General features: G+C 63.2%; 43 protein-coding genes and 1 pseudogene (2 of these 44 cut by a window edge). 14 read left to right on the forward strand and 30 right to left on the reverse strand.

Going from position 1 to position 57,671, the window contains the following annotated elements; genetic code table 11:
- From AC2FLM_RS15670 to AC2FLM_RS15685, 4 genes are all read left to right on the forward strand, one after another.
- Positions 1-14,439: the 3' portion of a CLIPPER-2 domain-containing protein gene (locus AC2FLM_RS15670; RefSeq protein WP_496859113.1), read on the forward strand. 9,270 nt of this gene lie to the left of the window's left edge; 14,439 of the gene's 23,709 nt are visible here — the last part of the coding sequence; its start codon lies off the left edge, out of view; its stop codon occupies positions 14,437-14,439.
- Positions 14,440-14,731: 292 nt separating this feature from the next.
- A complete protein-coding gene (locus tag AC2FLM_RS15675; RefSeq protein ID WP_234142399.1) occupies positions 14,732-16,519 on the forward strand; it encodes a GAF domain-containing protein in 1,788 nt (595 codons plus the stop codon).
- Positions 16,501-18,663, forward strand: a complete 2,163-nt coding sequence (locus tag AC2FLM_RS15680; protein WP_496859070.1) for an efflux RND transporter periplasmic adaptor subunit — start codon at positions 16,501-16,503, stop codon at positions 18,661-18,663. Before AC2FLM_RS15675 ends, AC2FLM_RS15680 begins: the two co-directional genes overlap by 19 nt.
- The gene (locus AC2FLM_RS15685) at positions 18,656-20,614 is read left to right on the forward strand and encodes a preprotein translocase subunit SecA (RefSeq protein ID WP_496859071.1); all 1,959 of its coding nucleotides are present in this window, start codon (positions 18,656-18,658) and stop codon (positions 20,612-20,614) included. The genes AC2FLM_RS15680 and AC2FLM_RS15685 overlap by 8 nt, the downstream gene beginning before the upstream one ends.
- A gap of 145 nt (positions 20,615-20,759) precedes the next feature.
- Here AC2FLM_RS15685 and AC2FLM_RS15690 read toward each other — a convergent pair whose 3' ends face one another.
- Entirely contained in the window at positions 20,760-21,362 is a 603-nt protein-coding gene (locus AC2FLM_RS15690; RefSeq protein WP_234219897.1) for a helix-turn-helix domain-containing protein, read from the reverse strand.
- A gap of 96 nt (positions 21,363-21,458) precedes the next feature.
- Between AC2FLM_RS15690 and AC2FLM_RS15695 the strand changes: the two genes are divergently transcribed.
- Complete coding sequence (locus tag AC2FLM_RS15695) at positions 21,459-22,601, forward strand: NAD(P)/FAD-dependent oxidoreductase (RefSeq protein WP_496859072.1); 1,143 nt, start codon at positions 21,459-21,461, stop codon at positions 22,599-22,601.
- Positions 22,601-23,778, forward strand: a pseudogene (locus AC2FLM_RS15700) (TRAP transporter large permease); the annotation flags it as partial. The gene AC2FLM_RS15695 and the pseudogene AC2FLM_RS15700, both read left to right, overlap by 1 nt.
- Here the strand turns inward: AC2FLM_RS15700 and AC2FLM_RS15705 are convergent.
- The 6 genes from AC2FLM_RS15705 to AC2FLM_RS15730 all read right to left on the reverse strand — a co-directional run bounded on the left by AC2FLM_RS15705 (position 23,704) and on the right by AC2FLM_RS15730 (position 27,554).
- Positions 23,704-24,198, reverse strand: a complete 495-nt coding sequence (locus tag AC2FLM_RS15705; protein ID WP_496859073.1) for an NnrS family protein — start codon at positions 24,196-24,198, stop codon at positions 23,704-23,706. The pseudogene AC2FLM_RS15700 and the gene AC2FLM_RS15705 overlap by 75 nt on opposite strands.
- 6 nt (positions 24,199-24,204) lie before the next feature.
- Positions 24,205-25,116: a ubiquinone anaerobic biosynthesis protein UbiV gene (gene ubiV, locus AC2FLM_RS15710; protein WP_496859074.1), complete on the reverse strand. Its 912-nt coding sequence runs from the start codon at positions 25,114-25,116 to the stop codon at positions 24,205-24,207.
- A 5-nt stretch (positions 25,117-25,121) separates the two neighbouring features.
- A complete protein-coding gene (ubiU, locus tag AC2FLM_RS15715; protein ID WP_496859075.1) occupies positions 25,122-26,120 on the reverse strand; it encodes a ubiquinone anaerobic biosynthesis protein UbiU in 999 nt (332 codons plus the stop codon).
- A 17-nt stretch (positions 26,121-26,137) separates the two neighbouring features.
- Complete coding sequence (ubiT, locus tag AC2FLM_RS15720) at positions 26,138-26,647, reverse strand: ubiquinone anaerobic biosynthesis accessory factor UbiT (protein ID WP_234142413.1); 510 nt, start codon at positions 26,645-26,647, stop codon at positions 26,138-26,140.
- Positions 26,644-26,847, reverse strand: coding sequence for a hypothetical protein (locus AC2FLM_RS15725; protein WP_496859076.1), 204 nt, complete (start codon positions 26,845-26,847; stop codon positions 26,644-26,646). The genes ubiT and AC2FLM_RS15725 overlap by 4 nt, the downstream gene beginning before the upstream one ends.
- Positions 26,848-27,017: 170 nt before the next feature.
- Positions 27,018-27,554 carry a DUF2478 domain-containing protein gene (locus tag AC2FLM_RS15730; protein ID WP_496859077.1) on the reverse strand — a complete coding sequence of 179 codons (537 nt, stop codon included), beginning with the start codon at positions 27,552-27,554 and terminating at the stop codon, positions 27,018-27,020.
- Between the two features lie 252 nt (positions 27,555-27,806).
- On the opposite strand from AC2FLM_RS15730, the gene AC2FLM_RS15735 reads away from it, so the two are divergent.
- Positions 27,807-28,232, forward strand: a complete 426-nt coding sequence (locus AC2FLM_RS15735) for an RrF2 family transcriptional regulator (protein ID WP_496859078.1) — start codon at positions 27,807-27,809, stop codon at positions 28,230-28,232.
- Between the two features lie 187 nt (positions 28,233-28,419).
- Here AC2FLM_RS15735 and AC2FLM_RS15740 read toward each other — a convergent pair whose 3' ends face one another.
- The 10 genes from AC2FLM_RS15740 to AC2FLM_RS15785 all read right to left on the reverse strand — a co-directional run bounded on the left by AC2FLM_RS15740 (position 28,420) and on the right by AC2FLM_RS15785 (position 37,496).
- Complete coding sequence (locus AC2FLM_RS15740; RefSeq protein WP_496859079.1) at positions 28,420-30,054, reverse strand: acyl-CoA synthetase; 1,635 nt, start codon at positions 30,052-30,054, stop codon at positions 28,420-28,422.
- A gap of 2 nt (positions 30,055-30,056) precedes the next feature.
- The gene (locus AC2FLM_RS15745; protein WP_496859080.1) at positions 30,057-30,857 is read right to left on the reverse strand and encodes an enoyl-CoA hydratase; all 801 of its coding nucleotides are present in this window, start codon (positions 30,855-30,857) and stop codon (positions 30,057-30,059) included.
- 22 nt (positions 30,858-30,879) lie between these two features.
- Complete coding sequence (locus tag AC2FLM_RS15750; RefSeq protein WP_093034218.1) at positions 30,880-31,329, reverse strand: OsmC family protein; 450 nt, start codon at positions 31,327-31,329, stop codon at positions 30,880-30,882.
- Between the two features lie 23 nt (positions 31,330-31,352).
- On the reverse strand, positions 31,353-32,495 hold the full coding sequence (locus tag AC2FLM_RS15755; RefSeq protein ID WP_496859081.1) for a glycine cleavage T C-terminal barrel domain-containing protein: 1,143 nt from the start codon (positions 32,493-32,495) through the stop codon (positions 31,353-31,355).
- A gap of 161 nt (positions 32,496-32,656) precedes the next feature.
- Entirely contained in the window at positions 32,657-33,148 is a 492-nt protein-coding gene (locus tag AC2FLM_RS15760; RefSeq protein WP_234184626.1) for an Lrp/AsnC family transcriptional regulator, read from the reverse strand.
- A 524-nt stretch (positions 33,149-33,672) separates the two neighbouring features.
- Positions 33,673-33,837 carry a hypothetical protein gene (locus tag AC2FLM_RS15765; RefSeq protein WP_496859082.1) on the reverse strand — a complete coding sequence of 55 codons (165 nt, stop codon included), beginning with the start codon at positions 33,835-33,837 and terminating at the stop codon, positions 33,673-33,675.
- A gap of 23 nt (positions 33,838-33,860) precedes the next feature.
- Positions 33,861-34,328: a hypothetical protein gene (locus AC2FLM_RS15770; protein ID WP_496859083.1), complete on the reverse strand. Its 468-nt coding sequence runs from the start codon at positions 34,326-34,328 to the stop codon at positions 33,861-33,863.
- Positions 34,329-34,736: 408 nt separating this feature from the next.
- Entirely contained in the window at positions 34,737-36,107 is a 1,371-nt protein-coding gene (locus AC2FLM_RS15775; RefSeq protein ID WP_234219918.1) for a glutamate--cysteine ligase, read from the reverse strand.
- Between the two features lie 139 nt (positions 36,108-36,246).
- Positions 36,247-36,774 (reverse strand): hypothetical protein, encoded by a 528-nt coding sequence (locus AC2FLM_RS15780; RefSeq protein WP_496859084.1) that lies wholly within the window; start codon positions 36,772-36,774, stop codon positions 36,247-36,249.
- Entirely contained in the window at positions 36,771-37,496 is a 726-nt protein-coding gene (locus AC2FLM_RS15785; protein ID WP_234219920.1) for a 16S rRNA (uracil(1498)-N(3))-methyltransferase, read from the reverse strand. Before AC2FLM_RS15785 ends, AC2FLM_RS15780 begins: the two co-directional genes overlap by 4 nt.
- Positions 37,497-37,508: 12 nt before the next feature.
- On the opposite strand from AC2FLM_RS15785, the gene ubiA reads away from it, so the two are divergent.
- From ubiA to AC2FLM_RS15800, 3 genes are all read left to right on the forward strand, one after another.
- Positions 37,509-38,471 (forward strand): 4-hydroxybenzoate octaprenyltransferase, encoded by a 963-nt coding sequence (gene ubiA, locus AC2FLM_RS15790; RefSeq protein WP_496859085.1) that lies wholly within the window; start codon positions 37,509-37,511, stop codon positions 38,469-38,471.
- A gap of 62 nt (positions 38,472-38,533) precedes the next feature.
- The gene (locus AC2FLM_RS15795) at positions 38,534-40,447 is read left to right on the forward strand and encodes an OmpA family protein (protein WP_496859086.1); all 1,914 of its coding nucleotides are present in this window, start codon (positions 38,534-38,536) and stop codon (positions 40,445-40,447) included.
- Positions 40,448-40,759, forward strand: coding sequence for a hypothetical protein (locus AC2FLM_RS15800; protein ID WP_234142427.1), 312 nt, complete (start codon positions 40,448-40,450; stop codon positions 40,757-40,759).
- Positions 40,760-40,777: 18 nt separating this feature from the next.
- Here AC2FLM_RS15800 and AC2FLM_RS15805 read toward each other — a convergent pair whose 3' ends face one another.
- The 11 genes from AC2FLM_RS15805 to AC2FLM_RS15855 form a co-directional block, all read right to left on the reverse strand.
- Complete coding sequence (locus AC2FLM_RS15805; protein ID WP_496859087.1) at positions 40,778-41,221, reverse strand: molybdenum cofactor biosynthesis protein MoaE; 444 nt, start codon at positions 41,219-41,221, stop codon at positions 40,778-40,780.
- Positions 41,222-41,226: 5 nt separating this feature from the next.
- On the reverse strand, positions 41,227-41,472 hold the full coding sequence (moaD, locus tag AC2FLM_RS15810; RefSeq protein ID WP_234137169.1) for a molybdopterin converting factor subunit 1: 246 nt from the start codon (positions 41,470-41,472) through the stop codon (positions 41,227-41,229).
- On the reverse strand, positions 41,472-42,143 hold the full coding sequence (gene pgsA, locus AC2FLM_RS15815; RefSeq protein ID WP_496859088.1) for a CDP-diacylglycerol--glycerol-3-phosphate 3-phosphatidyltransferase: 672 nt from the start codon (positions 42,141-42,143) through the stop codon (positions 41,472-41,474). Before pgsA ends, moaD begins: the two co-directional genes overlap by 1 nt.
- Before the next feature lie 57 nt (positions 42,144-42,200).
- Positions 42,201-43,361, reverse strand: a complete 1,161-nt coding sequence (locus AC2FLM_RS15820) for a serine hydrolase domain-containing protein (protein ID WP_496859089.1) — start codon at positions 43,359-43,361, stop codon at positions 42,201-42,203.
- 50 nt (positions 43,362-43,411) lie between these two features.
- A complete protein-coding gene (uvrC, locus tag AC2FLM_RS15825; protein ID WP_496859090.1) occupies positions 43,412-45,283 on the reverse strand; it encodes an excinuclease ABC subunit UvrC in 1,872 nt (623 codons plus the stop codon).
- 290 nt (positions 45,284-45,573) lie between these two features.
- A complete protein-coding gene (locus AC2FLM_RS15830; protein ID WP_496859091.1) occupies positions 45,574-46,353 on the reverse strand; it encodes an SDR family oxidoreductase in 780 nt (259 codons plus the stop codon).
- Positions 46,354-46,379: 26 nt separating this feature from the next.
- Positions 46,380-47,339 (reverse strand): calcium/sodium antiporter, encoded by a 960-nt coding sequence (locus AC2FLM_RS15835; protein ID WP_234219927.1) that lies wholly within the window; start codon positions 47,337-47,339, stop codon positions 46,380-46,382.
- Positions 47,340-47,507: 168 nt separating this feature from the next.
- Positions 47,508-48,305 carry a S49 family peptidase gene (locus AC2FLM_RS15840; RefSeq protein WP_234142435.1) on the reverse strand — a complete coding sequence of 266 codons (798 nt, stop codon included), beginning with the start codon at positions 48,303-48,305 and terminating at the stop codon, positions 47,508-47,510.
- Between the two features lie 113 nt (positions 48,306-48,418).
- Positions 48,419-49,180 (reverse strand): ABC transporter permease, encoded by a 762-nt coding sequence (locus AC2FLM_RS15845; RefSeq protein WP_496859092.1) that lies wholly within the window; start codon positions 49,178-49,180, stop codon positions 48,419-48,421.
- The gene (locus tag AC2FLM_RS15850) at positions 49,177-50,106 is read right to left on the reverse strand and encodes an ABC transporter ATP-binding protein (RefSeq protein WP_234170699.1); all 930 of its coding nucleotides are present in this window, start codon (positions 50,104-50,106) and stop codon (positions 49,177-49,179) included. Before AC2FLM_RS15850 ends, AC2FLM_RS15845 begins: the two co-directional genes overlap by 4 nt.
- Before the next feature lie 72 nt (positions 50,107-50,178).
- The gene (locus AC2FLM_RS15855; RefSeq protein ID WP_496859093.1) at positions 50,179-50,691 is read right to left on the reverse strand and encodes an SRPBCC family protein; all 513 of its coding nucleotides are present in this window, start codon (positions 50,689-50,691) and stop codon (positions 50,179-50,181) included.
- Positions 50,692-50,838: 147 nt separating this feature from the next.
- Here AC2FLM_RS15855 and AC2FLM_RS15860 point away from each other — a divergent pair, with 147 nt between their 5' ends.
- Positions 50,839-51,822: a DMT family transporter gene (locus tag AC2FLM_RS15860; protein ID WP_496859094.1), complete on the forward strand. Its 984-nt coding sequence runs from the start codon at positions 50,839-50,841 to the stop codon at positions 51,820-51,822.
- A 2-nt stretch (positions 51,823-51,824) separates the two neighbouring features.
- Here AC2FLM_RS15860 and AC2FLM_RS15865 read toward each other — a convergent pair whose 3' ends face one another.
- Complete coding sequence (locus AC2FLM_RS15865) at positions 51,825-52,754, reverse strand: crotonase/enoyl-CoA hydratase family protein (protein WP_496859095.1); 930 nt, start codon at positions 52,752-52,754, stop codon at positions 51,825-51,827.
- Between the two features lie 67 nt (positions 52,755-52,821).
- Here AC2FLM_RS15865 and AC2FLM_RS15870 point away from each other — a divergent pair, with 67 nt between their 5' ends.
- Complete coding sequence (locus AC2FLM_RS15870) at positions 52,822-53,916, forward strand: CaiB/BaiF CoA transferase family protein (RefSeq protein ID WP_496859096.1); 1,095 nt, start codon at positions 52,822-52,824, stop codon at positions 53,914-53,916.
- A 66-nt stretch (positions 53,917-53,982) separates the two neighbouring features.
- Here the strand turns inward: AC2FLM_RS15870 and hemE are convergent, their stop codons facing one another.
- Positions 53,983-55,017: a uroporphyrinogen decarboxylase gene (gene hemE, locus AC2FLM_RS15875; RefSeq protein WP_496859097.1), complete on the reverse strand. Its 1,035-nt coding sequence runs from the start codon at positions 55,015-55,017 to the stop codon at positions 53,983-53,985.
- Positions 55,018-55,123: 106 nt separating this feature from the next.
- Here hemE and hemC point away from each other — a divergent pair, with 106 nt between their 5' ends.
- Positions 55,124-56,083, forward strand: a complete 960-nt coding sequence (gene hemC / locus AC2FLM_RS15880) for a hydroxymethylbilane synthase (RefSeq protein ID WP_496859098.1) — start codon at positions 55,124-55,126, stop codon at positions 56,081-56,083.
- A gap of 89 nt (positions 56,084-56,172) precedes the next feature.
- Positions 56,173-57,671: the 5' portion of an adenylate/guanylate cyclase domain-containing protein gene (locus AC2FLM_RS15885; RefSeq protein WP_234219935.1), read on the forward strand. Its footprint extends 274 nt past the window's final position; the window shows 1,499 of its 1,773 coding nt (coding positions 1-1,499); its start codon is at positions 56,173-56,175; its stop codon lies beyond the right edge, outside the window.

A 57,671-nucleotide genomic window follows, 5' to 3' on the forward strand; every position in this document is an offset into this window, starting at 1 on the left:
GACAATTTCCGCTTCGGCGCGGCGCTGACCGTCGATTCCTCGGAAAGTTTCCTGGCGACTGCGGCCGACCTGCCTGTGATCGGCGTCACGGCAGCGATTTCCGCGATCGACACAGGATCCGATCAGATCACCTTTACCTCACCGCATGGGCTTGCGACCGGGGATACCGTTTCCAGTGATGCGGCCACTGGCGGCACGGCCTATATACGCGCGATCAACGACTTTGTGATCGAGCTATACGGGACCGAGGCACAAGCCCTCGACACCTCGTCGCAGAACGGCCTTCTCGATGTCGACGCGCCGGTGGGCGTTGATGCCACCGCGGACCGCATCTACCTTGGGGCTTCGTCCGATCTCTATACCGGGCAACTTGTCGGTTACGATCCGGGCAGCGCAGGCGCCGTGGCGCCCGTCGGACAGTTGTATTATGTCCGCGTGGTTGATGCGAACCTGAACGCAATCGAGCTTTACTCAGACCAATCCGACGCTGAAAACGGCACTGGCACGCCAGTTGACCTTACCGCGTCGACCGGAACTCACCTGATTTACCAGGCGGCGCCCGAGGGTGCGGCGCAGGTGGATGCGCTCAGCGACACCATTCGTTTTGCCTATGCGCATAATTTCGTGGACGACATGGAGATCGTCTATAAACCCAGCGGCGCGCCGATCAGCGGGTTGATTGCCGACGCGACCTACCAGGTGCGCGTGGTGGATGAGTTTACCATCCGTCTGGCCACCTCGGATTTCAACGCCAGCACCGACCGGCTGACGTTTTCGGGTGGAAACATCTCGTCCGGCGTCATCGACCCGGCCACTATGCCCTTTGCGGCAAATGATCTGGTGACCTACTCGAACACCGGGTCGACCAAGAGCTTCGAGGCTTCGTTCGTCGACCTTCAGGGCAGCGGCGAAACACCTGACACGAACAGCGGCGGTGAGCTTCTCACCACGGACAACAACACGATCTACCTGGGCACCGACGTCAATCGCGACGATGTGTACGAGGGGCATGGTTTTGCTAACGGCGATTTGGTCGTGTACGAGGTCGAGGATGGCGGAACGCCCGTCGGCGGGCTGATCTCTGGCCGTGGATACTATGTCATAGTGGTTGACACCTATCGTATTCAGTTGGCAGAAACATATTATGAATCCGTAGGTTACACAGATCCCAACGACTCTTCGAACAACATCGCGATCACTCCGATCGCGCTGACCCGCTCGGCCAGCAACGACGCGGTGCAGTCGCTGACCAAGGCTACTGACCTGCCGATCATCGGGCTGGACGAAGGGACGACCTACACTGTGGCCAGCAATGGCGGCGCATTGGCCGACGGTTTTGTCCTGCGCGACGCGTCGGGCAATACGATGTCCTTTGCGGGTACCGTGAACGTCACTCTGGCTGACGGCACTGTGGTTGCTCAGACCCTGTCCAACGCCAACCGGCTGGAACGGGTCGAGGTGAACCTGGGCGCGCCCGTCGAAGGTCGGCACGAATTCCGCGTCAATCTGGATGCGCTTCCGAGTGATCCGACGGATGCCACTGGCATGGGCCTGGAAACGACCGAGGGACGCGACATCCGCGAGGCCGTTTTCGTCTCGTTCGACGGTCAGACCAAGGCCGAGGCGCGCGGCGGCGGCGGTGGCTTCGGCGCGTTCACGTTCCCTACGGCCGATTCCGGTGCGGATGTGATGGCGCAGGCCTACATCAATGCTGACCTCGTCCGCGCAAGCGGCGATGTGACCCTCTACTCGCTGACTGACACCAACCTCGACCTTGTGGTCAGCAACATCGCCGGTGGTCTTCTCAGCGTTCAGGATTCGGATGGCGATCAGATCGCCAACAGCTATTCGACCACCGCAGTGGGCAGTTTGGCCAGCATCACAGGGGTCACAACGGGTGGGACGTCAGCCACGATCCTGAGCAGCGACAGTGCCATCACAGAACTGACCGAAGTGCAGGCGCAGGATGTCACGATCGAGGCGGCAGGCAATTTCCGCCAGTACTCGCAACTTGATTTCAACCATACGGCCGAAGTCATCGCAGACGGTGGCGGGCTGATCGCTGGCGCTGGTGCCTATGTAGAGAATGATCTGACGGCCCGTTCGAATTCGGTCATTGGTGATGGCGCCTCGATCGATGCCGAAACCGTTGATGTCAGTGCCAACATGGGTATCTTCGACAGCCCGACCTCCAGTTCGCTGTCCGGCGATCTGACCATGGATAGTTATGCTCGGGCCGAGGCCGGGGGCCTGTTCGGCGGCACACGTGCCGAGTCTGACAGTAACTTCGACTATGATTCCGCGGTGTTGATCGAAGGTAGCCTGGCTGTCGGCAAGGACCAATTGACCGATGGAACCCTGATTCAGGGGCGTCGTGGTGTCGATTTTGAAGTCAATCGGGCGAGCTATAGCTACGAGAGCGACTATCGGGCGGTGTTCTGGGGGATTGGCGCTGGGACCGGGGAAACTTTTGGTTCTGCAAGCACGCGTACCGTTATCGATGGCGATGCTGGTGCGACCATTTTTGCTGCGCCGCGTCTGATCGGCGGTGAGAATGTCCATGTCAACAACGTCCCGCCAAGCGCGTTGAACACCTATCCGGGTTACAATGACCTTGCAGTCTACGTGAGCGTTACCGGCAACTTGATCGAATGGGATTCCGATATCGAAATCAGCGCGGGTCCGTCACCGGAACTGGTGGTTGACGCCAGCGGTGACGTGGTCCGTGCCTATAACGTCAGACTGATGAACGACAGCGGTGCATTCGTATTGCCCGAGGTCGGCTCGGATGCGTTCAACGACTTCAACGGTAGCGACCAGATCGTCGTTGATGACATCATTGCCGCGAACCTTGGGTCGGTTGTCTTCAATGCGCCGTTTGGCAGCATCAGCCAGGAAAACGGAAATTTCGATGGCAAACACTGGGCCGAACTGCGGGTGTTGCGCGGGTTTGGCGAAGTGCGGCTGACCAACCTGTCCGATTACGATCTGGTGGTGAACCGGATCGACATGATCGCCGAGGCCGGCCAGGCCCGCGTGCTGCTGGTCGACCTGGATCTTCTCGAAAGCGCCATGCAGTTCTCGATCAAGGAAAGCTATGGCAACGCCCTGATCGACATCCGCAATCTCGGGGCAGGGAACATCGTTCTCGCCGGAAGCAACGTCAACGGCGCCTCGCTTGAGAACCCGTTGGGCGAGACCCGCATCCTGAACACGGGTGGCGACATCCTGACCGGGGGTGCGGTCATCCGTACCAATACGATGGGCGATGCCGGCCTGGCGCGCAGCTTCCGCGATACAGAGTTCATGTCCCACGCGGTGGACGAACTGGAAGTCACCGCCCAAACCGGGGCCTCGGGCGCTGTGGAACTGGTGCGGACCGATGGCGGGAACTGGGCCGACATGGGGATCGGGGAACGTGGCCTGATCCGCGTCGGTGACGAGGTCCATCAGGTGGCCGACGTGAACGGCGATACGCTGACACTGACCCGCGCCTCTTCGATTTCCGCCGGGACCGCGACCCGTATCGTCTCGCTGTTCCACGGGATCGAGGCGACCACGGGCGACATCGGACTCGATAGTTCGGCGATCAAGGTGGATCTGACCCGCCTCGCCAGTGAGAACGAAGCTCTTTATGCGGCTTCGGGCGACAGCATCTGGATGGATCTTGGCCTGCGCCTCCGTACCGGCGACACCACACAGACCACAGCCACCGTGGCGGTTGGCATCGTGGCGGCGGCGACCGAGGCGACACTTGCCCTGCGCTCTGCCGTTCGCGAGGACGAGGATGGTCAGAGCCAGGGTGTTCTCGTCACTGGCGATCCCGGAGACCCCCTCACCGGCGACACCGGCGACAATGGCACCTACTACCAGTTCTTCTATGATGATCCGGATACCGTGAACCGTGATCTCGGACCCGGTGCGGGCTATTCCGCCACGGCGACCGAGTTGACCTCCACCACCTGGGACTTCGACCTGATCGAGGCAGGCAGCCGGATCACGGTAAACGGCACCGATCCCGATGGTTCGACTGTGCGCGCGCCAGGCGACAACACTGTCCGGATCGTCGCGGACACCAATATCCGCCAGGGCGACACCGATGGTGATGGCGCGCATTACATCGATGCCGCCACCAATGGTGATATCGTTCTGACCGAGATCGACGCCGTTCTGAGCGGCGACCTCGACGATCTGCGCGTCGGACGAATCGACTCGTCCGCTGGTGACGTGACGCTGGAGGCACCGCGCCAAATCCTCGATTCCGATCCGGCCGACGGCACCCCTGATCCTTGGGACGTTGGCGGCGTCAATATCACCATGACCGCCCTTACCGGCGGCATCGGCACCGACGCGGACTTCCTGGAAATCAATCTGGTCGACAGCGTTCTGGACGTGTCGCAGACCGGTGTCCTGACCGCAGATGCCCAGCGCACCATCCGGATCACCGAGACCGCCGGCAACATGCGCGTGAACACGGTGGATTCCGAACTGGGCGATGTCACGCTGACGACCCGAGCTGGGTCCATCCTGGACTCGAACTCCGGTGCCGGCGAAGACAACAACATCACCGGTCGCAACGTCGATCTGTTGGCCGATGGCGGCTCCATCGGTCTGTACTCGGACGATTTGGATATCGATTCCGGTATTCTGGGTGACTGGTCCGGTGTGGTGACAGCCGATGGCGACGCTGGCGTCTACCTGACCGAGACGGCGAACGAGTTGAACCTCCTTTACGCCCTGTCCACAGGCGGCGCCGTTCGGTTGACTATGCCCGATACGCCCGCCACGCCGACCCTGCCGGCTTCGCCTTACAGCCATGCAGAGGTACCACGTATTCTGCCGCGCAACGTGTCGTCTCCGGCCGAGGACCTGTATCTACTGGAAAACGGCACTCGCCTGGTGGTTCAGAACGCGGTGCAAAGCTTTGATAACGCCCGTGTGGATGCCTTCAACACAGTGGATCTCTGGGTTGGCGATAACCTTTCGATGGAGTCCAACAGCCTGATCATCGCCGGTCAGACGGTAACGATGCAGCTCGACACCACCCGCACCGGCTCGTCCCGTTCGACCACCGATGCCGACGACGGTTATGGAAGCAATGCCGAGCTGACCGGAACCATTCAGACCCGCGGCGACCAGAACAGCGACCAGTTCCTGCTGCAATCCGGCGACGACGTGGACATCATTACGGTGAATTCGCTGAAGCTGATTACTCAAGGCTACATTCGCACGGCCGGCGACGAGGATGAGATCACCGTCAACACGCTGATGACGATGGACACCTATCGCAACAACGGCTATCGCGACACGCTTGACCTTGACGGGGCCGAAGGCACCGATGTCTATGTCATAAACACCACTGGCACCTACGGCGAAGAGCGCGACTATGTGATCAATGTGCTCGACACCGGCGCGCCGGATGATGGCGCCGACACGTTGGCGATCACCGGTTCGGACGGCGCCGACGTGTTCCTGCTGCGCGAGATCACGGCAATCGAGAACCGAACCACCGACCGGCCGGGCTTCGTTACGCTGCTGCATGCCGATCCGAACGGCACGGACACATCGCTGGACAACGCCATCGACCAGGCGCAGACTTCCGCCGATCGTCCGGTCAGCGTACAACGGGTCAACTATGACCGCGCCGTCAACGGTCGGCTGACCGTCTATGGCCTTGGTGGCGACGACATGTTTGCCGTTGATGGCAACAGCACGATTACCACGTTGGACGCCGGGGCAGGGGCCGACCGCTTCCAGATAGGCCAGTTCCACGGTGTCCTGGATGCCGACAATCCCGAAGGCGCGGCCTTCCACCTGAATGCGGCCCCTGGCGATGAGCCGGCAGTAATTATCCGCACCACGCGTGGCTATATTTCCGCGGGACCGTCCCAGCCATTGGTTGCCAAAGGGGGCGATGGCGGCGACACCTTCACCGTCTATTCGAACAAGGCAGAGATCCGACTGGAAGGCGACGCAGGCAACGATATCTTCGTGGTACGCGCCTTTGCGCTGGCCGATGAGAACTTTGACCCGATCCTCGACCGGTACTCCGTCGAGGGCCGAAACATCATCAACACTGGCACCGGCGAAGACCAGGTAACCTACAACCTCAACGCGCCGGTCTCTATTGATGGCGGCGCCGGCTATGACAAGGTTGTCGTCCTCGGTACAGAGTTTGGAGACGCATTCGTGATCCGCGAAGATGGCGTCTTTGGCGGCGGCTTGAACGTCAGCTTTGAGAATATCGAGGTGCTCGAAGTCGATGGTCTGGAAGGCGACGACGACTTCTTCGTCCTGTCCACCCCCATCGGCGTGGCGGTGCGCATCATCGGCAACCTCGGCAGCGATGTGATCAACATCGCCGGCGACGTGACCGAACAGATCAGCAGCGCAGGGCTGGAAGGGCAGAGTTCCGTCATCAACCATGATGTCCTCAGCGACGGACGCTACGAGGGCCTGTCCATCGAAGGTGTCGAGATGACCGTGGCGGGTGACGGCAGCGGTCCGGTCAGCATTCGCGAGGTCGACGAGAACGGCGACGAAGACGGTTATTCCGTTGTTCGCGAAGGTGATTTCGGCGACCGCTATGAGATCTCGCTCAACGAGGCAATTGCGGTAGGCACCCGGGTTTATATCACTGTTTCCGCAGCCCGCTCGTCGGACGACGAGGATGCCTGGGACCCGACCGAGGCGCCGCGCATCCTGCTGGATCGCGATGGCGATGGCATTCCGGACGGCGGCGACTCGGTCCTGATCGGCGCCTCCGAGGGCGATTACTTCGACACGGTTTCGGTCAACGGAACCGACGAACAGGTTCCGACCCGCGATGTCGTTCTGGTTTTCGACTCGACCAACTGGTCCGACGCGCAGACCGTCTGGATTGCCGCCTCGGACGACAGCCTGGAAGAGGGCGAGCGCAAGATCGTCATCAGCCATAGTGTTCAGGCGATCAATGAAAACGGCGCAGATCAAGACGCCGTTGATCTGTACGACGGCCTTGCCGTGCGCAATGTCGAGGTCACGATTCTGGACAACGATCAGGCCGATGTGATCCTGACGCATGAGGGTACGGATACCCGCGTTCTCGAAGGCCCCGAAGGGTTCACCGACCGGGTCGGGATCTCGCTCAGCCGTGCACCAGACCCCGGCGAGACGGTAACCATCTCGCTGGCCGAATTGTTTGCACCGGGTACGGATGCGCAGCTGGCGTTCGACACGCCCACGATCACGTTCGACAGCTCGGATTGGGATAGCGTCAAATACGTCACGCTGACCGCCATTGACGATAGCACGCCCGAAGACCCACGTGGTCTTCAGATCCAGGCGACGGTAACCTCGAGCGGCGGCGCGTTCGAGAATGCCGCCACCCAGGTACTGGGTGTCAAGGTTCTGGACAACGACACCCCCGGTGTGGTCATCACCGAAAGCGCGGGCGACACTTTGGTGACGCCGCTTGCCAACGACGATTACACCATCCGGCTGACCTCTGCGCCTCTTGCGGGTGAGGTGGTGACAATTCCGCTGTTGACCGACGGTCAGGCATCCATCGTCAGCGCCTTCGACACATCCGACAACAGCAGCCGCCTGATCCAGGACGTCGATGTCGGTACTTTCGAGGTCGCCGAGTTCTTCGACGGTCCGGTCACTTTCTCGGGTGATACAATCACCCGTACCGACTTGGGTTCTTTCGTGGATGCCAATGTCTACGTGGGCGCCCGCATCGCGATTTCCGGCAGCACGGCGAATGATACCGGCACCGAAGAATACTACACGGTCACCGCTGTCACCGACACCACGATCACGCTTGCCGGCGCCAGTTTTGCCAGCGGGTCCGACGCGACCGCCTCGCTGGGCGAAGTGTCCATCGACATGCTGTTCAACGGACAGGTGATTTTCGGCGACGAGACCATCACCGAGAACGGCGTCACCGTCGATGGCGACACCATCACGCGCACCGACGGCGGCAGCTGGTACGCCGACGGGTTCCTGCCGGGGCACGAAATTCGCATAGGAAGCGGGTCGAATGCGGGACTGTACCAGATCGCGCTTTTGGAGATCGATGTTCTGGGGCGCGAGTTCCTGCGCCTTACACCGTCCGCCTCTCTGACCACCGGCACCGACAATGTCCGCATCGTCCGCGTGGCCGATGCTGTCCAGTTCGACGACAGCAACTGGGCGACCGAGGTCCGGATCACCGTCGAGGCCAACGAAGACTATACCCTGCCGGTCTACTTGCAGAACAAGATGTCGTTCTCGTCCGTGCACCGGTTGACCAACATCCAGGGTCCAGTGTCGGTCGAGGGCGGTGTGACAGGTGCCGACCGCACCCTGATCCCTGCGATCATCCTGCCGGGCGAGACGCCGGGCGAAGCCGTCGACATCGGCCCGCAACCCGACGAGTACGCGCAGATCGATGTCCTGAACATCTTCGACGATGCTTCGCAAGAGGATAAGTCGGGCGTCTTGACCTCTACCGGTCTTACCGGCTTAGGGATGGCCACCGAACTCAGCTTCGAGGAAACCGATTTCGGCGAACCCACCACCGTCCCGGGCGGTATCTCGTGGGGTACCCAGGTGGTCGACGCGAGCGGCAACTTCAGCACCGATCCGCTACTGTCCAGCATTGAAATCCTTAACGTCATGATGGGCCGTGGCGACGACGCCCTGCGCATTGACGGAACGCTGCAACCCACCACATCGGGACAGGGCGGCGAGACTGCGATCCATGGCGGCCTGACCATGATCCACGGCGGCGGCAACCGGACCGAGAACGGCGGCGACCTGATCATGGTCGACGGCGGCGGTGGGTCTGAATCTCTTCTGGTGATCTATGGCGACACATCCCAGGATGGCCTGTTTTATTCCGGCTCGGGCGAAGATAGTGACGGGCACAACTTCGGCGAGCGGCCGTTCCCGCCGTTCACCACCGAGGCGCTGGCCGACATCCGGTCCAGCTTCATCATGCCACTGGCCGATCCGTTCCTGATCGCAGGCAAGGACCAAATCCTGGTCTTCGCCGAACTGGCCGGAGAGATGACTTTCGACGCAACCGCCCTGACTATCTCGGCCACGTCGAGTTGGTTGGATGCGGGCTTCCGCAAGGGGCGCGCGATCGAGGTCGAACTGGCCAATGGCGCGACCGCCAGCTATCGCATCGCCGAGGTTTCGAATGACGGCCTGACCCTGACGCTGGAAGACGGTTCGATCCTGCCGGATGGCCTGCGCCAAGCCCGGGTCACTGCGGGCGGCGATGCTGGCAAGGTGACCGCCTATGGCGGCGCCAACGATGATCTGATCATGGGCAGCCGCCACGGCGACCATCTGGCTGGCGGTGGGGGGAACGATGTTATCTTCGGCCAGCAGGGCCTCGACCAGATCTGGGGTGACAGCGGCTTCAACGTCGACATCTTTGGCGATTTGACGGTCTACAACGACGATACGCTGACAATCGCTGAAAAGCGCGATCTGGCCGGGCCAGTTCTGACCATTCCAGTTGCAGGCGCGCTGATCTCCGAGGCGGGCGATGCCATGATCGTGGGGGACGATTCCGTCTTTGCAGGCATGGGCGACGATGTCGTCTTTGGCGATCACGGTCGTATCGACGTGACCGAACCGCCGCTGCGGATCCGGACCACGGCCTATGAGTACATTGTAGAGATCGCTAGCTCAGAGATCGACAACGGCGGTGACGACCTGATCTTTGGCGATGCCGGGCGCGATATCCTGATCGGTGGCGCGAACCGGGTGGTGCAGGGTGTGCCGAACGGCGACCGGATCGACGGTGGCACCGACCAGGACCTGATCTTTGGCGACAATGTCACGCTGGTACAGCGCGCGGAGGGACCGCACCAGGACCAGGATGCACGTATCGTGCGCCTGACCGGGTCGACGATCTACAACCGCGATGGCTCGGCCAACGTGGACACGATAACGCGGTTCTTCGACCCGCGACACGCGGGATCGCCTTGGACCGCCTTCGAGATTACCGAGCTCTATCACGACGTTGCCTATCAGGCGCGCAACGATGGTCAGTTCGGCAATGACGACATCGCGGGTGGTGCCTCGCACGACAAGATCTTTGCGCAACTCGGGGATGATTCCGTCCAGGGCGACGGTGCGATCCTCGACCTCCCGGTGTCGGCCACACGCGACGCGGACGGAATGCTTGTGCACGTGCCCTCGTTCGAGGCCGAAACCGATGGCGACGACTATGTCGAAGGTGGCGGCGGCAACGACCTGATCTTTGGCAACCTGGGTCAGGACGATCTGATCGGTGGTAGTTCTTCGTTGTATACGCTCGTAACACCCGAGCAGCGCCCGGACGGGTCTGACGTTATCTTTGGCGGGGCAGGGACCCAGATCGCCATCGACATCCTTGGTACCGATGCAAACAGCATGCTGGGCGCCCCGTCGGAACATGGTCGTGATGCAGATGTGATCGTCGGCGACAACGGCAACATCTTCGACCTTCTCGATGCTCCCAACGTCTGGCTGGCCTACAACTACGACAGGACCCCGGACATCGGCAACAACACGGCCGATCCCTCGCAAGCGCACCTGCGCGGCGACATCCGCCTGATCCCGCGTGCCGTGGTTCAGTTGGACTACACGCCGGGCACCGATGTCGGCAGCCTCGGCGCCAGCGACCTTGTCTATGGCGAGGACGGCGATGACATCATCTACCTGATGACGGGCAACGACGTGGGCTATGGCAACGGCCACGACGACCAGATCATCGGCGGCACCGGTGACGACCGTATCTTTGGCGGGACAGGCGAAGACGGTCTGCTTGGCGACGATGGCGTGATCCGGGTCAGCCGCAACGGTCTGGCCGAGCCGCTGAACGGCATCGGGGCAGAGGCGCAGCAGACCCTTTCGATCCCCGGGCCCTGGATCGGCGCAGAGGTGGATCTGGAAGGTTACCTGAAGATCACCGTCGACGCGATCCTGCCCAAAGAGGGTGGCAATGACATCATCTACGGTGGTCTGGGTGACGATTTCATCCATGCCGGAGCCGGGGATGATGCAGCTTCGGGCGCCGAGGCGCTGCCGATCTTCCACAACGACACCCGGCCCATCGCCAATACGCCGATGCTGTACGAACCGGACAGCGGAATCCTGTCAGAGTTCTATGATCGTACGACCGGCAGCTACCAGACCTTCTATGACCCGTACGATCCGCGCCCGATCATCGAGAATTACTTCCTGAACTTCCGGACCTTCGATGACGACGGCAACTTGATCGAGGATGGCAAGGACGCGATCTTTGGCGGCGACGGCAACGACGTCGTGTTTGGCGGCACGGGCCATGACCGGATGTTTGGCGGGTGGGGAGATGATTATCTCCAGCTCGACGATAACCTGGGTACAAACGGCGGCCTGAACGACACTTCGGACAGTGCGGTTACCCCGCAAACCACTGGCGGTGCGGCTGATTTCGCCTTTGGCGGCGGCGGTCGCGATGTGCTGATCGCCAACTCTGGCACCGATCGGATGTTCGACTGGACCGGCGAATACAACAGTTTCATCGTCCCGTTCTCGCGGTTCGGTGCGCCCACCGTAAACCGGTTGCCATCGCCGCACGCCGTCGAGTTCCTGTTGGATCTGGCCGAGGCCACGGGCGCCGCGACCAGCCGGGCCGAAGCCTATGACCTGATCGCCATGGTGACGCCGCGGGATCCCGAATGGGGTGACCAGCACGGTGCCCCGCGTGATCCGCAGCCCGGAAATGGTCGGGGCGCTTATGACAGCGCCGGCGGGCCCGAGAACGACACCGTTCGTGCGCCGTTGCAAACGGCCGCGGGTTCCACCCCGTCCGGCCCGGCCGAGCCCGGCACCATCGAGGTGGGGCTCCAGATCGAAAAGGCGATCAACGCCGCAGATCCGTGGTTCCCGACCGATGCCGAGGATGCGGACACCGCCGCCGAGGCTGTCGAACTTGCTGTCGGGACCGATGTGATCTGGACCTATCTCGTGTCGAACACCGGGGACGAGTCGCTTCACCGGGTGTCGGTCAGCGACACTGCATCGGATGGCGGCCGATTCACTCCCACCTATGTCGCGGGCGATGCCAACGATAACCGGCGTCTCGATCCGGGCGAGGTGTGGCTGTACACGTCCGAAGGCGTTGGTGATCACACCGTTGTGGCGGGGACCTATTCAAACGTCGCCACCGTGACCGCGCGCGGAGCGCGGGGCGCGACTCCGACGGACTCGGACGGAAACCATCACGTGGGCGTCGTGGTCACCGACCCGCCGCCGTCCGTCACGATCGAAAAGGCGATCAATGCTCTGGATGCCTTCAACCCCACCGTCGCTGAGGATGCCGACACCGGGCCCGGTCCGGTGCTCGAGACGGGGTCTGCCGTATTGTGGACTTATCTGATCACCAATGTCGGCACCGTTTCGGTCTCGCTGGACAGCATCGTGGATGACGCGGGCACTCCGAACGACACTTCGGATGACCGCACACCGGTCTATGTCTCCGGCGACGACGGCAACGGTATTCTGGATCCCGGCGAGACCTGGCTGGCGTCCCTGGACGGCGTCGCCGCCGATGGCCCCTACGTCAACGAGGTAACGGTGACGGTCAGGGACACATACGGCCGCGTCGCGACAGACACGGACGTGAACCACCACACCGGAACCACCATACCCGGTGGCTCGGAGGTGACACTCGTCAAGGCGGTCAACGCGGCCGACCCGTGGAATCCGACCGCTGCCGAAGACGCCAACGCGCCGAGCGGCCCAGAGCTGACGGCAGGCGACGCGGTCGTCTGGACCTATCTTGTCGGTAACGAGGGCGGCGGCGCGCTTGCCATTGCATCGCTGATTGACGATGCGGGCACGCCAGACGACATTTCCGATGATTTCTCGCCCGTCTATGTTTCTGGCGACGCTAACAACAACGGCCTGCTCGATACCGACGAAACCTGGCTTTACAGTGCCGTTGGCATCGCCACGCTGGGCGATTACGTCAACGTAGCGACTGTTACCGCATCCGATGCCGACGGCACGCAGGTCAGCGACAGCGACCTGGCCCGTTATCATGGCTCTCCACCGCCGGGCACGCCCGAAATCACGCTGGAAAAAGCGGTGAATGCTGTCGATCCGCTGAACCCGACCAAGGCGGAGGATGCTGACACGATCCCGGTCAAGGTTCGTGCCGGGCAGGACGTGACCTGGACCTATCTTCTGTCCAATACGGGTGATGTGGCCGTGACGGTGGTGGCTATTACAGACGACGCAGGTACACCGACCGACACGTTCGATGACTTCGCGCCAATCTATGTCTCCGGTGACGATGGCAATGGGCTGCTCGATCCGGGCGAGACCTGGCTGTATTCAGCGACCGGCATCGCGCCGGAAGGGGACTACGAGAACGTTGCCACCGCCTTTGCGACGAGTGGCTCGAACCAGCAGGCATCGGCCACCGACAATGCGCGACTCACCGGCGTTGCGGATCGGGTGCAACTGGTCAAGGCGGTCAATGCCGTCAACGTCTACGCACCCACCGATCTCGAAGATGCCAACGATGCGCCAGGGCCGTTGTTCGTCGAAGGAACACCACTCATTTGGACCTACCTTGTTACCAACGACGGGGCGGGCGAGGTTGTTCTGGACAAGCTCACCGGCGTGATCGACGACGCCGGCACGCCGGACGATACCAGCGACGATTTTGCCGCGATCTATGTCGATGGCGACACTGACAACGACGGGATGCTGGATGTCGGCGAGACATGGCTGTTCACCTCCGAAGGGGCGTTCGAAGCCTCGGCCACGACCGGCAACTACGCCAACGCCGCCGCGGTCTTTGCGGGTGAGGACCGGTCGATCACGGACACGGATCTGGCGCATCACTATGGTATGGATCAAGGAAATGCCGCAGGTCTTACGCCCGGCTTCTGGAAGAACAACGCCACCGAACACGGCGCCTCCGCTTGGCCCACGACTTCGGACGGCACGCTGATCTACACCCCCGAACAGACGCTGGATACAGTTTTCGACATTCCTGCCAGCTACGCCCATCTGGCCGGCGTGACCCTGGTCGATGCGCTTGATCTCAACGGGGGCGGCGAAAATGCTCTAATGCGCCACGCCGTCGCTGCCTTGTTGAATGCCACCAGCGCCCAGGTTGGGTATCCGGCCTCTGCGCCGCAGGTCATCGCCTGGACAAACGAGGCGCTCCTCAGCGGGGCCAATACCACTCTGAACAGTCAAAAAGACGTGTTTGCTGGCTGGAACGAACTGGAAGCGGACCTGGATCAGCACGGCCGCAGCCAGAGCTATCTGGATATCGTTGCGCAGTCCGATATCTACGTCCCGTGGCTGTTGGATGATCCAGCGACGCCGGATGCCGCCGACTATCTGGTCTATGACGATGAAACCAGTACGTTCGTTCGGCCTCCAAGTGGAGGGGCGGTGCACTTCGGATTATAAGCGCCGGTGTATATTCCTCCAGCTGACTCGCGATCGGATCCTCCGCTTGATGCGGGGGGTCTTTCCGTCCCCATGGCCCCAAGTGTGCGATCTCGATTCCGTGCCCGACACGCGTTCTCAGGGGCAGTGCGCGGTTGCGGCGTAGCGGGGCCGGAAAGGGTAATAAATATCTGGAAAACATTGACTTTGTGCAACAACAGCGGGATCGTTCCGGCAGGAGACAGCTTTGGACTCGCGATCTAACTTGGAAACAACGGCTGGGTCGACGGAACGTGCGGATGAGTCTGCGCAGATGTCCCCGGCGCGGGACGATGAACAGGCGTTCCTGGCCGCCTGGTCGGATCAGCTGTGCAAACGCCTGAGCGCCGACCTCGTGGTTATAGCGCTTGGCCCGCGAGACACCGGGCCATTCCGCTTGGCAGCCCGCGCACCGGAGGACGCGGAACCGGGCGAAGGGCTGGCTTCCGCTGTGGATCTGACTATCGCACAGCGCAAACCAATCGTGAAAAGCGGTTTTCAGGAACGCGGGGTGACCTGCTGTGCCGTTGGCGTTCCGGTGCTGCGTGACGGTGCGCTTTATGGCGTGATCGCAGTCCAGCTTGTGGTCCGCGCCGACCTTGACCTTCGCAGGGTGGTAGACGAAGTGAAATGGGCGCTGCCGGCCGTCCAGCTCAGGCTCATGGTCTGCGACCTAAACGAAGGTGCACTCAGTCAGGCCAGGGCGCGTGCTGCGGTCGAACTGTTGGCCGGTGCCCTGGACGAGCCACGTTGGCCGGTGGCCGCCGCCACCGCTGTCACCGATTTCTGCGACCGTCTCGCCTGTGATCGTGTGGCGCTTGGCCGCCGTCATCGCCGCAGGTCCAAAGTGGTCTCGCTGTCCCACAGCGGCAATTTCCAGCGGTCCTCGGAGCTTGTACAGCGGATCGCCGACGCGATGGACGAGGCTATTGACCAAGGCGGACCGATCCGGATGCCGCAGGATGGCGAGAACACGCTGACCTTGACGGCCGCGCATCAGGAACTGATCCACTCTGGCGTGCCGCGTGCCGTACTGACTGTTCTGCTGCGCCGCGATGGCCGGGTGACTGGGGCGATGGTTCTGGAGCGCGGCGGAAACAACCCGTTTCGCGACGAAGAGGTCGACCTTGTCGAGGCCGTTGCCGGTATTCTGGGGCCTGTCTTGGAAGAAAAGCGATTGAACGACCGCTCCCTGCCGGTCAAGGTAGCGGCAGAGGCAGGTCGCTTTGGCGCCGCTGTTCTTGGCCCCCGCAAGGCCGGGTTGAAAGCGACGCTGCTGCTGGTGTGCGTTGCACTCTGGTTCGCCTGGACAACCGCTGCGCCATTCCACATCACCGCCGATGCGCGGGTCGAGGGCGAGATCCGCCGCGTCGTTGCATCGCCGCTAGATGGCTACGTCTCCTCTGCTGCTGCGATCCCAGGCGACATTGTGGCCGAGGGCGATATCCTTGCCACGCTCGACCATCGCGACCTGCAGTTGGAGATTGCGCGCTGGACTACCGTCCGCGCCCAGCGTCAGCGCGAATACGAGACCGCGTTGGCCGAGCGCGACCGTGCCGCCATCGGTATCGCTGCGACCCAAATCGGCCAAGCCGAGGCCGAGATCGCGCTGCTTGAGGAGCGTCTGGCCCGGACTCAGCTTCGTGCGCCGTTTGACGGGGTGGTTCTCTCAGGCGATCTGGACCAGTCCGTTGGTGCGCCAGTCTCGCGAGGACAGGTGCTATACGAGATAGCCCCGCTGGACGCTTACCGCATCGTGTTGTCGGTCGACGAACGCGACCTTGCGCTGGTGGGAGAGGGGCTGGCCGGCGAGGTCATTCTGACCGCGCTACCCGGACAGACCTTTGGCATGGAGACCGGCCGCGTTACATCTGTCGCGGGAGTTGAAGACGGCCGCAACGTGTTCCGCGTCGATGCCCAATTGTCCGAACAGACCGATCTCTTGCGCCCCGGCATGGAAGGGATAGCCAAGATCACGGTGGACGAACGCCCGCTTTTGATGATCTGGACACACGGTCTGCGGAACTGGGCGCGGATGGCGGTTTGGCGCTGGTTGCCATGAGCGGAACCTTGCACAGCCAGACCTGGTATCGCGTCGCCGAGCTGACGCCGCGCCTTCGTACGCATGCCGAGGTACATCGCGCCGTGTTCCGGGGCGAGGTTTGGTACGTCGTCGAGGATCACGCCAGCGGCGCCTATCTGCGCTTATCCGAAGCCGCATGGCGCCTGGTGGGCTTGATGAACGGCAGGCGCACAATGGACGAGATCTGGCGCGCGGCCGCCGAGGCACTCGGCGATGACTTGCCTACCCAGGACGAGGTCATCCAGCTGCTGATCCGATTGCACCGGTCCGACGTGTTGCACGCGGCAATACCTCCCGACATGGAGCAGGTGGTTCAGCGTGGCCGCTCCGACAGTCGCAAGAAACGTCTCGCCAGCCTTCGCAATCCGCTCGCCATCCGGGTTCCGTTGCTGGACCCCGACAATTTCGTTCGCGCGACTGGCTGGCTGGTACGGCCATTTTTTTCCTGGTTCGGCGTACTGGTGTGGCTGGCCGTGGTCTGTGGCGGCTTGTTCGCCGCGTTGCAGAACCTTGACGCACTTCAGTCCAATATCGCTGACCGCGCGTTGACGGCAGGCAACCTGCTGCTGATCCTGACGGTCTATCCACTGGTCAAGGCGGTGCATGAGTTGGGTCACGCCTATGCCGTCCGCCACTGGGGCGGTGAAGTGCACGAAATCGGGATCATGTTCCTGGTCTTCATGCCTGTTCCCTATGTGGACGCATCAGCTTCTTCAGCCTTCCGCTCGAAATGGCAGCGCGCGGGGGTCGCGTCTGCGGGGATCCTGGTGGAGTTATTCCTTGCCGGTGCCGCCGCCCTGCTTTGGGTGCAGATGGAACCGGGCCTGCTCAGGGCTGCCGTAATGAACGTGATGCTCCTGGCGGGGCTCTCGACAGTGTTCTTCAACGGCAACCCGTTGCTGCGGTTCGACGGCTATTACGTTCTCGCCGACCTGATCGAGATCCCCAACCTCGGCACCCGCTCCACACAGCACCTGCAATACCTGGCGCAGCGTTATCTCTTCGGCATGAAGAACGCCGTCTCGCCCGCGATGGCGCGCGGAGAGGCGACTTGGTTCACCGTCTACGGCCTGCTTTCGCTGGTCTATCGCTACATGATCATGCTGACGATCATGCTGCTGGTGGCAGGCATGTTTTTCGAGATCGGCCTGCTTCTGGCGTTCTGGGCAGGTGTCCTGTTGCTGATCGTTCCGGCGGTGCGCGGCATTCGCTTTGTTCTGGGTAATCCGCGGCTGGAGGGCCACCGCTTCCGCGCGCTTACAGTCACGGCGGCGCTGGCACTTGCGGTGGTCTGGGCGCTGTTCGTTCAGCCCGTGCCCTCCGCCACTATTGTCAGTGGCGTGATCCGTGCGCCAGAGAATGCGCGGGCGCTGAGCGGAGCAGAAGGTTTTGTCGAAGAACTGCTGGCGCGTCCGGGCGATACACTGGCGACGGGGGATCCGATATTGCGCGTCAGCGACCCGCTGCTGGACGCGCGCGTGCGGCAGATCGAGGCCCGGATCGAGGAATTGCGCTTGCGCCGTTTCAATGCGCTGATCAACGACCGGGTGCGTGCTGACATGATTGCGCAGGAACTGGCACTGGCTGAGGAAGAGCGCGCTTTGGCGGTCGAGCGGCGGGGTGAGCAGATCGTGACCGCGCCAGTGGCTGGTCGATTGCTGTTGCCAGCGGGAGATGACCTTGTCGGTCGCTATGTCCGGAAGGGCGAAGAACTGGCCTGGGTCATCGGGTCCGAGCCGGGTATCGTCCGGGTGGTCATTCCCGAGGCCAAGATCGATCTGGTTCGCCGCAACATTGCGGCGGTGCAGATGCGACTGGCCAGCGCGCCGCTGGAAGCGGTGCCCGGGGTTCTGACCCGCGGCACGCCCGCCGCTGTCCCGGTCTTGCCAAGTGCCGCTTTGGCAACGGAGGCAGGCGGCCCGATCCCGGTCGATCCAACCGCCGACAAGCCTTTGACGCCTGTTCGAACGGTTTTTGTCATGGACGTCGAGCCAACAGACCAGCGCCCACTGGCCGCGCTCGGCGAACGGGTGTCCGTGCGCTTCGACCACGGCTCCACACCACTGGGGACGCAGCTTTTGCGCGAAGTACGGCAGATTTTCTTGCGGGACCTCAATGTCTGATACCTTCCCCGGTCAGGCCCCAGGCGCTTTTTATCCCCGCGCACCTGCCGAACCGGCGAAGTCCAAGCTCGACCGCTGGATTGAGAAATACACTTCTCTTCCGCGTTTGCGCAGACGCGCCCGACCAAAAAGGTTCTTCGCTTGGCGCGTCTTGCGTTGTGGGAAAACGTTTGCCGGAATGTCAGACGACCGGTTGCTCGCCGAGTTGCGCGCCACCGCCCACCGCCTGCGCGCCGCTCGCGCTCACCCGGGCGAGGCGCTGTTGGTCCGCAGTTTCGCGCTGATCCGCGAATGCGCGGGGCGCGAACTTGATCAGCGTCACTACGCTACCCAGATACTAGGCGCTCGCGCGGTGCTGAACGGCGCCGTGGCAGAGATGCAAACGGGTGAGGGCAAGACGCTCGCTATCACTCTTGCTGCCGGAACCGCCGCGCTGGCCGGTCGGCGCGTGCATGTCATCACCGCAAACGATTACCTCGCGGGTCGCGATGCCGAAACGATGCGGGGTCTTTATGCCCGCCTGGGCCTAACCTGTGCCGCCGTTGAGCCGGGCTGTACGCTGGAGCAGCGCCGCGCGGCCTTTGCCGCCGACATCGTCTATGCCTCTGGTAAGGAAGTAGCCTTCACCTTTCTGCGCGACCGCGTCGCAATGGGTGGGCGGTCAGGGGACATCGGTCTGCGTACCCGCGCGTATTTCGACGGGACGGGCCTGCTGTTGCCCGGTTTGCAGTTCGCCATAGTGGATGAGATCGATAGTGTGATGATCGACGAGGCGCGCACACCCTTGATCCTCTCGGTCCCCCCGGCGGATGCCGAGATCGAAGCCGAGGCCGCCTGCGCCGCCCACGCCATTGCCAACGAGATGAAGGAGGGACGTGACTATCGCATTGACCGGCTGCGTCATGCGGTCGAACTGAACCGTGCGGGATGCGACCGTCTTGCAACTCTGGCCGAACTGATGCCCGATGAATGGCGACCGGCACCAATCCGCGAGGACGCGGTGCGCACGGCGATCAGCGCCATTCACCTGCATCGGCGTGACGAGCACTACATCCTGCGCGATGGAAAGGTCGAGATAGTTGACGAATTTACGGGGCGCATCATGCCCGACCGTTCGTGGTCGGCGGGTCTGCATCAGGCGGTCGAGGCTAAGGAGGGCGTGGAAATCACCACCCGCCGCGTTACGCTTGCCCAGATCACCTTCCAGCGTTTCTTCCGGCGCTACATCCACCTTGGCGGAATGACTGGCACGGCGACAGAAGCGGCCGACGAATTCTGGTCGGTCTATGACTTACCCGTTGTGCGGATCCCGACCCACCGGCGCTCGCGCCGCCGGACCTGGAAAACCCAGGTGTCGGCGCGCGCCGCAACCAAATGGGCGCGTGTCGCAAAGCGCGCCAAGGCGTTGTCGGCCCGTGGCCGGCCCGTCCTGATAGGCACCCGAACCGTGGCCGCATCAGAGGCCGCCAGTGCTGCGTTGCACTCGCTTGGAGTGGAACACCGGGTCCTCAGCGCTGCGCAGGATGCAGACGAGGCAGCCGTCGTCGCCGAGGCGGGCCGGGCCGGCGCAGTGACAGTAGCGACCAACATGGCCGGGCGCGGTACCGACATTATCCTCGATCCCGAGGCCCGCAAGGCAGGCGGGCTCCATGTCATCATGACCGAGAAGCACAGTTCCCGCCGGATCGACCGTCAGCTTGCGGGCCGCGCGGGTCGGCAGGGCGACCCCGGTAGCGTGGAGGCGATCCTGTGCGCCGAGGACTCGCTGCTGCCCGAGTTTGGTAGCCGCTATGGCCGTTTGATTGCGCGTTTCGGAGGGCGTGCCGTTTTGTCGGCGCTGTCCGACGCACAGCGCCGGGCGGAACGCACCCATGTTGCCGCCCGGCGCCGACTATTGGAACTGGACGAACAAATGGCCGAGAATCTCTCGTTTACCGGGACGCCAGAGTAGTTGCGCTCAAAAGGAACTCGATTGGGTCCTGACCCTAACAGATGGCGGTCGCTGAACCAATTCAACCGCTTCAAGGCTGCGCATACCATGGTATCGGAACTGCGCCTTGGGCTGTCCCCAAGGGGATAGCGGCGAAAGAGAAAGACTATCCCGGTTTCCAGCAGACACCCAAGACCGTCGCGTCCGCTTCGCCCGTCGAAACATAGGCATGGCCGAGGCCGCTGTCGAAATAGATGCTATCGCCTTTTTCCAGCACGACAGGCGCACGCCCTTTGAGATGGACCGTAACTGCACCGTCAATGACGTAGATGAACTCTTCGCCCGGATGGGAAATAAAATCTTCGAACGCCTCAAAACTATGGGCTTTGATGTGGCCAACCATTGGTACCATATGCTTGCCCGTCACGTCCGAGGCGAGCATGTCGTAGTCATATGTCGCCGAGCGGTGCAAAGGCGCTTCACCTGCGCGCGTGACCGAGACCGTCCCATGCGCAAAACCCTCTGCTTGCGAGTCAAACAGCTCACCCACATCGAGACCAAGCCCTTGGGCAAGACGCATGAACCTATCATAGGTCAGGGAAATTTCGCCTCGCTCCATCTTGGAAATCGTTGAAATGGCAAGGCCGGTCCGCTCGGCCACCTCCTTCAAGGTCCATTTCCGCGCCTTTCGGATCTCCCGCACGCGCGCTCCAAGATCGGTCTCGGTGGCCGTTGCGTTCGGTTCAAGGCTTTTGAGTAGTTTCTGCATGTTTTTCCTATTGGAAAATTTCTCTGTTTTCCGATTGGAAAATATTGTAGCCTTCTTTCCAAGCAAAAGAAAACGATTCCAAGCCAGGGTCAGGATTTGTCAGTCAGCAAGCACACATTCGAAATCGCCGTCATTGGCGCCGGTATCGCAGGCGCCTCTGTCGCGGCCGAGCTTTCGGCAGCTGCGCGTGTCGTTCTGATCGAGCAGGAAAGCCAACCCGGATATCACACCACGGGGCGTTCCGCGGCAGTCTATTCACCGATCTATGGCCCTCAGCCGATCCGCGCCTTGACCCGCGCTTCGCTGGAGTTTTTCAAACACCCGCCCGAAGGGTTCTGCGATCACCCGCTTCTGACGCCGATTGATGCTGCGTTTGTGGCCCGTGCAGATCAGGCCGCCGCTCTTGATGCAATGCAAGCCGATTTGGCCGATGCCTCGACCGTGCGTCGGTTGGATGGCGCTGAACTTGCTCAGAAATTGCCCCTCTTGCGCAATGACTACGCCCATGGCGCCATGTGGGATAGCGGCACTTCCGAGATTGATGTGGCGGCGCTGCATCAGGGATATTTGCGACAGTTCAAGGCACGTGGAGGCACGTTGCTGACAAATGCAGCCGTCACCGAAATGGCCCGCGAAGGCGCGATCTGGCGGATCAAAGCAGGCCAGCACGATCTCTCGGCAGGTATTGCCGTCAACGCAGCGGGCGCATGGGCCGATGAGATCGGTCAGATGGCCGGGGCCGAGCGGATCGGGCTTGTACCCAAACGACGCACGGCGCTGATAATCGACGCGCCAGAAGGATTTGACGTAAGGGGCATGCCGCTCGTCGTGGACGTTGACGAGCAGTTTTATCTCAAGCCTGATGCGGGCAAGCTGCTGATCTCTCCTGCCAACGAAGACCCCGAACCGCCCTGCGACGTGCAGCCCGATGAGATGGACATCGCGATCTGCGTCGACCGGATCGAGCGCGCGTTCAACGTATCTGTCAGACGGATTGAGAGCCCTTGGGCGGGTCTTCGGAGTTTCGTGGCCGACAAATGCCCCGTGGCGGGCTTTTCCGAACGGGCAGATGGATTCTATTGGCTGGCGGGGCAAGGCGGATATGGCATCCAGTCGGCGCCGGGGCTTGCGCAATTTGCTGCGGCCGAAGTTTTAGGCCAGCCAATTCCGGCGCAGGTTCTGGCCGAAAGGATGGACCCGGCAACGATCCGGCCTAATCGCAAGGGGATCGGCGCATGATGTGGCTTGTCCCTTTCTTTTTGGCGGTGCTTTTGGCCTCGGGTCTTGGGCTTGCCTATGTCGTCGGTGGCGCAGCGGTTGTGTCTTTCATACTGACAGACAACGCCCGTTATCTTGCGATCCTGCCTCAGAAGGTCTTTTCGCAAATCAGCGTTTTCGCTCTGTTGTCGATGCCGTTGTTCATACTCGCGGGTGAGTTGATGAACCGTGGCGGCGTGACCAAGGCGCTGATCGACGTATCGATGGCCATCGTCGGGCGCATTTGCGGCGGGTTGGGCCATGTAAACATCATGACCTCGGTGTTCTTCGCGGGTATCAGTGGCTCCGCCGTGGCGGATGCGGCCTCGCTGTCAAACACTTTGGTCCCGGCAATGGAGCAGCGTGGCTATACCCGTCTCTATGCCGGGACGATCACCGCGGTTTCCTCGATTATCGGACCGATTGTGCCCCCTCGATCATCCTGATCTTTTACGGTGCGATCATGCAAACCTCTGTCGCGGCGTTGTTTGTTGCGGGGATTTTGCCGGGGCTTCTGTTGGCGGTCGCTCTTTTTGCGATGAACGCCTTTTACGCCATTCGCGATGACCACCCGCGTATCCAAAAGGGCGAGGCTCCGCCCGTCGTGCCCGCTATCGCGCGCGCGCTGCCTGCCCTCCTGTTGCCTGTCATCATCGTGGGCGGCATCGTGTTGGGCTGGATGACCCCGACCGAAGCGGCCGCTGTCGCCGTCGTAGTCGCCGCCTTGACCGCCCTCTTCTATGAGGGCCTGAAGGTGGATGACATCCTTGAAAGCCTGCGCCGCACCGCCATGCTGACCGGTTCGATCTTCATCGTTCTCAGCGCCGTGGCGGCCTTTGGCCATCTGGCTTCCCTTGAAAAAGTGCCGCAGGCGATCTCGGCGTCGATCACCGAGTTGGGGTTGGGACCTGTGGGCTTCATGCTTGCGATGAACGTGCTTTTCATCCTTGCAGGCATGTTTCTTGATATCCCGATGGCGTTGGCGTTGCTGGTGCCGCTTATCGCGCCTGTTGCGCTGGCGAACGGAGCCGACCCCGTTCACCTGGGCATTGTGATCTGTTTCAACCTGACCATCGGCCTCGTCTCACCGTCGATGGGCGGGTGTCTGCTGATCGTCTCGACTGTCACAGGACTGAATTATTGGCAGCTCGCCCGCGCGGTCATCCCGTTTGTCATCGTTGAGATCCTTGTGCTTGGGGTGCTGGTCTTTGTTCCGGAGAAGCGCCACAAAGGCCATGAACGCCACTGCCGCAGGTACCGTCAGGCGGGGGTCCTGCCCAAGCGTACCTGCGGCGGCCAGCCGCGATAGCCCCCAAAGCGCGACAAGAATCGTCACGCCAGTCGGTGAAAGGCGCGCGTTTGCCGACCAACTGGTCATCGCGGTCAGCGCGTAAGCTGCGAACATGGCTGAGGCGAAACCGAACACCATTTCATGCGCGTGCCAGGCCACCAGATCGCCCAGGGGCGAACGTGTCAGGTCAATGCCCGTATCCCAACTGATCGGCCCGACCGCGACGATTGCCCAAAATCCGCCAGCCAGAAACAGAATGCGGTGCGGAGTGGCCGCCGGGCGGTACATTTCGGCTCAGGCAGGGGCCGCCATGGCGATCCGACGATAGCCCGCGACCCCATGATAGAACCCATTGCTGAGCCCCGCGTCTCCGACCAGCGCCGCTAGGCGTGCATCGGCCTCCTGCACGGACAGCCTATCGTCGGTCGCGTCGCGAAAGAGCCGCGCCACGGCGACCATGTCCACCGCCTGCGGCATCAGGCGCAGATGGGTGACACCGTCTGCCACCAGCTGCGGCACTTCGGGCAGCAGGGTGACATAGCTCTCGGATTGGGTCTGGATGCCGTTGACGCGCAGGATCGGCCGACCGTCGCGCGTGCGCAGCGGCATGCCGTCCTGATCCTCCTCGCAGATGAACTGGCAGTTGTCCTTGGTCCGACCATGGGCGCGGGCGTGGTAGCAGCGCGCGGAGACCGCCAGCGAGGCGCGACCGAACACCTGTACCTCGACCCCCAGCCCGGCGTCGCGTGCCGCCTGTGTCGCAATGGCGATGGCCGCGGCCGGCATCTCGGCTGGCAAACAGACATGCGTCGCCCCTTGACCGGCCATCCAGGCGATCGTGGTTTCGTTATAGGCGTTCAAAAAGGGGCCGATGCGATGGGGACGTTTGCCGCGCGCAAAGAGGCCAGCGGCGTTGTTCATCTCGATCTCGGGGGCTTCGATTGCCGCCAGCTCCTCGGTCGCTTTGCGCTCGCGCTTCAGCATCACCTCGGCCAGCGAGGACAGGATCACGGTCTTGCCGGCACGTTCCAGCCGCTCGATTGTTGCCGGCAGGTCGGTCTCGTGGAAAGGCGCGCGCTTGGAACATATGACCTCGCCGAGATAGACTTCGTCGACCGGGGCCTCGTCGGCGACGCGGGCATAGAAATCGCGCCGCCATTCGGCGGACCAATGATAGGCAATCGGGCCGAGCGTCAGTTTGGTCATCTCTCTCACCGCCATTTCTTTGTCTCGAAGGCGCCCTGGGTCTGCTTTTGCCCCTCGGTCAGTGCGACCAGATCGGCGATGTCCGCCTGGCGCCCGGCGCGGATGTCGTCGACGGCCGTGCGGAACGCGCGCACCACGTTGCGCACATAGCTCTTTGACCGCTGCCGGCCCTCGATCTTGAACGCATGGACGCCTGCCTCGATCAGTTCGGGCAAGAGCCGTGACAGGTTGAGGCTGATCGGTTCCTCGAAGGCGTAATAGCCCTCGGGTCGGTGGGGCGCCGCATAGCGGCCCTTGCAGATGGTAGGATAGCCCGCTTTCTCATCCGGGCCGAAGCAGTCGATGGTGAATCCTGCCAGTTGCGAGGACATCGAGCCGTCGTCATGCCGCAGATACTCTACATCCGAGGCGGGCGAGCACACCCCGTCCATGTTCGTCGATTGCCCGGTCAGATAGTTTGTCAGGCTGCAACGTCCCTCGACCATCAGCCCATGATTGCCAAAGATGAAGGTCTCTATCTCGCAGGGGATTTCCTTGCGGATCTGACGGATCTCGGGGATCGTCAGGATACGCGGCAACACCACGCGCTTGACGCCGAAACTCTGGCAATAATAGCGGATCGCTTCGGGGCTGGAGGCCGCCGCCTGAACCGACAGGTGCAGACGGATGTCGGGATGGGTGCGCGCGATGTAATCGGCCACTCCCATATCGGCCACGATGAAAGCATCAACACCAACCCGCGCACCGGTATCGGCGGCCTGACGCCATAGGTCGACCTTGCCCGCCGGCGGATAGGTGTTGAGTGCCAAAAGCACCTTCGTTCCCTTGGCATGGGCATAGCGCACGGCCTCGGACAATTCATCATGGGTGAAGTTGAGACCGGGAAAATTGCGCGCATTGGTGGCGTTTTGAAATCCGCAATAGACGGCATCGGCGCCGGCGTCGACAGCGGTGCGCAAGGCGGCGGGCGTGCCGGCAGGACAGATCAGTTCGGCAAGGCTCATGGTCGGCCGGTCTCCTTTCAGGTCGAGACGTAGGAACGGCGCAGCCGGGTCAGGATAGCGCGACCCGGAGCGCCGAACATGTCGGCGGTTTCCTCGGCAATTGATCCGTCGACATCGTCGAGCGCGTTTCGCAGCCGCACCACCGCTTCGGTGTCGCCCGTTACCTCGAGATCGCGCGAAAAGAAGGCGGCATCGCCGTCTTCCTCGGAATCAATCAGCTCCAGCAACAGCATGAACCGTCCGCGGATCGTCGCGCCTGCTGCTGGTGCGAGATCGCGAGGGACTGCCCGCAAGACCAGTGCCTGCGGGTCGGGGCGCAGATGCAGTGCAAAGGGCAGTTCAATGGGGTCGATCAGAAAGTCGGTCGTCTGATGCGGTCCGAGCCTGTCAAAGAGCGTCGGATGACGTTCGGCGACGCGCCGCACAACCCGCGACAGGATCGGTTGAACCAGCATTGCCGAAAGCCGCGCCACCGCGCCCTGTCCGGGCAGGCGTTGATGCGGGGCGGTGCCTGTGTTGGCGGTCATGTCTCGGCTCTCCCTTTTTGCGGCCTGCCGGTTTCCGTCACGGCCAGGTCTTTCGGCATCTCATCGGGCTTGGGATGCATCGGGCGCGGGTTTGCGGTCTCGTGCGCTGGCGCCGTGCTGACCCCGATCGGGTGGACATAGGCGGGGTCGATCTCGGCCGCCATGCAGGGGGGCGAGGCATTTGCCTTCGTGTCGCTCATGTCCAAGCCCCGAGACGTCGGGAAGCCATTGCGCCTGCCAAGGTCATTGGCTTGTTGGCATCGGTCAGGAGGCCGGTAACGTGGGTGAGGCGCAGACGTTTCCAAGCCGGACTTATCCGGATGTCATCCGGCAGCAGAACGGTCGAGGCCACTTTAGCAGCAATGCGCATTCACGCCTCCCGGACTGGAGAGGCGGCGCGTGAAATCACGGCGCGGCACCAGGCCAGAATTGTGTCTTCGTCCGGCCGCAGGGTTGTCGACAGGTCTTGTGCGAACTCTGCAAAGGCTGCTCGGTGGGCGTCAGAGACACCAATCAGCACCGGTACGCCCTGAGACAGCGCCTCGGCGATCAGGGCCCGGAACCCGCGACCCTCTGCCTCGCTGAGGCCGAACTTGTTCAGGACAACCAGTTCGGCCCCTTCCGACGCCAGCCGGGCGGTTGCCAGTCCCACTGCCAGTTCCAGCGCCCCGGCGTCCATTCGGCACGCCGTCGACCCGGCGCCGAGTTCCTGCGTGATGCGAACCATCGGTCCATCGGGCAGCAGGTGCAGATCGCTGTTGCAATGGCTTGTCGCGCCTTCCGTGAGCGGGGCGCGCAAGGCTCCGGCGACCCTGATCCCTTCGACCTGAAGCTGGGCGACTACGGCAGCCAGCAAACGGTCGGTCGCTCCGCGTCCCTCTGCCGAAACACCCGCCAGTGTCTTCATGATCGTCTACCTTTGCTTGACCAGCCCCGCCAAGGACACGCGAGATCCGAGACCCGCCCGATGCCCGTGGCGATACCTTGTCGGATTTCGGTCGATGGGGGCGCTGGCTTCCTCCCGCTTATCGGGGGCGGCATCGACTCTCATGGCCGGTCCTTTCGATGACGACTCGCTTTTTCAGGAACGAATTGGTATTTGATTTGCCGAATACCCGAGGCTAATACGCATTGTAAATACCAAAACAGGAGCGCGACCTTGCGTCTCACGACATTCACCGACTATGGGCTTCGCGTGCTGATGCGGCTGGCGGGAGCACCTGACCGCGCCCTGAGTACCGCTGATCTCGCCGCGGATTTCCAGGTATCGCGCAACCACCTGGCCAAGGTGATCTCTGCCCTTGCCGGGGCGGGTTATCTCGAAACGCGGCGCGGCGGCGGGGGCGGCGCCATGCTGGCACGGGCGCCAGCCGAGATACGATTGGGGGATGTCGTGGCCTGTCTCGAGGCCGACCAGGCGATAGTCGAGTGTTTTTCACCCGGCGGCGCCGCGTGCACCCTGACGCCGCATTGCCGATTGAAGGGACGACTGGCGCAGGCCGAGGCGGCCTTCATTGCCGATCTCAACCGCAGTACGCTGGCCGATTGCGTGTACCGACCCGAGGGCGTCTGGCCCGCTCCTTGAGGTAACATGCGGAAACCGGGCCTTTGCCCGGTCCCGCTTGCGGTAATTGAAACGCGTCGGGTGCCAGCACGCGCCTTCAGAGCCCCTGTCTGCCCGTTGTGATGGGTGCCCACAAGGCGAGGCACCCTCGGTCAGCCGGTTTCATGCAACGCAAGGCACCCGGTCTGTCAGGTTCCTGACGGTCGGATCAGACTGGAACCAGATCGCGGACCTTCTCTCTCAGCACGAATTTCTGAATCTTACCGGTCGAGGTTCTGGGGATCGGCATGAAAACGAAAGTTCCGGGAACCTTGTAGGGCGCAAGATGGTCGCGGCACCAGGCGCGAAGCTTGTCCGCATCTGCCTGTTGACCTGGTGCGAGCTCGACGAAGGCGCAAGGCGTTTCCCCCCATTTCTCGTGGGGCATGGCAACCACGGCGGCCACAGCGACGGCAGGATGCCGATAAAGCGCCTCTTCGACCTCGATCGAGGAGATGTTTTCTCCGCCCGAGATGATGATGTCCTTTGACCGGTCCTTGAGCTGCACGTAGCCGTCGGGATGCATGACGCCAAGGTCACCCGAGTGGAACCAGCCACCGGCCAGTGCCTCTTGCGTTGCCGTGGGGTTGCGGAAATAGCCCTTCATCACGACGTTGCCGCGGAACATGACTTCGCCCATGGTCTTGCCGTCACGCGGCACGGGGATCATGGTTTCCGGATCCAGCACGTCCAGACCTTCGAGCGGAAGGTACCGCACACCCTGCCGCGCCTTCAGCGCGGCTTGCTCTGCGGCGGGCAGGTTGGACCAGCTCGCGTGCCAGTCGTTGACCACTGCCGGACCATAGGTTTCCGTCAATCCGTAGAGATGGGTCACGTCGAAACCCGCTTCCTGCATGTCGGCCAGCAGCTTTTCCGGGGGCGGGGCGGCGGCGGTAAAGAACTGCACGGTCCGGTCGAGCTGGCGCTTTTCCGCCTCCGGTGCCGAGATCATCAGCGACATCACGATCGGCGCGCCGCACAGATGGGTGACACCCTCGTCCGCGAGTGCGTTCCAGATCGGCGCGGCCCGCACCTGCCGCAGGCAGACATGGGTGCCGATGATCGCCGACAGGGTCCAGGGGAAACACCAGCCGTTGCAATGGAACATCGGCAGGGTCCACAGATAGACCGCGTGTTTGCGCATCGAGGTGGTCAACGCATTGCCTTGCGCCAGCAGATAGGCGCCGCGGTGATGCGAGACCACGCCCTTGGGATCGCCCGTGGTGCCCGAGGTGTAGTTGATCGAGATCGCGTCCCATTCGTCCTGCGGCATCAGCCAGGCATAGTCGGGGTCGCCGCCGGACAGAAAAGCCTCGTAATCCCCTGCTTCGACCTCGACGCGCGCACCGTCATATTCGGGGTCGTCACACTGGATCACCAGCGGGGACACCTCGGCCAGGGCCAGCGCCTCCTGCATAAGCGGCATGAATTCGCTGTCCACGATCACCACTTTCGACATCGCGTGATCCAGCTGGAACGCGATGATGGCCGCATCGAGCCGGGTGTTGATCGAGTGCAGCACGGCACCGCACATCGGCACGCCATAATGGCATTCCAGCATGGCCGGTGTGTTGGGCAGAAGCGCCGACACCGTATCGCCGCGCCCGATCCCTTGCCCGGCCAGGGCCGAGGCCAGCCGCCGCGAACGGGCGTAGAACTCGGCATAGCTGCGCCGCAAGGCACCATGCACGATGGCGACATGATCGGGAAAGACGCTGGCAGCCCGTTCGAGGAACGTCAGTGGCGTCAGCGGCTGGTAGTTTGCCGGGTTGCGGTCGAGACCGGTGTTATAAGGATTGGCCATGTTCAGGCATCCTGCCATTGGGGGCTGCGTTTTTCGATGAAGGCGCCGATACCTTCTTCGGCGTCGCGGGCCAGCATGTTCTCGACCATGACGCGGGTGGCGTAATCGTAAGCCTCGCCCAGGGTCATCTCGCGCTGCGCATAGAAGGCGCGCTTGCCGGTGGCGAGCGTCATGCTGGACTTGGCCGCGATTTTCCCGGCGATTTCCAGGGTGGTTCCGCGCAGCGCCTCGGGCGATACCACCCGGTTGACCAGACCGATCTCGGCAGCACGGGCAGCGGGCGTCATGTCGCCGATCAGCAGCATCTCCATCGCGTGCTTGTTGCCGACATTGCGCGACAGGGCGACCATCGGGGTCGAACAGAACAGGCCGATATGCACGCCCGGCGTGCTGAACTGCGCGGTATCCGCCGCAACCGCCAGATCGCAGCTGGCGACCAGCTGGCAGCCCGCCGCCGTGGCAATCCCCGCGACCTCGGCAATCACCGGTTTGGGGCAGGTGATGATCGCCTGCATCGTGTCCGAGCACATCCCCAGGATCCTGGTGAAATAGGCCCGCCCGCGGTCGGGACCGGCCCGGCCGGCGGTCATTTCCTTGAGGTCGTGACCGGCGCTGAAGGCGGGTCCGTTCGCGGCCAGGATGATGACGCGCACCGCCGGATCGGCCCCGGCCTCGGCGAAGGCCGTGCCAAGCCGGGTCAGCATCGCCTCGGACAGGGGATTGCGCCGGGCGCCGTCATTCAGGGTCAGGCGCAGGATGCCCTTGTCATCCAGATCGAGCAGAAGGATATCGTCGGCTTGCATTGGTGGCGTTCCTTGGACGGGGTTACAGGATGTTGACGTCGACACTGTCGGCGAGCGTGTTGGCGATGAAGCAGTAGCGATGCGCGCGGTCCTGCATCTGGTCCATTTCCTCGTCGCCGACCTGAAAGCCGGTGTCGAAGCGGACAACCGGGTGCAGGTCAATGCGTGTCACCGACATCTGGCCCCGAGGGTTCTTGCCCAGGTGGGCGACCGCGTGATCGTGATAGCTGGCGACCGGCCATCCGGCCTTGGCCGCCAGCGCCAGGAAGGTCATCATGTGGCAGCTCGACAGGGCCGCGGCCAGCGCCTGCTCGGGATTGGTGTTGGCCGGATCGCCGCCCCAATCCGGGGCGGCATCAGCCATGACATCGAAGCTGCTGTTGTACTGCACCATGTGCTCGGCCGAATAGGCGCCCGGCTTCAACTCGGGCGTGGTGCGGTGCCAGTGCAACTGGATGGAAAGGTCAGACATCTCGCGTGTCTCCCGTTTTCCGCTCAGGCCACGGCCAGCGATTTCTTGGGGTCGTAGAAGGGGACTTCCACAACCGTGGCGCGGACCGGTCCGGACGCGGTGACGACTTCCAGTTCGGTGCCGATCCCTGCGTTGTCGACAGAAACCATCGCCAGGGCGATGTTCTGCTCCAGGCGCGGCGAATAGATCGCGGATGTGACCTTGCCCACCGGTTCGCCATTCCGGTTGATCGCCCAGAACGTGGTGTTCGGCCCCTTCAGCGGCTCGCCGCCGAGGACCAGGCCCACCTGCTTGCGGCTGACACCCTGTTCCTTGATGCGGCGCAGCGCGGCCTTGCCGATGAACTCGGCCTCCATGTCCAGGTTCACCAGCCGGTCAAAGCCCAGTTCGAACGGGTTGGTGTTGATGTCGGCATCGGCATGGTAGGACAGCATGCCGCCCTCGATCCGGCGGATCGACGAGGTGTGGCCGGGCTTCAGGCCAAAGGGCAGGCCGGCGGCCATGATCCGTTCCCACAGTGCGTCACCCATCGACCCGTCGCGCAGGTAGAGCTCGTAGCCAAGTTCACTCGACCATCCGGTGCGCGACACGATCAGCGGCATGCCGTCGAGATTCACCTCGCGCAGCCAGTAATACTTGAGATCCATGATGTCGTCGCCAAAGAGCGCGCGCATGATCTCGCCTGATTTCGGGCCTTGCAGCTGGAGCGGCGACACATCGGGTTCGCCGATGGTGACGTCCATGCCCGAATGCACGGCAACACCCTGCGCCCAAAGCAGGATGTCGCTGTCGGCGAGCGAAATCCAGAAATGGTTCTCGGCCAACCGAAGCAGGATCGGATCGTTCAGGATGCCACCATCGGCATTGGTGATCAGGATGTACTTGCACTGGCCCACGGCCATCTTGGTCAGGTCGCGCGGGGTCAGCATCTGAACAAAGCGCGCCGCGTCGGGTCCGGTGATCTCGACCTGCCGCTCGACCGCGACATCGCACAGGATCGCGTCATTCACCAGGTTCCAGAAATTCTGTTCCGGGTTCCCGAAATCGCGCGGAATGTACATGTGGTTGTAGACCGAGAAACCTTTTGCACCCCAACGCACTGTGGCGTCGAAATAAGGAGATTTCCGGATTTGGGTGCCGAAGCCGAAATCGTCTGCCTGGGTCATGTCTGTCGCCTTTTTGCACGGGACCGGTGTGATTGGCCGGTGTGGAAAACTGACGAGTGTCTAGTCCGAGACTTGGCAGGTATGTGGTCTGAAAAACGCGTATCACTCAGTCTGAACGGACTGTTTTTGCCACCGGTTCCGGACCGTTCAGACGCGCGATGTCAGTTCGCGGCACGCGCTATAAGCATTGCGACACCGGGCGGCTGCGACTTGATTCTGCGGGTGGCGATATAGGTCATGTAGCGGTCGATCCCAAGATCCGCCGCCAGCAACTGCTCCATCAAATCCTGAAACGCGGCGAGATTGGCGGTGAACACGTGCATCACGTAGTCCATCCCGCCTCCGGTTGCGACACAATGGGTGATTTCGTCGATACCCTTGATCAGGGCCTCGAAGCGATCGAAATCGGCCTTGCGGTGATGGGTCAGCGAAACCGTGACGATCACCTGGGTAAAATCGACAACCCGGTCCAGCGCAATGTCGGCATGATAGCCCAAGATGTAGCCCGCCTCTCGGAGACGGGTCAAACGCGCCCAGCAAGGCGTGGGTGACAGGTTGACGATCTCGGCCAGTCTGGTCTTGCTGAGTTGGCCGTGTTTCTGCACGGCGGAGAGAATCCGGATATCTGTCGCGTCGAGGCCAGATTTGTTCATTTCTTCGGAACCCGTGTTCGCCCTGCTCAGGGCATTCAGCACCGGGATCTTGGAACCGACATCTCGTTTCGCCGAATCACACTTGCGCCATGGACGAAAAGGTTAAGCTGCCCGCTTGTCCGCATCAATCCGCGAGGGGCAAAACACTTTGCCCTCAGTGAAACGGTGTCACTCTTCCCTGACGGCATGGCGACGTCTTCGAATGAACAGCGCAGGGCGCCGCCCCGACCTCGCTCGGATGGATCTGCGATGCCCGCCAGTGGGATCGGGGGTCAGGTTTCACGGTCCCGGTCGCGAGCGAGTTGGCGCTCGTTTGCACGCCTGATCTATTTGATCAAGCTGCGTCGGCCCTGCCGGTCAGTTCCTCAACCCGCCGGGCCACGATCTGTTCCGCGGTTTGTTCGCGATGGGTGTCGAGCGGCACCGGTGCATCGGCTCCCGCCAAGGTCCGGGCCTGTTCCGGATCGGCGAGAGCCAGAGTCCCAGATCAAAGGCCTGCTTGTTGCGGTCGACAGCGACGCCGTTCAGTTCGATGGCGCGATGGATGGCGTCGAGTGCAGCGGGATGCCGCCCTGTTGCCATGAGGCCCTCATCAATAGCATGTTGGCAAATACCCGGTCGCCCATCACCTTTTCAGCAAGGCCCTGCGCCGCCAGGCCGTGCGTTTCCGAACCCAGAACGTGGGTCATGCGCTCCAATTACTCATCTCTGTTCAGCTGCCAGTCCGGGTTTCTTGCAAATTCGGACGTCGCACCGCCGTTGTGTCAGTCACCGCCACCGATTTGCCCGGCGTCAGCTTGGACAGCGTCTCGTCACCCGCCGCCGCCACCAGGTCGCAGCCGATCAGCGCATCCGCCTCGCCCATGGCGATCCGAGTCGCGCGCATTTGGCCGGGGCTGACCGCCAGGTCCTCGTTCACACCCGGTTGAAAGTAGATGTTGTTCTCCTTCAGAACCTTTGCCGCCTGCCACAGGCGCATGTCATAGGTCCCGACCGGAGAGCCGCGATAGCCCGAGATGTAGCCGCCCGTGTTCAGGCCCTTCGCCCTGTCCCGCTTGCGCTGCTGGATCGGAAGCCGCACCAGCGCCTGCATGCCGGCCACGTAGACCCAACCTTCTTCCTGGGCAAGACGGTCTTCGAGGGTCATATCCAGGCGTTTGGCTGGGGCATGAACAGTCATTGCATCGTCCTTTCCCATGTTCAGGTCGATCCGGCAGGCCCGAGATCGCGCTCGGGCGCGAATAGCGTGTCGTCCGAGCCCCGGAAGGGGTCGGGAAATATGCGATGACAACATCCGGGCAGGGGTCCGTTGACCTATTAACCCGGCCTTGTCGAAATCGCCATCGGCTCAGTTGCAATCCGACTGTCGGGATAGTTTCTGGTAGAGCTAAAGCCGCGATATCGGCGACTGGCCTGCCTGCGCGACCTGTTGCGTTTGGCGACGAGAGTGCCAGCCAGAGCGCGCCCGCCATCGGCCTGCGGTTTGCCATGGAACCTTTGCAAAAGGGTTCCAGGCGAGTTCACCGCATGTTTTTCGACTTCGCGACGCATGCGGCTCACTGGAAACCAATGGGACCTGAGACCGGGGTCAATAGCTGTATTGCCCGTAAATCCGGGTCAGATCGCCGTTCCAGTCACCGTCAAAATGCTCGAGCAATTCGTCAGCGGGAACCTTGCCCGACTCAACGCTTTCCTTGAGCGCGTTCAGGAAATGGGTCTCGTCAGGCACGAGGCCACCCGCGCCGGGGCGCGCGCGCGCCTTCAGCCCGGCCTCGGAAATCGCCAGAACTTCGCGTGCGAGGTCGTGCATGCGGACATCGCCAGCCTGCGCCTGCAGGCCCTGACGGCTCGCCTCGATGCGCAGTGTCTCCCGGGTCTCGGCATCCCAGCCCTTGACCAGGTCCCAGGCAGCGTCCAGCGCCGACTGATCATAGGTCAGCCCGACCCAGAAGGCCGGCAGCGCACACAGCCTGCGCCACGGGCCGCCATCGGCGCCTCGCATCTCGATGTATTTCTTGATCCGTGCCTCGGGGAACAGCGTGGTCAGGTGATCGGCCCAATCGGAAAGTGTCGGCGTCTCGCCGGGCAGAGCGGGCAGCTCTCCCTTGAGGAAATCGCGGAACGACTGGCCCAGCGCATTGATGTATTTCCCGTCGCGATAGACAAAGTACATCGGCACATCGAGTGCATATTGCACCCAGGCCTCGAAGCCGAACCCCTCGTCAAAGATAAAGGGCACCATGCCGGTGCGGTCGGCATCCAGATCGCGCCAGACCCGGCTGCGCCAGCTTTTGTGGCCATTGGGCTTGCCCTCGAAGAAGGGAGAATTGGCAAAGAGCGCAGTTGCCACCGGTTGCAGGGCGATGGCGACACGCAGTTTCTGTACCATGTCGGCCTCGGACCCGAAATCCAGATTGACCTGAACCGTACAGGTGCGCCGCATCATGGTGGTGCCCATGGTGCCCACTTTCTGCATATAGGCATCCATCAGCTTGTAACGGCCCTTGGGCATCAACGGCATCTGGTCATGGGTCCAGATCGGCGCTGCACCCAGACCGATGAAACCCACGCCGATCTCGTCGGCGATATCCTTGACCTCGCGCAGGTGCGTATTCACCTCGTCGCAGGTCTCGTGGATGGTTTCCAACGGCGCGCCGCTCAACTCCAATGCCCCGCCGGGCTCCAGCGAGATATTGGCGCCGTCCTTTTGCAGCCCGATCAGCTTGCCGCCCTCGCGCATCTCGTCCCAACCATGCCGGTCGCGCAACCCTTCGAGCACCGCGACGATCGAGCGGGTCCCCTCAAACGGAAGCGGCTTCAGCGTGTCCTTGCAGAAACCGAATTTCTCGTGCTCGGTACCGATGCGCCAATCGGATTTGGGCTTGCAGCCCGAGGCAAGGTATTCGGCCAGCTGTTCATGGCGTTCGATCGGTCCGCCGCCGGACTGGGGAATGGACATGCTCGGGCTCCGTCTTGGCTTTACTAGATCTGCCGACAAGTGGCACATTTGACGCAAGTGTCAATGGAATGGGGGGCAGAAACTCACGCGGTTGTGTTGGCCTGCCCATCACCGGAAACGATGCAACACCCCGACAGGATCAGTGCAAAGGCAGCGCGTCGGGACGTGAGGGTGTACGTTCCCAGATTACCACCGCATGGCGGGCTTCGGTTTTCAACGCGGTCAGCATGCGCTCGGTCCTGAGACCGGGCAACGCCGAAAAACTGTCGAACAGGACCTCGGCCCCCTCGGCATTGACGGGGATGGCAAGCACGTCGCGCCCCTTTTGTTCCAGCAGCCAATGCGGCGGGGTGGCCGTCGGGTCAAAGGTCAGCCGCTCGATCTCGGACGAAGCGACCGAACCGCCGCCGAGCGGCCCCATATAGGTGATCTCGCCCTCGTCCAGCAGCACGATACCGGGACCGCCACCACCGGTGCGGAACCGTGCGCGCTGGACCCCGACAACCGCCAAAGCCACGCCTGCCGCAGCTACTGGCCAGCCTGTCCAGCCCAAAAGGCCACCGGGCCCGGCGATCCAGCTTAGCCCAACGAGGGTAAGAGCAAGCCCCGCCAGCACTTCGCGCCAGCGCCACAGCGCGGCGCGCGCTTCGGGGCGGATGAAGCTCATTCCCAATCCCCCAATGCCTGTTGCCAGAGGGTCATGGCCGCTACGGCAGCGGTATCTGCGCGCAGGATGCGGGGGCCGAGGCTGACGACATGGGATTGTTTCATCGCGTGTAGGCGCTTGCGTTCGGCCTCGGAAAAGCCGCCCTCGGGGCCGATCAGGATGGCCCAGGGTTTGTTCCGCGCCTCCGAGGCGAGGCGCAGGGCGGACCCGGCCTCGGCCTCGTCGCAGAACATCAACTGCCGGTCGGCGGGCCAGGTATCGAGCAGGCGCGAGAGTTTTTGAAGATCCGTCACCTCGGGCACAAAGGTGCCGCCGCATTGTTCGGCGGCCTCGATGGCGTGGGCCTGGAGCCGGTCCTGACGGATGCGCTCGGAATTGGTGAAATCGGTCTGCACCGGCACGATCCGGGCCGCCCCCATCTCGGCCGCTTTCTCGACGATGAAATCGGTGCGCGCTTTCTTGATCGGCGCGAACAGCAGCCAGAGATCGGGCGGCAATTGAAGCGGTCTGGTCTGCGTCTCGCAGACCAGCGTACCGCCGCGTTTGCCAGCCTCGGTCACCTTGGCCAGCCATTCGCCGTCATGCCCGTTGAACAGTGCCACGGCGGCGCCCACGTCTAGCCGCATCACCCCGAAGAGGTAATGCGCCTGGTCGCGCGACATTGGAACCGGTTGCCCCGGGGCAAGCGGGTGCTCTACATACAGCCTGATCTTTGCACTCATGAAAGACTACATATGCAAGGCCAAGCCCCAACACCAGATGGTCAGGTTGCCGATGCAGTGACCGGCAACTGGGTCGATATCCATGCCCCGGCCTGGTCGCGCCCCTATCTCAGGCTCAGCCGGGCCGATCGGCCCATCGGCACCTGGTTGTTGTTGATCCCCTGCTGGTGGGGGCTGATGCTGGCCATGCTTGACGGGCAGGATGCGCGCTGGGGCGATCTGTGGATCGCCGTCGGTTGCGGGATGGGCGCGTTCCTGATGCGGGGCGCGGGCTGTACCTGGAACGACATCACCGACCGAGAGTTCGACGGGCGGGTCGAGCGCACGCGCTCGCGCCCGATCCCCTCGGGGCAGGTGAGCGTGCGGATGGCGGCAGTCTGGATGGTGGCGCAGGCGCTGTTGGCACTGATGATCCTGCTGACGTTCAACCGGGCGGCCATTGCCATGGGCGTGCTGTCGCTGTTGCCGGTGGCGGTCTATCCCTATGCGAAACGCTTCACCTGGTGGCCGCAGGTCTTTCTGGGGCTGGCGTTCAACTGGGGTGCGCTGCTGGCCTGGACGGCGCATTCCGGCTCGCTGGGCTGGGGCGCGGTGTTCCTCTATCTGGCGGGTATTGCCTGGACTCTGTTCTACGACACGATCTATGCCCATCAGGATACCGAGGACGACGCGCTGATCGGGGTCAAGTCGACCGCCCGGCTGTTTGGCGACCAGACGCCGCGATGGATGGCCTATTTCCTGGTCGCAACCGTCAGCCTGATGGGGATCGCGGTGATCGAGGCAGCGCTGCCCGATGCCTCGATCCTGGCGCTGGTTCTGGCGCTGGCGGGGCCTTGGGCAATGGGCTGGCATATGGCGTGGCAGCTGCGCGGACTGGACCTGAACGACAATGGCAAACTGTTGCAGCTGTTCCGGGTCAATCGCGACACCGGCCTGATTCCGCTCATCTTCTTTCTGGTTGCACTGCTCGCATGATTGCACCCCCGACCCTTGAGGGTTAAGAACTCTGCCAAAGACCGGAGAGACACGACCTGCTCATGCGACTTCCCCTGACCCTCGTGGTCGCGCTGACCTTTGTTCTGGCTGCGGCGCTGTGCGGTGTCGCCGCCAGTTTTGCGGTGTCCGCTGTCGAGGAAAGCTCGGAAATCGCCGTGCGCCGAGCCTTGGACCTCAACGGGCACGACTGGGCCGAGGTCGAGGCCGACGGATTGCAGGTCAAGCTGACCGGCATGGCGCCCGACGAGGCGACGCGGTTCAACGCGCTGTCGGTGGTCGGAGGCGAGGTTGACGCCTCGCGCGTGATCGACCTGATGCAGGTGCGACCGTCAGCGGGCCTGGCGGCTCCGAAATTCTCCATCGAAATCCTGCGCAATGATTCCGGTGTCTCGATCATCGGGCTGGTGCCTGCCTCGATGAATAGGCAGGCGTTGCTGAATGCGCTCAAGCGGCTGGCCGACGGGCAGCAGGTCGCCGACCTCTTGGAGACCGCAAGTTATCCGGTGCCCGATGGCTGGCAGGATGCGTTGGACTATGCCGTGGTCGCTCTGGGTATGTTGCCGCGCTCGAAGATCTCGGTCAGCGCCGGGCGGGTCACGGTACGCGCCATCTCGGACAGCGGTGCCGACAAGAAACGGCTGGAACAGGCGCTGAACCGTGCCGCGCCGCCTTCGCTGCGGATCGGCCTTGATATCGCGGCACCGCGTCCGGTGCTGACGCCGTTTACCCTGCGGTTCCTGATCGACGAGGAGGGTGCCCGCTTCGATGCCTGCGCCGCCGACACCGAGGCTGCCCGCGACCGTATCCTGACCGCCGCCCGCAATGCCGGGATGCAGGGCAATGCTTCGTGCACCATCGGGATGGGCGTACCGTCGCCCCGCTGGGCCAAGGCGGCCGAGTTGAGCCTTGCCGCACTGGCCGAACTGGGCCGGGGCACGGTGACCATCGCGGATGCCGACATCACGCTGGTCGTTGCGCAGGGCACCGACCCAGCCCTGTTCGACCGGGTCGTCGGAGAGTTGGAAACCGGTCTGCCCGATGTCTTTGCCCTGCATGCGGTCCTGCCCGAACCCGAAACCAAGAAGTCTGCCGGCCCGCCCGAGTTCACCGCCACGCTCAGCCCCGAAGGTCTGGTGCAGCTGCGCGGGCGCCTTGGTAGCGACTATGCCCGCGACATGGTGGACAGCTATGCCAAGGCGGCATTCGGGGCAACAGCGGTCTATACCGCCGCGCGGATCGTTCCCGATCTTCCGGTGGACTGGCCTGTCCGGGTGCTGGCTGGGCTCGAGGCGCTGGCAACCTTGAAGAACGGTGCGCTGGTCGTGACACCCGATCAGGTGATGCTTCGGGGTACCACTCATGTGGAAGAGGCCAGTGCCGAGATTGCCCGGCTGCTGGCCGACAAGCTGGGTGAGAACCAGAATTTCGATCTGGAGATCACCTACGAAGAACCGCCAGAGCCCGAGGAAACCAGCCTTGACCCGGACCGGTGCGAAGCGTTGCTGGCCGAGGTGCAAGCAAACGACAAGATCGCCTTCGAGCCGGGTTCCGCCACCGTTGCGGCCAGTGCTTCCGGCACCATGGACAGGATCGCGGACCTGCTGCAAAGCTGCGGCCCGATCCGTCTGGAAATCCAGGGCCACACCGACAGCCAGGGCCGCGAAGAAATGAACCAGCAGCTCAGCCAGGCCCGCGCCCAATCGGTTCTGAACGAGTTGCGGGCCCGCCGGGTGCTGACCGCAAGCTATGCCGCCGTCGGCTATGGCGAAAGCCAGCCGATCGCCGACAATGGTACCGAAGCGGGGCGCGAAGCCAACCGCCGTATCGAGTTCCACCTGATCCGACCGGAAACGGTGGACGATCACACGACCGCGCTGGAGCAGGTCGAGGCAGAACAATCCGCTGACGCGGAGGCTGAACAGGGTACCACCGGGGCCGCCGGGGAGGATCAGTAAGTGGACAGAACCAATTTCATCATCGCAACCGCCATCATCCTGTTTGTGGCCTTTTCCATGGGATGGTTCGCGAACTGGCTGGTGCACCGGTTCACCCGCGTCCGGCAAAGCGATGTGGCCGATCTGGACCGGATGAGCCAGGAGCTGCACGAGGCCGAGGAGGCCCGCGATCAGGCAATCACCTATCTGCAACAGCGCGAGGCGGAACTGACCAACCAGCTGACCCAGACCGAGGCGGAACTGGCCGCCGCGATGGACGGGTTGCGCGCGGCCCGGCAAGAGGCCGAAGAACTGCGCCATCATCGCGGCTGAGCCATCGGCGCGAGGCACCTACCACCGGGTCAGGGCGTCTTCGTCTTCGTCCTTGGCAGCGACCCAGCCTGCGCCAGTCCCGGTGATTTCCTTTTTCCAGAACGGCGCACGGGATTTCAGATAATCCATCAGGTATTCGGCGGCCTCGAACGCATCCTTGCGATGGGGTGCGGCGGTGGCGACCATCATGATCCGGTCGCCGGGCGCCAGCTGCCCATAACGGTGGATCACCAGCACATCGCCCAGCGACCAGCGCTCTTGCGCCTCTGATGCGATCCTGGTCAGCGCCTTTTCGGTCATGCCCGGATAATGCTCGATCTCCATCACATCCAGATCGCCCTGCGCCAGATCGCGCACCACGCCGGTAAAGGTCACGATGGCGCCCATGCCGGTATCGGCGGCGGCAAAGGCGTTGGCCTCGGCACCCAGATCGAAAGGCTCTTGTTGCACCAGCACCCGCATCGGGATCAGCCCCCGGTCATCGGCGGAAAGAAGGCCACCTCGCGCACGCCGCTGAGCGATGCGTCGAAATCGGCCAGATCCTGATCCAGCGCCACCCGCAGGGCGCTGAGATCGGCGAATGCCGCCTCGTAACGCGGCTCGCGCGCGCGCAACTCCTCGACCAGTTGCGCCACGGTCTCGGCCCCGGTTTCGACCCGCTCGCGCGGCACACCGATCCGCTCGCGGACCCAGGCGAAATAGAGAACATCCATCAGCGCGTCTCCCTCAGGTGCGGCATGGCTTTACGTAGGTAGTCAAAGCCCGTGATCAATGTCAGCGCCGCCGCGATCCACAACAGCCACAGGCCCACGCGTCCGGACCAGATCATGCCATCCAGCTTCCAACGCAGGCCGTGCAGGTCCTCGACCTCGCCCGCCATGATCTGATCGACGATCCCCTGATCCATGCCGAACGAGGACATCACCAGATAGTGTTCGAAAATGCCCTGACTGAACAGCACCGCAATGGCGATCATCTGGGCGGTGGTCTTCCATTTGGCCAGCTTGGTGACCTTGAGCGTGCCGGCCACATCGCCGAGATATTCGCGCAGGCCCGAGACAAAGACCTCGCGGAACAGGATCACCGTGGCAGGCAGCACCAGCCATGGCGTCCAGTGTTCGGTGGAATAGCCCACAAGGATCATCAACGCGATCACCACCATCGCCTTGTCGGCGATCGGGTCCATCATCGCACCCATCTTGGTTTCCTGTTTCCAGGCCCTTGCAAGATAGCCGTCAAACCAGTCGGTGACCGCCGCTGAGACGAACAGGATCAGCGCGAACCAGTCAGCATAGGGCCGTGTGAAATAGAGAAACATGACGGCCAGGCCGGGCGCGGCAAGCAGGCGCAGCAGGGTCAGGATATTGGGCAGGTTCCACTTCATGCGCCGGGTTTATCCTGCCCTGAGCGAATGGGAAAGAGGACAGAAGTACCGCATCTCTCAGACAACCGCGCGCAACTGTTCGATCAGGCGATAGCGCAGGCCAAAGGCGCGGTCGCTGGTTGGGTCCGCCTCGGATGCCATCCACGCCACAACGAGGTCGCGGGCTGGATCGGCAAAGAGGTATTGACCGTGGATGCCCATGCCATGAATCAGCGGTTTGGCTCCGGGGTGGACATACCATTTGCTGCGATAGACCATGTCATATTCCGGGAAACGGTCGGCGAAATCACCGGTTGCCCAGGCCTCGGGATCACCCTGCGTGGCGATATCGTCGAGCCAGTCGGCGGGTATCACCTGGCGCCCATCCGCGCGCGCGCCGCCCTGGCAGATCAACTGCCCCACCCGCGCCAGATCGCGGGCGGTGACGCACATGCCACCCGCCGCGCGCGGTCCACCAATGCGGTCGACAGTGATATAGGCCGCCTGCTCGGCGCCCATGGGCCGCCACAGATGTTCGGACATCAGGTCGGCATAACGCAGCCCCGCCGCCCGTTCGATCACCCAGGCCAGCAGGTCGGTCACCGGCGAGACATAGTGAAACCGCCCGCCATGCGGACCGTCACGCTCGGTCAGCATCTGCTGGAACCCGCGCAGGTCGGGCACCGTGTCACCCGGCTCGACCACGTTCCAGTTCGCCGCCTTGCGATAGGCGATGATCGGGCCGGTGGTGGCGGTGTAATCCTCGGAGAATGCGACCCCCACCCGCATGTCGAGCGCCTGGCGCACCGTCGCGCCGGCATAGGCGGTTCCTGCCAGTTCGGGAACATAATCGGTGATCGCCGCGTTCAGGTCCAAGAGCCCCTTGTCCGCCAGAATCCCGGCCAGAAGGCCCAGCATGGATTTTGAGACCGACATCAGGATATGCGGATCATCGGCCCCCATGCCGTTGCGATAGACCTCGTGGACCACGCGGCCTCGATGCAGCACAACCAGCGCATCGGAGCAGGTAGGGGCTAGGATATCGTTCAGCATATCCTCGGAAAGCAGCGGCGCGCCCTGCTCCAGCGCCCACACGTCGCCCGGCGCTTTGGCGATCTGGGCCGAGGGCACGATCTCGCGCACATGATGGAACGCCCAGGCCGAATAGGGCCGGGTGCGCCAGTTCGCCAATGTGGCGCGGTCACCCTCGGCTGGCGGAAACCCCTGCATCACTGTCATCGAAACATCCTCCCCGCGTCAGCCAAGCGCAGGGCAAGGCAAATGGCAAGTCAGCTTTCGTGGAAGAAGTCGTAGATTTTCTGCGCCAGACCCTCGGAGACACCTTCGACCGCGGTCAGGTCGGCCAGATCGGCGCGGCTCACCGCCTTGGCGCTGCCGAAATGCGCCAGCAGTGCGCGTTTGCGGGCGGCGCCGACGCCGGGGATATCGTCGAGCGGAGTTGCGCTGACCGCCTTTGCCCGCTTGGCGCGATGGGTGCCGATGGCAAACCGGTGCGCCTCATCCCGGAGCCGCTGGATGAAATACAGCACCGGGTCGTTGCGTTTCAGGGCAAAGGGGCGCTGGCCGATGCGGTGGAACTCTTCCTTGCCGTGGTCGCGGTCGATGCCCTTGGCGACGCCGACCATCGCAATATCCTCGACCCCGTGCGCCACCATGATTTCTTGCACCGCGCTGACCTGACCGGCGCCGCCGTCGATCAGCAACAGATCGGGCCACAGCCCCTTGTCGCGGTCCGGGTCCTCTTTCAGCAGCCTTGTAAACCGCCGGGTCAGAACCTCTTTCATCATGCCGAAATCGTCGCCCGGCGTCAGGTCGTCGCCCCGGATGTTGAACTTGCGGTACTGGTTCTTCATCAGCCCCTCAGGCCCGGCCACGATCATGCCGCCGACCGCGTTGGTGCCCTGGATATGGCTGTTGTCATAGACCTCGATCCGCTTTGGCGGTCCGTCCAGGTCGAACGCCTCGGCCAGGCCGCGCAGCAGCTTGGCCTGGGTCGCGCTTTCCGACATGCGCCGGGCCAGCGACTCGCGCGCGTTGCGCAGCGCGCCCGAGACCAGTTCGGCCTTTTCGCCGCGCTGGGGCACCAGCAGTTCAACCTTGCGCCCGGCCTTCTCGCTCAGTGCCTCGGTCATCAGGTCTGCATTCTCGATCGCGTCCGACAGGATCAGCTGCCGGGGCGGTTCCTTTTTGTCATAGAACTGGCCCAGGAACGCCTCCATCACCTCGGCCGCCGAAACATCCTCGCCCACGCGAGGATAGAAATCGCGGTTACCCCAGTTCTGGTTGGCGCGGATGAAAAAGACCTGCACGCAGGCCTGGCCGTTTTCGAGATGCAGCGCCACCACATCCGCCTCGGCCACGCCGCGCGGGTTGATGCCCTGTGCGCCCTGCACCGTGGTCAAGGCCCGGATCCGGTCGCGCAGGGCGGCGGCGCGCTCGAACTCCATCGCCTCGGAGGCGGCCATCATCTGTTGGGCCAATTCCTCCTGCACCCGTGTCGAGCGGCCCGAGAGGAACCGTTCGGCATCCTTGACGCTGGCGGCATAGTCGACCTCGGATATCAGCCCCACGCAGGGTCCCGAACACCGCTTGATCTGATAGAGCAGGCAGGGCCGGGTGCGGCTGTCGAACACCGCGTCGGTGCAGTTGCGCAGCAGGAACGCCTTTTGCAGCTGGTTCAGGGTGCGGTTGACCGCGCCGGCGCTGGCGAAGGGGCCGAAATAGGTGCCTTTCTCCTTCTTCGCGCCCCGATGCTTCTTGATCTGGGCAAAGGGATGGTCCTTGGCCACCAGGATATTGGGAAAGCTTTTGTCATCCCTGAGCAGCACGTTGTATTTCGGCTTGAGCTGCTTGATCAGGTTCTGTTCCAGCAGCAGCGCCTCGGTCTCGGTGCGCGTGGTCAGGAACATCATCGAGGCGGTCTCGCGGATCATCCGCTCGATCCTCGGACTATGGCCTGGGCGGGCATAGTTCGACACCCGCGCGCGCAGGTTGCGCGCCTTGCCGACATAAAGCACCCGCGCCTGTGCATCGAGCATCCGGTAGACACCGGGCGCGCCGGTCAGACTGCGAAGATAGTCCTGGATACAGGCATATCCGGTGACCGGGGAATCAGGTTGTGACGGGTTCGTGTCTTGCATGGGACCGAGATATGATTCTCTGGACCCGGCTGCAATCTTGTGGCGTCCGTTTCAAGAGGAAACAAATCCACGGATTATGTGGATAAGTCTGAAGACAAGTTTGCGACACATTGGAATTTCCCTTGTTTCGCGGGCGGTTTTCCGGATTGCCTAAAAAATAGGCACCATCATAATTGCTTGATTCCAAATGAAACTTTTTCAGATGCGCTGCAAGTAAATGAAAACAAAGGTCTTTTTGTAACGCTTTCGTAACGTCAACAAAGCCGGTGCAAAACTTGCAGCCTGAACCCCTATTCAACCCCCAGAACATCAGGCGTGCGCCAACCCAGATGCTGACCACCATCGACGCAAAGCAGCTGTCCGGTGACTGCGGGCGCATCGAGGAAATACCCCAAAGCAGCGGTGATATCCTCCGGGTTGGCGCCCCGTCCGGAGATGGTACGCGCGCGCTGGTTTGAAAAATGCTCGGGCGACTGGCGGTGCCCCTTCAACGTTGGTCCGGGGCCGATCGCATTGACGCGGATCGCCGGTGTCAACGCTTGCGCGCTGGTTTGGGTCAGGGTCCACAGTGCGGCCTTGGCCAGAGTATAGGTCATGAATTCCGGCGTCAGCTTGCGCACGCGCATGTCGATCATGTTGACGATCAACCCGGTCGCCATCGGCTCGCCGTTTTCGTCCGAGATCGCTTCCAGCCCCTGCGCCGCCATCGCCTGGGAAAGCACGAAGGGCGCGCGCAGGTTGCTTTCCATATGCCGGTCCCAGCTTTGCCGGCTGGCACTGCTCAGGCTGTCGTACTCAAAGATCGAGGCATTGTTGACAAGACAGGTGACCGGGGCACCCAGTGCCTCTGCCGCGCGGGGCAGCAGGGATTGCATCTGGTCCTCGTCCAGCAGATCCGCTTGAAGCGCCAAGGCACGCTGACCCAAACGGCGGATACGTTCCACGACCTCGGCCGCTTCGCTTTCGGAACGGGCATAGTGCACCGCCACATCATGTCCACGCCCGGCCAGATAAAGCGCCATGGCTCGGCCCAGACGATGACCTGCCCCGGTAACAAGCGCCAATGCCATGTCAGCACCTCCGTGTTGCGCGTCGCCTAGAGCAGGACGACAACGATATAGACGATGTAGATGCCCGTCAGGAACACACCCCAGGTGCGGGTGATGTCCAGCTTGAAGAACACGAACGGGATCAGCAGCAGCGAGGATGCGAGCATCACCCAGAGATCGAACCTCAGGAATTCGGGATCGACCGGGATGGGGCCAAACAGCGTGGCAACGCCGATGATGGCCAGCAGGTTGAACATGTTCGACCCGATCACATTGCCCAGCGCCACATCCGCCTGACGTCTGAGCGCCGCCATAACGGTGGTGGCCAGTTCGGGCAACGAGGTGCCCACGGCCACCAGTGTCAGGCCGATCACGGTTTCGCTGACCCCGTAGGTGCGCGCGATGATCGAGGCATTGTCGACCAGCAGATGCGCCCCCATCGGCAGCCCGATCAGCCCCAGCAGCAGATAGATGCCGATGCGCCACCAGGGCATGTCGGGGTCGGCCTCTTCCAGCACCTCCAGATCGTCATCGGCACAGGGGTCGCCGCAGGCCTTGCGATGGGCATGCGCCTCGCGAAAGGCATTGGCCAGCATCAATCCCAGACCGGCCAGCAGGATCAGACCGCTGGTGGCGGTAAAGGTGCCGCAAAAGGCCAGACCGATGAAAAGGACCGAGGCAAGGATCATCAGCACATAGTTGCGACGGCTGTCGCATTCGCTGGTGTGCAGCGTCGCCAGCAGCGCGGGAACCCCCAGAACCAGCAGGATGTTGGCGGTGTTCGAACCGACCACATTGCCCAGTGCGATGCCCGGCGCATGCTCCAGCACCGCCTTGATCGAGATCAGCAGCTCCGGTGCCGAGGTACCGAAGGCCACGATCGTCAGGCTGACGATCAGCGCGGGCACGCCCAGCCGCAGGCTGAGATTGACCGCGCCCCGTACCAGCGCGTCCCCGGCCAGAAGCAGGATGACCAGCCCCAGCGCCGATAGGATCCATGGCATCATGCGCGGCCTCCATGTCCACAGGCACAGGGGCCCTTGCCGATCCTGTAGCGCCCGCACCGCGGACATTTTGCCGATTTTAACCGGGACGCGCCCGGAAACCGCAAACGTCCGAACATGGCGAGAACCATCATGCCAACCAGGAAAAGGGCGACGATCTTTGTCAGCATGTCAGAGACCGAAACGCGCAAAGGCCGCGCGCTCCTCGATACCGGCAAGGGCGTCCTCGGCCAGATGCACGCCGAAGCGCGACCAGAACGGGCGGCGGATACCATAGCGGCGGAACCGCACCTTGTCGCCGAACCGTTCCTGCATCTTGGGTTTCAGATGGGCGATACCGTCGATCAGCCCCAGATCGCGGGCCCTTGCACCCAGCCAGACCTCGCCGGTGAACAGGTCTTCGGTGGCATCCAGCCGGTCGCCGCGACGTTCTTTGACATGGGTGATGAAGTTCTGGTGGATGTCGCCCAGCAATCCCTTGAGCCGGGTCACGTCCTCTTTCTTTTCCGGGCTGAACGGGTCGAGCATGGATTTCGACTTGCCCGCCGTGTGTACCCGACGCTCGAACCCCTGCCGTGCCAGGAACACATGCGCGCCGAAGCTGGCCGAGATCACCCCGATCGAACCCAGAACCGAGCTGTCATCGGCCCAAATCTCGTCAGCAGCGCAGGCCAGCCAATACCCGCCCGAGGCGGCCACATCCTCGACAAAGGCATAAACCGGCACCTCATGCTCGGTCGCAAGACGCCGGATGCGCGCACCGATCAACGAGCTTTGTACCGGCGACCCGCCGGGCGAATTGATTTCCAGCGCAACGGCCGCAGGCTTGCCCTTGCGAAAGGCGCGCTCCAGCATGGGGGCAAGCGTGGTGTCGTTCAACGCCCCGCGCCCGGCGAGGCCAATCGCACCGGACAGGCGAACCACGGCCACCAGAGGCGGCTTTTTCTTAAACGGAAGGGCGAGTGTCATGGCAGCCGATGTAGAGCGCGCCCTGCCGACAAACAAGACGCGCGGCATGACAGATACGCGACGGCAACATATTTCCCACAGCGAACGGGCAAATTTGCAACGTGCTCCTCCTCTTAACTGCGAATGCGCCAGCCGGTCCGGAAGATCCACCAGATCACTGCCAAGCAAAGCCCCGTGAACCCGGCAATCGCCAACAGGCTCAACCCAACGGGCACATCGGCCAGCCCGTAGAACGACCAGCGAAACCCCGAGATCAGATAGACCACCGGGTTGAACAGGGTCACCGTTTGCCAGACCGGCGGTAGCATCGAGATGCTGTAAAACGTACCGCCCAGAAAGATCAGCGGCGTCACCACCAGCTGCGGCACCAGCGACATCTGTTCGAAATTGCTGGCCCAGATGCCGACGATGAAGCCAAGCAGCGAGAAGCTGAGACAGGTCAGCACAAGAAAGGCCGCCATGGCAAAGGGATGCTCGATCCTGAGCTCGACAAAGAAGCTGGCGGTCACCAGGATCACCAGCCCCACAAACAGCGCCTTGGTCGCCGCCGCGCCGACATAACCTATGACGATCTCGATGAAATTGACCGGCGCCGAGAGCAGTTCATAGACTGTACCGAGGAATTTCGGGAAGTAGATCCCGAAAGAGGCGTTCGAGATCGACAGCATCACCACCGACAGCATGATCAGCCCGGGCACGATGAAAGCGCCATAAGAGACACCTTCGATTTCCTGGATGCGGCTGCCGATGGCCGTGCCGAACACCACGAAATAGAGCGAGGTGCTGAGCACCGGCGAAATGAAACTCTGCGCCAGGGTGCGAAAGAACCGGGCCATTTCGAACCGATATATGGCGGCAATGGCGGCCCAGTTCATTGTGTCTCTCCCTTGACGAGGGTGACGAAGATCTCTTCCAGGCTCGATTGGCGGGTCACCACGTCGCGCAGCACCAGACCGGCCTCGGCCACGTCGTTCAAGAGCGTGGTGATCCCGGTCCGGTCGGCATGGGTGTCGTAGCTATAGATCAGAACATCCCCCGCCGCGCCCAGCGACAGGTTGTGACGGGCGAGGCTGGCCGGGATCGTGGAAATCGGTCGGGTCAGCAGCACGTCCAGCTGTTTGCGCCCCATCCGCGCCATCAGCTTGGCCTTGTCCTCGACCAGCAGCAGCTCGCCCTTGTTGATGACGCCGATGCGGTCGGCGATGGCCTCGGCCTCTTCGATGTAATGGGTGGTCAGGATGATGGTGACACCGGCGGCCTTCAACTCGGCCACGATTTCCCACATGTCCTTGCGCAGTTCCACATCGACCCCGGCGGTGGGTTCGTCCAGGAACAGCACGCGCGGGTCATGCGCCAGCGCCTTGGCGATCAGCACCCGGCGTTTCATCCCGCCCGAGAGTTCCTTGATGGCGTTGCGGCGCTTGTCCCAGAGGGACAGCTTGCGCAGCACCTCCTCGATGCGGCCATCATTTGCGCGCTTGCCGAACAGCCCGCGCGAAAAACGGACGGTGTTCATCACCTTTTCAAAGGGTTCCAGCGCGATTTCCTGCGGCACCAACCCGATCATCTGCCGGGCGGCACGGAACTCCTCCTGAATATCGTGCCCGCCCACGGTGACGCTGCCCGATGTCGGCGTGGTGATGCCGCAGATGGTCGAGATCAGCGTGGTTTTTCCGGCGCCATTGGGGCCGAGCAGCGCCAGAATCTCACCCTCGCGAATGTCGAGCGAAACGCCCTTGAGCGCCTCGAACCCGTCGGCATAGGATTTCCGCAAGTCCCGGATCGAAAGAATGGTCGTCATGTATTGGTCCCGTTCTGGCCGGAACCCTACAATCTGCCGCAGCAAGGGAACAGAGCGAATATGCAGCCCCGCTCAGCCGCGCCCGAACCAGGTTTTGCGGGGCGGGGCGGCCTCTTTGGCCCCTTGCGGGCCCTCCTCGGCCTCGGCCGTGAACTGCGCTTGCAGGTTGTCAAAGAACTGGTCCGCCATCTTGCGGGCGAACCCGTCGAGGATCCGGTTGCCAAGCTGGGCCAGCTTGCCGCCCACCCGCGCCTCGGCCCGGTAGGACAGCAGCGTTCCGCCCGTATCACTGGGGGCAAGCCGGACCTCGGCGCCGCCCTTGGCAAAGCCCGCCGCGCCGCCCTTGCCCTCACCTGTCAGGGTCAGCCCCGCGCCCGGCACCAGATCCGAGAGGGTGACGGTGCCGCGGAACGTCGCCTTCACCGGCCCGACCTTTTGCACCACCACCGCCTCGAAACCGCCATCGGCGGTGCCGGTCACCTCTTGCGCGCCGGGCACGCAGGCGCACAGGACCGCGGGGTCGAGAAGCGCGCTAAAAACCGTTGCGGGGTCGGCCGCGATCGTGCGGGTGTCGTGCAGGTGCATGGGGTGCCTCCGTTCTGCGTGCCGGACTTGTGCTAACGCCCGGCCCGGCATGCGGCAACCACAGGGGCTATCGAAAATGGGCATGGCACACCGGCCAAACCGTGATAGCCAGAGACAGGGCGCGGGCGCCCGGACAGGATCCACGATATGACCGAGACCGCACAACACCGGCCAGGTGCCGGAATTGCCTTTATCATGGCCGGAATGCTTGCCATTTCGCTCAACGACATGCTGGTCAAGCAGTTGTCGGGCGCCTATCCGTTGCACCAGATCGTCTTTACCCGCTCGGCGGTGGGGATCGTGCTGTCGCTTGGGCTGGTCTGGATTGAGGGTGGCTTGCGCATCCTGAAAACGCGACATCCCTTCCTGCACGCCCTGCGCGGCCTGCTGGTCGTGATCTCGAACATGAGCTTTTTCGCCGCGCTGGCGGTGGCGCCTCTGGCGGATGTGACGGCGCTGTTCTTTGCGGCGCCGCTGTTCATCACGCTTCTGTCGGTGCCAATCCTCAAGGAGCGTGTCGGCCCGATGCGGCTGGGCGCGGTGCTGGTCGGCTTTTCGGGCGTGATCCTGATGCAGCGGCCGTGGCAGGGAGCTGAAAGCCTGGAGGCAAGCCGGCTTGTCCTGCTGCTCCCGGTTCTGTCTGCCCTGACTTATGCGCTGCTGCAACTGATGACGCGCAAGCTGGGCGTCAGCAGCAAGGCCTCGGCCCTGTCGGTCTATATCCAGCTGATGTTCATCCTGGTGGGCGCATTGTTCTATCTGGTCGCGGGCGATGGTCGGTTCGTCGACGAAAGCTCGGACCCCAGCCTGATCTTTCTGCTGCGCGCCTGGACATGGCCCAGCGGACAGGACTGGCTGTTCCTGACCGGTCTGGGTTTCAACTCGGCCATCATCGGCTATTGCCTGGCGCAAGCCTATCGCCAGGCCGACGCGGCAACGGTGGCGCCCTTCGAATATGTCGGATTGCCGCTGGCGGTTTTCTGGGGCTGGATGATCTGGGGCGATCTGCCGGATTGGGAGGTCTGGGCCGGAATGGCGCTGATAGCAGGTTCAGGCCTGTTCGTGTTCCTGCGCGAACAACGCCAGCGCCGAACAGGCGTAAGGTCGGGCAGCCGCGCCGGCAGGGTCTGAGCCTAGCGGTTCCGCTTGGGGATCGCCTCGTTCGCGGTCCAGTCCCAGGTGCCCTGGTCGCGCTCGTCCACCGCCTGTTTCCAGCCCACCGCCTCGGCCCGTTCCTTGAAATGGATGCCTTCGGGGCTGTGCCGGGTGATGCCGTCGAAAATCGTCGCCAGCCGCTGGGTCTGCATCAGCCCGGTCTGCTCGATCGCCTGGTTGATCACCAGTTTCTGCATCGCCAGCTGGTTGATCGGCACCGTCGCCATGCGCGCGGCCAGTTCCTCGACCCGGTCATCCAGATGCTCCGCCGGCACTGCCTCCAGCACCAGCCCCATATCCGCCGCCTGACGCCCGCTGATCTTGTCGCCGGTGAACAGCATCCGCTTGGCCCGTTCGGCCCCCAGCCGATAGACCCACATCGCCGTGGTGGGACAGCCCCAGACCCGCGAGGGCATGTACCCGATCTGCGCATCCTCGGCCATGATCGTCATATCCGCACAGAGCGCGATATCCGACCCGCCCGCCACTGCGAAGCCGTGCACCTTGCACAGCACCGGCTTTACCGCCCGCCAAAGCGACATGAAATGCTGGGTATTGGCCCACATGAACCGGTAATCCTTGATCGGGTCCCAGGGCATCGGCTGGGTCACGTCACCCGCCCCGTTGCCCTCGGCGTAATAGGTCAGGTCATAGCCCGCGCAGAATGCGCGCCCCGCCCCCGACAGCACCATCACATGCACACCCGGATCGGCATCCGCCCGTGCCACTTCAGCGGCCAGCGCGCCGGGCAGCTCATCATTGATGGCGTTCATCACCTCGGGCCGGTTCAGCGTGATCCGGGCGATACGCCCGTCCTTTTCATAGGCAACAACGGACATGTCTTCCTCCCTGACTGCGCCCCAGCAGAGCATGTGAAACGGCGCGCACAAAACGCAACGCCACGTCATGCGTCACCGCCGCGCTTGATTTCGGAGCGCGGGGCCGGGAACCTGCCGCAAAGAGAAGGAGAGCATCATGCTGAACGGCATCCGCATCGTCGAGATCGAGGGGCTGGGCCCCGGACCCTTTGCCGCCATGCTGCTGGCGGATCTGGGCGCCGACGTGATCACCGTGCACCGCAAGGGTGGCGCGGTGACACCCGGTATGCCGGAACGCTCGCTTCTGGATCGCGGCAAGCGCTCCATCGCGCTCGACCTCAAGGATGCCGCCGACATCGCCACCGCCCGCGCCCTGATCGCGAGTGCCGATGCGCTGATCGAAGGCTTCCGTCCCGGCGTGATGGAGAAGCTTGGCCTTGGACCCGAGGACTGCCATGCGCTGAACCCGGCGCTGGTCTATGGCCGGATGACCGGCTGGGGCCAGGACGGGCCGCTGTCCCATGCCGCCGGGCATGACCTCAACTATATCTCGCTCTCAGGCGCGCTCTGGTATAGCTCGGCCCCCGGCGACGCGCCGCAGACGCCCGCCACGCTGGTGGGCGATATCGGCGGCGGCGCCATGTATCTGGTCACCGGCCTGCTGGCCGGCCTGCTGAACGCCCGCGCCACCGGGCAGGGCACCGTGGTCGATGCCGCGATCTATGACGGCTCGGCCCATATGATGAACCTGCTGATGAGTCTCGGCCAGACCGGCAGCCTGTCCGAGACGCGCGGCCGCAGCCTGCTCGACGGCCCGCATTGGAGCCGAACCTATACCTGCGCCGATGGTGGCCATGTCACCGTGCAATGCCTCGAGCCCAAGTTCTATGCGCTCTTCCTGGAGCGGCTCGGCCTGTCGGACGACCGCGAGTTCTCGCAGCAGTTCAACCCGAAGCTCTGGCCCGCGCTCACCACCCGCCTCGCGGCGCTCTTCGCCACAAAGCCGCGCGACCACTGGGCCGATCTCTTCCTCGGCACCGATGCCTGCGTCGCGCCCGTCCTCAGCCCCCAAGAGGCGCAGCACCAGCCAATGAACGCCGCCCGCCGCACCTGGGCCGAGATCGACGGCACGCTCCAGGCCGTCCCCGCGCCCCGTTTCAAAGACCGCGACTGGCAGCCGAAACCCAGTCCCGCGCGCGGGGAACACACGGCGGAGATCCTTGCAGAACTGGCCCAGCCCGGGACTCCCTGACCCGCCCCTTCATTTCGCCCAAAATACTCCGGGGAGCGCGAGGGGCAGCGCACCTCGCTCCTGCACTCACCCTTCGCGCACCGTGTCGATCATGAGTTGCACGTTCTCCGGGTCTGCATCCGGGGTGATGCCATGGCCCAGGTTAAAGATATGCGGCCCCTTGGAAAACGCCTCGACAATGCGCCGCGTCTCGTCCACCAGCGCCTGACCGCCGGTCACCATGTGGGACGAGGCCAGGTTGCCCTGCACGCAGCCATCCACCTGTACATGCGCCGCCGCCCAATCCGGCGTCACCGAATTGTCGAGCGCCACGCAATCCACGCCGGTGGCCTTGGCAAAGCCGACATAGCCCTCGCCGGCCTCGCGCGGGAAGCCGATCACCGGGATACCGGGATGGCGCTCTTTCAGCGCCTTTGTGATCTCGCGGCAGGGCTCCAGCGCATACTTGGTGAAGGCCTCGCCCTTCAGCGACCCGGCCCAGCTGTCGAAGATCTTGACCACCTCGGCGCCCGCTTCGATCTGGGCGCTCAGGTATTCGATGGTGGCCGCTGTCAGCCGTTCGATCAGCGCATCGAACAGCGCCGGATTGCCCTCGCGCAGCGCATGCGCCGGGCCCTGGTCCGGCGTGCCACGCCCGGCGATCATATAGGTGGCCACCGTCCAGGGCGCCCCGGCAAAGCCGATCAGCGCCGTCTCGGCAGGCAATTCGCGGGTCAGGATACGCACCGTCTCATAGATTGGCGCCAGCGTCTCGTGGATCGCCTCCACCGGCTTCAGCCGGTCGAAATCCGCCTGCGCCCCGATGGTCGACAGGCGCGGCCCCTCGCCAGTTTCGAACCACAGGTCGGCCCCCAGCGCCTGTGGTACCAGCAGGATGTCGGCAAACAGGATCGCCGCGTCGAACCCATAGCGGCGGATCGGTTGCAGCGTGACCTCGGCGGCCAGCTCGGGGTTATAGCACAGCGACAGGAAATCGCCCGCCTGCGCGCGGGTGGCGCGGTATTCAGGCAGGTACCGTCCGGCCTGCCGCATCATCCAGATCGGCGGGGTGTCCAGCACCTCGCCCGCCAGCACCCGCAGCAGTTTCTTTGTCTCGGCCATATCCGCCCCCATCCTTCACTTTGCGCCACGGGTCTGCGTTCGGCGGCAATTTGTCAAGCGCAGCCCCCATTGTCAGGGCAATGTGACGCGACTATTGCTGGCGTCCATGAAAATCGCACTTCCCTCTCCCGTATCGCCGCTGAAGATCGGCACCCGTGGCTCTCCGCTGGCGCTGGCGCAGGCGTATGAGACCCGCCGCCGCCTGGCCGCCGCATTCGACCTGCCCGAGGACGCATTCGAGATCGTGGTGATCTCGACCACCGGCGACAACCGCGCGATGATCGAGGCGGACCGCCCGCTGAAAGAGATCGGCAACAAGGGTCTCTTCACCAAGGAGATCGAAGAGGCGATGCTGCGCGGCGATATCGACATCGCGGTGCATTCGACCAAGGACATGCCGGTGGAACAGCCCGCAGGCCTGGTGCTCGACACCTTCCTGCCGCGCGAGGATGTGCGCGACGCTTTCATCTCGCCCAGCCATTCGGCAATCCGCGACCTGCCGCAGGGCGCCGTGGTCGGCACCTCGTCTCTGCGCCGCAAGGCGCAACTGCTCAATCGCCGGCCCGACCTCAAGGTTGTCGAGTTCCGGGGCAACGTGCAGACCCGCCTGCGCAAGCTCTCCGAAGGTGTCGCCGAATGCACCTTCCTGGCCATGGCCGGTATCCGGCGGCTGAACATGGCCGAGGTGCCAGCCACAGCGATCTCGCCTGATGACATGCTGCCCGCCATCGCGCAGGGTGCGATCGGGATCGAGCGGCGCCAGGATGATACCCGCGCCGCCGACATGCTGGCCGCCATCCACCATGCCGAGACCGATCAGCGGCTGGCCGCCGAGCGCGCGCTGCTGGCGGCTCTGGACGGCTCCTGCGAAACCCCCATCGCCGGTCTGGCCGAGCTGGACGGCACCACTCTGCGTCTGCGCGGCGAGGTGCTACGCCCCGACGGGTCCGAGGCGATCGCGCTCGACCGCAGCGGCGACGTGGCCGACGGCCCGGCGCTTGCTACCCAGATGGCGCGCGACCTGCTGGCCCAGGCTGGGCCGGGCTTTTTCGACTGGCGCGGCTGACCATCCGCGCGGCCTTTCCCGCTTTGTCTTCACCGGTTCCCCGGGCATAGTAGGCGGGGCGCATTCCTGCGCCCGTCCGGAGACCCCGCATGGACCGCCGCCTGACCACCATCCTCGCCGCCGACCTGTCGGGCTACTCGCGCCTGATGGCTGCGGACGAGGAAGGCACGGTCATCCGCCTGCGCCGCCTCTTCGACGAGACGATCCAGCCCGACCTGTCCCGCGAGGGCGGGCGGTTGATCAAGACCATGGGCGACGGCATGCTGGTCGAGTTCGCCTCTCCCGTCGCCGCCCTGCGGTCGGCCGTCGCCATCCTGCAAAGGGTGGCGCGCGACCAGGCCGAAACCGCCCCCGACACCCGGATGTTGTTCCGGGTCGGTATCCACCTGGGCGACGTGATCAGCGATGGCGACGATATCCTGGGCGACGCGGTCAATATCGCCGCCCGGCTGGAAAGCCTGGCCACCCCCGGCGGCATCTGCATCTCCCGCAGTGTCCATGACCAGGTGCGCGGCAAGGTCGCCGCCGAGCTGATCGCGCTGGGGCCGCAGCCGGTCAAGAACATTCCCGACCCGGTCGAGGTCTGGCGGGTGGGCGCAGAGGGTATCGCCTGCGCCGCGGACAAACCCCTGGTGCGCACCGAGCTGCCCGCCGTTGTCATCCTGCCCTTTGACAACATGTCGGCCGACCCGGAACAGGATTTCCTGGCCGACGGCATCGTCGAGGACGTGACCACCGAACTCAGCCGGTTCCGCACCCTGACCGTGATCGCCCGCAACTCGGCCTTTGCCTACAAGGGCAGCCACAAGGACGTGCGCCAGATCGCCGAGGAACTGGGCGTGCGTTATGTGGTCGAGGGTTCCGTTCGACGCGCAGGCGACCGGCTGCGTGCCACCGCGCAGCTGATCGATGCCCGGACCGGCGCCCATGTCTGGGCTGAACGCTGGGACCGGACCATGGCCGATCTGTTCGACCTGCAAGATGAACTGACCGCCGCCATCGTGTCCGGGGTGGAGCCGGAATTGGGCGCGCACGAACGTAATCTGGCGCGCCGCAAACCCACCGACAGCCTGACCGCCTGGGAGATGTGCCAAAAGGGTTATTCCGAATTCACCCGCTACACCGACGAGGGTTATTCGCAGGCACACGCTTTCTACACCCGCGCCATTGCCGCCGATCCGGATTTCGCCTTGCCGCACGCGCTGCTGGCGCGCCTCGCCTGGGTGAAGGTCATTACCGGGCGGTCGCGTGACCCGGCCGCCGAAATCTCGACTGGGCTAGACCATGCTGCGCAAGCCATCGAGCGCGACGATCGCCTTGAAATCGGTTATGTCGCGCTGGGCGTCCTGCTGGCCATAACCGGGCGGGAACAGGATGCCGCCGACGCGCTGGACAAGGCCGAGGCGCTCAATCCCAACAACGCGGTGCTGCATTTCGGTCGCTGCCACGCCTGCCTGTTCATGCAAAGGCTCGATTGCGACCGGCTGGAACGGGCCGCCCGCACCGCACTGCGCCTGAACCCCAAGGACCCGATGGCCTGGGGCTTCTGGTTCCAGCTTGGCAATGCCTTCACCTTTCGCAACACCGA

It is taken from the genome of Ruegeria sp. SAZD011, assembly GCF_059612545.1.

Coding starts and splice junctions, on each gene's coding strand:
- AC2FLM_RS15675 (WP_234142399.1), top strand. CDS start 14,732: ATGTCCCCGGCGCGGGACGATGAACAGGCGTTCCTGGCCGCCTGGTCG.
- AC2FLM_RS15685 (WP_496859071.1), top strand. CDS start 18,656: ATGTCTGATACCTTCCCCGGTCAGGCCCCAGGCGCTTTTTATCCCCGC.
- AC2FLM_RS15690 (WP_234219897.1), bottom strand. CDS start 21,362: ATGCAGAAACTACTCAAAAGCCTTGAACCGAACGCAACGGCCACCGAG.
- AC2FLM_RS15705 (WP_496859073.1), bottom strand. CDS start 24,198: ATGTACCGCCCGGCGGCCACTCCGCACCGCATTCTGTTTCTGGCTGGC.
- ubiV (WP_496859074.1), bottom strand. CDS start 25,116: ATGACCAAACTGACGCTCGGCCCGATTGCCTATCATTGGTCCGCCGAA.
- ubiU (WP_496859075.1), bottom strand. CDS start 26,120: ATGAGCCTTGCCGAACTGATCTGTCCTGCCGGCACGCCCGCCGCCTTG.
- ubiT (WP_234142413.1), bottom strand. CDS start 26,647: ATGACCGCCAACACAGGCACCGCCCCGCATCAACGCCTGCCCGGACAG.
- AC2FLM_RS15725 (WP_496859076.1), bottom strand. CDS start 26,847: ATGAGCGACACGAAGGCAAATGCCTCGCCCCCCTGCATGGCGGCCGAG.
- AC2FLM_RS15730 (WP_496859077.1), bottom strand. CDS start 27,554: ATGAAGACACTGGCGGGTGTTTCGGCAGAGGGACGCGGAGCGACCGAC.
- AC2FLM_RS15740 (WP_496859079.1), bottom strand. CDS start 30,054: ATGGCCAATCCTTATAACACCGGTCTCGACCGCAACCCGGCAAACTAC.
- AC2FLM_RS15745 (WP_496859080.1), bottom strand. CDS start 30,857: ATGCAAGCCGACGATATCCTTCTGCTCGATCTGGATGACAAGGGCATC.
- AC2FLM_RS15750 (WP_093034218.1), bottom strand. CDS start 31,329: ATGTCTGACCTTTCCATCCAGTTGCACTGGCACCGCACCACGCCCGAG.
- AC2FLM_RS15755 (WP_496859081.1), bottom strand. CDS start 32,495: ATGACCCAGGCAGACGATTTCGGCTTCGGCACCCAAATCCGGAAATCT.
- AC2FLM_RS15760 (WP_234184626.1), bottom strand. CDS start 33,148: ATGAACAAATCTGGCCTCGACGCGACAGATATCCGGATTCTCTCCGCC.
- AC2FLM_RS15765 (WP_496859082.1), bottom strand. CDS start 33,837: ATGACCCACGTTCTGGGTTCGGAAACGCACGGCCTGGCGGCGCAGGGC.
- AC2FLM_RS15770 (WP_496859083.1), bottom strand. CDS start 34,328: ATGACTGTTCATGCCCCAGCCAAACGCCTGGATATGACCCTCGAAGAC.
- AC2FLM_RS15775 (WP_234219918.1), bottom strand. CDS start 36,107: ATGTCCATTCCCCAGTCCGGCGGCGGACCGATCGAACGCCATGAACAG.
- AC2FLM_RS15780 (WP_496859084.1), bottom strand. CDS start 36,774: ATGAGCTTCATCCGCCCCGAAGCGCGCGCCGCGCTGTGGCGCTGGCGC.
- AC2FLM_RS15785 (WP_234219920.1), bottom strand. CDS start 37,496: ATGAGTGCAAAGATCAGGCTGTATGTAGAGCACCCGCTTGCCCCGGGG.
- ubiA (WP_496859085.1), top strand. CDS start 37,509: ATGCAAGGCCAAGCCCCAACACCAGATGGTCAGGTTGCCGATGCAGTG.
- AC2FLM_RS15795 (WP_496859086.1), top strand. CDS start 38,534: ATGCGACTTCCCCTGACCCTCGTGGTCGCGCTGACCTTTGTTCTGGCT.
- AC2FLM_RS15805 (WP_496859087.1), bottom strand. CDS start 41,221: ATGCGGGTGCTGGTGCAACAAGAGCCTTTCGATCTGGGTGCCGAGGCC.
- moaD (WP_234137169.1), bottom strand. CDS start 41,472: ATGGATGTTCTCTATTTCGCCTGGGTCCGCGAGCGGATCGGTGTGCCG.
- pgsA (WP_496859088.1), bottom strand. CDS start 42,143: ATGAAGTGGAACCTGCCCAATATCCTGACCCTGCTGCGCCTGCTTGCC.
- AC2FLM_RS15820 (WP_496859089.1), bottom strand. CDS start 43,361: ATGACAGTGATGCAGGGGTTTCCGCCAGCCGAGGGTGACCGCGCCACA.
- uvrC (WP_496859090.1), bottom strand. CDS start 45,283: ATGCAAGACACGAACCCGTCACAACCTGATTCCCCGGTCACCGGATAT.
- AC2FLM_RS15830 (WP_496859091.1), bottom strand. CDS start 46,353: ATGGCATTGGCGCTTGTTACCGGGGCAGGTCATCGTCTGGGCCGAGCC.
- AC2FLM_RS15835 (WP_234219927.1), bottom strand. CDS start 47,339: ATGATGCCATGGATCCTATCGGCGCTGGGGCTGGTCATCCTGCTTCTG.
- AC2FLM_RS15840 (WP_234142435.1), bottom strand. CDS start 48,305: ATGACACTCGCCCTTCCGTTTAAGAAAAAGCCGCCTCTGGTGGCCGTG.
- AC2FLM_RS15845 (WP_496859092.1), bottom strand. CDS start 49,180: ATGAACTGGGCCGCCATTGCCGCCATATATCGGTTCGAAATGGCCCGG.
- AC2FLM_RS15850 (WP_234170699.1), bottom strand. CDS start 50,106: ATGACGACCATTCTTTCGATCCGGGACTTGCGGAAATCCTATGCCGAC.
- AC2FLM_RS15855 (WP_496859093.1), bottom strand. CDS start 50,691: ATGCACCTGCACGACACCCGCACGATCGCGGCCGACCCCGCAACGGTT.
- AC2FLM_RS15860 (WP_496859094.1), top strand. CDS start 50,839: ATGACCGAGACCGCACAACACCGGCCAGGTGCCGGAATTGCCTTTATC.
- AC2FLM_RS15865 (WP_496859095.1), bottom strand. CDS start 52,754: ATGACGTGGCGTTGCGTTTTGTGCGCGCCGTTTCACATGCTCTGCTGG.
- AC2FLM_RS15870 (WP_496859096.1), top strand. CDS start 52,822: ATGCTGAACGGCATCCGCATCGTCGAGATCGAGGGGCTGGGCCCCGGA.
- hemE (WP_496859097.1), bottom strand. CDS start 55,017: ATGGCCGAGACAAAGAAACTGCTGCGGGTGCTGGCGGGCGAGGTGCTG.
- hemC (WP_496859098.1), top strand. CDS start 55,124: ATGAAAATCGCACTTCCCTCTCCCGTATCGCCGCTGAAGATCGGCACC.